This is a genomic window from Pseudomonas zeae, from assembly GCF_014268485.2.
Classification (GTDB): Bacteria; Pseudomonadota; Gammaproteobacteria; order Pseudomonadales; family Pseudomonadaceae; genus Aquipseudomonas; species Aquipseudomonas neuropathica.
Genome location: NZ_CP077090.1, coordinates 4,570,743 through 4,627,312 on the forward strand (window position 1 = coordinate 4,570,743; position 56,570 = coordinate 4,627,312).

The 56,570-nt window shown below is 60.7% G+C and carries 51 protein-coding genes and 1 pseudogene (2 of these 52 cut by a window edge); 22 read left to right on the forward strand and 30 right to left on the reverse strand.

Annotated features, from left to right (window positions below; all coding sequences use genetic code 11):
• Nucleotides 1-3,031, reverse strand: partial view of an autotransporter-associated beta strand repeat-containing protein gene (locus tag HU754_RS20050; protein ID WP_186624116.1) — the beginning only. The gene continues 7,496 nt to the left of window position 1, outside the view; only the first 3,031 of its 10,527 coding nucleotides appear in the window; the start codon lies at nucleotides 3,029-3,031; the stop codon falls past the left edge of the window.
• Between the two features lie 518 nt (nucleotides 3,032-3,549).
• Here HU754_RS20050 and HU754_RS20055 point away from each other — a divergent pair.
• Complete coding sequence (locus HU754_RS20055; RefSeq protein ID WP_186624115.1) at nucleotides 3,550-4,509, forward strand: nucleoside-specific channel-forming protein Tsx; 960 nt, start codon at nucleotides 3,550-3,552, stop codon at nucleotides 4,507-4,509.
• Between the two features lie 15 nt (nucleotides 4,510-4,524).
• Nucleotides 4,525-5,547, forward strand: coding sequence for a purine-nucleoside phosphorylase (locus HU754_RS20060; RefSeq protein ID WP_093433881.1), 1,023 nt, complete (start codon nucleotides 4,525-4,527; stop codon nucleotides 5,545-5,547).
• A 122-nt stretch (nucleotides 5,548-5,669) separates the two neighbouring features.
• Here HU754_RS20060 and HU754_RS20065 read toward each other — a convergent pair whose 3' ends face one another.
• The 3 genes from HU754_RS20065 to HU754_RS20075 form a co-directional block, all read right to left on the reverse strand.
• On the reverse strand, nucleotides 5,670-6,626 hold the full coding sequence (locus HU754_RS20065) for a quinone oxidoreductase family protein (protein WP_186624114.1): 957 nt from the start codon (nucleotides 6,624-6,626) through the stop codon (nucleotides 5,670-5,672).
• 29 nt (nucleotides 6,627-6,655) lie between these two features.
• Nucleotides 6,656-6,829: a DUF1427 family protein gene (locus HU754_RS20070; RefSeq protein ID WP_093433877.1), complete on the reverse strand. Its 174-nt coding sequence runs from the start codon at nucleotides 6,827-6,829 to the stop codon at nucleotides 6,656-6,658.
• Between the two features lie 224 nt (nucleotides 6,830-7,053).
• On the reverse strand, nucleotides 7,054-7,836 hold the full coding sequence (locus tag HU754_RS20075) for an AraC family transcriptional regulator (protein ID WP_186624113.1): 783 nt from the start codon (nucleotides 7,834-7,836) through the stop codon (nucleotides 7,054-7,056).
• A 136-nt stretch (nucleotides 7,837-7,972) separates the two neighbouring features.
• Between HU754_RS20075 and HU754_RS20080 the strand changes: the two genes are divergently transcribed.
• On the forward strand, nucleotides 7,973-8,200 hold the full coding sequence (locus HU754_RS20080; RefSeq protein ID WP_093433873.1) for a DUF6555 family protein: 228 nt from the start codon (nucleotides 7,973-7,975) through the stop codon (nucleotides 8,198-8,200).
• 39 nt (nucleotides 8,201-8,239) lie between these two features.
• Nucleotides 8,240-8,512 carry a hypothetical protein gene (locus HU754_RS20085; RefSeq protein WP_116255995.1) on the forward strand — a complete coding sequence of 91 codons (273 nt, stop codon included), beginning with the start codon at nucleotides 8,240-8,242 and terminating at the stop codon, nucleotides 8,510-8,512.
• Between the two features lie 25 nt (nucleotides 8,513-8,537).
• Here HU754_RS20085 and HU754_RS20090 read toward each other — a convergent pair whose 3' ends face one another.
• The 3 genes from HU754_RS20090 to HU754_RS20100 form a co-directional block, all read right to left on the reverse strand.
• Entirely contained in the window at nucleotides 8,538-8,702 is a 165-nt protein-coding gene (locus tag HU754_RS20090) for a metallothionein (protein ID WP_093433869.1), read from the reverse strand.
• A gap of 945 nt (nucleotides 8,703-9,647) precedes the next feature.
• Nucleotides 9,648-10,103 (reverse strand): DMT family transporter, encoded by a 456-nt coding sequence (locus HU754_RS20095; protein ID WP_186624112.1) that lies wholly within the window; start codon nucleotides 10,101-10,103, stop codon nucleotides 9,648-9,650.
• A 3-nt stretch (nucleotides 10,104-10,106) separates the two neighbouring features.
• A complete protein-coding gene (locus tag HU754_RS20100; RefSeq protein WP_095051024.1) occupies nucleotides 10,107-10,592 on the reverse strand; it encodes a DMT family transporter in 486 nt (161 codons plus the stop codon).
• 113 nt (nucleotides 10,593-10,705) lie between these two features.
• On the opposite strand from HU754_RS20100, the gene HU754_RS20105 reads away from it, so the two are divergent.
• Nucleotides 10,706-11,641 (forward strand): LysR family transcriptional regulator, encoded by a 936-nt coding sequence (locus HU754_RS20105; protein ID WP_093433865.1) that lies wholly within the window; start codon nucleotides 10,706-10,708, stop codon nucleotides 11,639-11,641.
• Nucleotides 11,642-11,863: 222 nt separating this feature from the next.
• Here HU754_RS20105 and ctpM read toward each other — a convergent pair whose 3' ends face one another.
• Together ctpM and HU754_RS20115 are read right to left on the reverse strand one after the other, a co-directional pair.
• Nucleotides 11,864-13,546, reverse strand: coding sequence for a methyl-accepting chemotaxis protein CtpM (gene ctpM / locus HU754_RS29935; RefSeq protein WP_093433863.1), 1,683 nt, complete (start codon nucleotides 13,544-13,546; stop codon nucleotides 11,864-11,866).
• A 193-nt stretch (nucleotides 13,547-13,739) separates the two neighbouring features.
• Nucleotides 13,740-15,056, reverse strand: a complete 1,317-nt coding sequence (locus tag HU754_RS20115; RefSeq protein WP_186624109.1) for a Na+/H+ antiporter family protein — start codon at nucleotides 15,054-15,056, stop codon at nucleotides 13,740-13,742.
• Between the two features lie 1,394 nt (nucleotides 15,057-16,450).
• Here HU754_RS20115 and HU754_RS29825 point away from each other — a divergent pair.
• Together HU754_RS29825 and HU754_RS29830 are read left to right on the forward strand one after the other, a co-directional pair.
• Nucleotides 16,451-16,597, forward strand: a pseudogene (locus HU754_RS29825) (HAMP domain-containing protein); the annotation flags it as partial.
• 102 nt (nucleotides 16,598-16,699) lie between these two features.
• Nucleotides 16,700-17,455 carry a methyl-accepting chemotaxis protein gene (locus HU754_RS29830; protein ID WP_371857720.1) on the forward strand — a complete coding sequence of 252 codons (756 nt, stop codon included), beginning with the start codon at nucleotides 16,700-16,702 and terminating at the stop codon, nucleotides 17,453-17,455.
• 250 nt (nucleotides 17,456-17,705) lie between these two features.
• Here the strand turns inward: HU754_RS29830 and HU754_RS20125 are convergent, their stop codons facing one another.
• The 4 genes from HU754_RS20125 to HU754_RS20140 are packed head-to-tail and all read right to left on the reverse strand — an operon-like array spanning nucleotide 17,706 to nucleotide 20,307.
• Nucleotides 17,706-19,019, reverse strand: coding sequence for a sensor histidine kinase (locus tag HU754_RS20125; protein ID WP_093433857.1), 1,314 nt, complete (start codon nucleotides 19,017-19,019; stop codon nucleotides 17,706-17,708).
• The gene (locus tag HU754_RS20130) at nucleotides 19,016-19,684 is read right to left on the reverse strand and encodes a response regulator transcription factor (RefSeq protein WP_007915592.1); all 669 of its coding nucleotides are present in this window, start codon (nucleotides 19,682-19,684) and stop codon (nucleotides 19,016-19,018) included. The genes HU754_RS20125 and HU754_RS20130 overlap by 4 nt, the downstream gene beginning before the upstream one ends.
• A gap of 3 nt (nucleotides 19,685-19,687) precedes the next feature.
• On the reverse strand, nucleotides 19,688-19,999 hold the full coding sequence (locus tag HU754_RS20135; RefSeq protein WP_186624105.1) for a PepSY domain-containing protein: 312 nt from the start codon (nucleotides 19,997-19,999) through the stop codon (nucleotides 19,688-19,690).
• Entirely contained in the window at nucleotides 19,999-20,307 is a 309-nt protein-coding gene (locus HU754_RS20140) for a PepSY domain-containing protein (protein ID WP_095050576.1), read from the reverse strand. Before HU754_RS20140 ends, HU754_RS20135 begins: the two co-directional genes overlap by 1 nt.
• A 247-nt stretch (nucleotides 20,308-20,554) precedes the next feature.
• On the opposite strand from HU754_RS20140, the gene HU754_RS20145 reads away from it, so the two are divergent.
• The 5 genes from HU754_RS20145 to codA all read left to right on the forward strand — a co-directional run bounded on the left by HU754_RS20145 (nucleotide 20,555) and on the right by codA (nucleotide 25,869).
• Nucleotides 20,555-21,634: a patatin-like phospholipase family protein gene (locus HU754_RS20145; protein ID WP_186624103.1), complete on the forward strand. Its 1,080-nt coding sequence runs from the start codon at nucleotides 20,555-20,557 to the stop codon at nucleotides 21,632-21,634.
• 85 nt (nucleotides 21,635-21,719) lie between these two features.
• Nucleotides 21,720-22,076 carry a 6-carboxytetrahydropterin synthase QueD gene (gene queD, locus HU754_RS20150; protein ID WP_007915588.1) on the forward strand — a complete coding sequence of 119 codons (357 nt, stop codon included), beginning with the start codon at nucleotides 21,720-21,722 and terminating at the stop codon, nucleotides 22,074-22,076.
• Nucleotides 22,077-22,277: 201 nt separating this feature from the next.
• Nucleotides 22,278-23,090: an alpha/beta fold hydrolase gene (locus HU754_RS20155; protein ID WP_186624102.1), complete on the forward strand. Its 813-nt coding sequence runs from the start codon at nucleotides 22,278-22,280 to the stop codon at nucleotides 23,088-23,090.
• Nucleotides 23,091-23,334: 244 nt separating this feature from the next.
• Complete coding sequence (gene codB, locus HU754_RS20160; protein WP_186624100.1) at nucleotides 23,335-24,606, forward strand: cytosine permease; 1,272 nt, start codon at nucleotides 23,335-23,337, stop codon at nucleotides 24,604-24,606.
• 15 nt (nucleotides 24,607-24,621) lie between these two features.
• Nucleotides 24,622-25,869, forward strand: coding sequence for a cytosine deaminase (codA, locus tag HU754_RS20165; protein ID WP_186624098.1), 1,248 nt, complete (start codon nucleotides 24,622-24,624; stop codon nucleotides 25,867-25,869).
• Between the two features lie 191 nt (nucleotides 25,870-26,060).
• Here the strand turns inward: codA and HU754_RS20170 are convergent, their stop codons facing one another.
• Nucleotides 26,061-27,041 carry a diaminopimelate epimerase gene (locus tag HU754_RS20170; protein WP_186624097.1) on the reverse strand — a complete coding sequence of 327 codons (981 nt, stop codon included), beginning with the start codon at nucleotides 27,039-27,041 and terminating at the stop codon, nucleotides 26,061-26,063.
• Between the two features lie 325 nt (nucleotides 27,042-27,366).
• On the opposite strand from HU754_RS20170, the gene HU754_RS20175 reads away from it, so the two are divergent.
• On the forward strand, nucleotides 27,367-28,518 hold the full coding sequence (locus HU754_RS20175) for an MFS transporter (RefSeq protein WP_186624095.1): 1,152 nt from the start codon (nucleotides 27,367-27,369) through the stop codon (nucleotides 28,516-28,518).
• Between the two features lie 113 nt (nucleotides 28,519-28,631).
• Complete coding sequence (locus tag HU754_RS20180) at nucleotides 28,632-30,155, forward strand: trypsin-like serine peptidase (RefSeq protein ID WP_186624093.1); 1,524 nt, start codon at nucleotides 28,632-28,634, stop codon at nucleotides 30,153-30,155.
• Between the two features lie 45 nt (nucleotides 30,156-30,200).
• Here the strand turns inward: HU754_RS20180 and HU754_RS20185 are convergent, their stop codons facing one another.
• The 7 genes from HU754_RS20185 to HU754_RS20215 all read right to left on the reverse strand — a co-directional run bounded on the left by HU754_RS20185 (nucleotide 30,201) and on the right by HU754_RS20215 (nucleotide 42,465).
• On the reverse strand, nucleotides 30,201-32,627 hold the full coding sequence (locus HU754_RS20185; protein ID WP_186624091.1) for a TonB-dependent siderophore receptor: 2,427 nt from the start codon (nucleotides 32,625-32,627) through the stop codon (nucleotides 30,201-30,203).
• 98 nt (nucleotides 32,628-32,725) lie between these two features.
• Nucleotides 32,726-33,709: a FecR family protein gene (locus HU754_RS20190; RefSeq protein WP_186624089.1), complete on the reverse strand. Its 984-nt coding sequence runs from the start codon at nucleotides 33,707-33,709 to the stop codon at nucleotides 32,726-32,728.
• A gap of 40 nt (nucleotides 33,710-33,749) precedes the next feature.
• Nucleotides 33,750-34,241, reverse strand: coding sequence for a sigma-70 family RNA polymerase sigma factor (locus HU754_RS20195; RefSeq protein WP_099756744.1), 492 nt, complete (start codon nucleotides 34,239-34,241; stop codon nucleotides 33,750-33,752).
• A gap of 104 nt (nucleotides 34,242-34,345) precedes the next feature.
• Entirely contained in the window at nucleotides 34,346-34,723 is a 378-nt protein-coding gene (locus HU754_RS20200) for a cytochrome c (protein ID WP_186624087.1), read from the reverse strand.
• Nucleotides 34,724-34,927: 204 nt separating this feature from the next.
• Nucleotides 34,928-39,397, reverse strand: a complete 4,470-nt coding sequence (locus tag HU754_RS20205) for a hemagglutinin repeat-containing protein (protein WP_186624085.1) — start codon at nucleotides 39,395-39,397, stop codon at nucleotides 34,928-34,930.
• Nucleotides 39,398-39,495: 98 nt separating this feature from the next.
• Complete coding sequence (locus HU754_RS20210; protein ID WP_186624083.1) at nucleotides 39,496-41,223, reverse strand: ShlB/FhaC/HecB family hemolysin secretion/activation protein; 1,728 nt, start codon at nucleotides 41,221-41,223, stop codon at nucleotides 39,496-39,498.
• 108 nt (nucleotides 41,224-41,331) lie between these two features.
• A complete protein-coding gene (locus tag HU754_RS20215; protein ID WP_186624081.1) occupies nucleotides 41,332-42,465 on the reverse strand; it encodes an MFS transporter in 1,134 nt (377 codons plus the stop codon).
• Between the two features lie 98 nt (nucleotides 42,466-42,563).
• Between HU754_RS20215 and HU754_RS20220 the strand changes: the two genes are divergently transcribed.
• From HU754_RS20220 to HU754_RS20230, 3 genes are all read left to right on the forward strand, one after another.
• The gene (locus tag HU754_RS20220; protein WP_186624079.1) at nucleotides 42,564-43,328 is read left to right on the forward strand and encodes an AraC family transcriptional regulator; all 765 of its coding nucleotides are present in this window, start codon (nucleotides 42,564-42,566) and stop codon (nucleotides 43,326-43,328) included.
• A gap of 96 nt (nucleotides 43,329-43,424) precedes the next feature.
• Nucleotides 43,425-44,534, forward strand: coding sequence for an HlyD family secretion protein (locus HU754_RS20225; RefSeq protein WP_186624078.1), 1,110 nt, complete (start codon nucleotides 43,425-43,427; stop codon nucleotides 44,532-44,534).
• Entirely contained in the window at nucleotides 44,531-46,123 is a 1,593-nt protein-coding gene (locus tag HU754_RS20230; protein WP_186624077.1) for a DHA2 family efflux MFS transporter permease subunit, read from the forward strand. Before HU754_RS20225 ends, HU754_RS20230 begins: the two co-directional genes overlap by 4 nt.
• Before the next feature lie 138 nt (nucleotides 46,124-46,261).
• On the opposite strand, the gene HU754_RS20235 is transcribed toward HU754_RS20230, so the two are convergent.
• Nucleotides 46,262-46,702: a carboxymuconolactone decarboxylase family protein gene (locus HU754_RS20235; RefSeq protein WP_093433813.1), complete on the reverse strand. Its 441-nt coding sequence runs from the start codon at nucleotides 46,700-46,702 to the stop codon at nucleotides 46,262-46,264.
• Between the two features lie 186 nt (nucleotides 46,703-46,888).
• Here HU754_RS20235 and HU754_RS20240 point away from each other — a divergent pair, with 186 nt between their 5' ends.
• Nucleotides 46,889-47,188 (forward strand): hypothetical protein, encoded by a 300-nt coding sequence (locus HU754_RS20240; RefSeq protein WP_093433811.1) that lies wholly within the window; start codon nucleotides 46,889-46,891, stop codon nucleotides 47,186-47,188.
• A 186-nt stretch (nucleotides 47,189-47,374) separates the two neighbouring features.
• Here HU754_RS20240 and HU754_RS20245 read toward each other — a convergent pair whose 3' ends face one another.
• From HU754_RS20245 to HU754_RS20255, 3 genes are all read right to left on the reverse strand, one after another.
• Entirely contained in the window at nucleotides 47,375-48,946 is a 1,572-nt protein-coding gene (locus tag HU754_RS20245) for a sensor domain-containing diguanylate cyclase (RefSeq protein ID WP_093433809.1), read from the reverse strand.
• A gap of 176 nt (nucleotides 48,947-49,122) precedes the next feature.
• Nucleotides 49,123-49,896, reverse strand: coding sequence for an aldolase (locus HU754_RS20250; RefSeq protein ID WP_186624076.1), 774 nt, complete (start codon nucleotides 49,894-49,896; stop codon nucleotides 49,123-49,125).
• A 12-nt stretch (nucleotides 49,897-49,908) separates the two neighbouring features.
• Complete coding sequence (locus tag HU754_RS20255; RefSeq protein ID WP_186624075.1) at nucleotides 49,909-50,613, reverse strand: haloacid dehalogenase type II; 705 nt, start codon at nucleotides 50,611-50,613, stop codon at nucleotides 49,909-49,911.
• 109 nt (nucleotides 50,614-50,722) lie between these two features.
• On the opposite strand from HU754_RS20255, the gene HU754_RS20260 reads away from it, so the two are divergent.
• On the forward strand, nucleotides 50,723-51,580 hold the full coding sequence (locus HU754_RS20260; RefSeq protein WP_186624068.1) for a LysR substrate-binding domain-containing protein: 858 nt from the start codon (nucleotides 50,723-50,725) through the stop codon (nucleotides 51,578-51,580).
• A gap of 16 nt (nucleotides 51,581-51,596) precedes the next feature.
• On the opposite strand, the gene HU754_RS20265 is transcribed toward HU754_RS20260, so the two are convergent.
• The 4 genes from HU754_RS20265 to HU754_RS20280 form a co-directional block, all read right to left on the reverse strand.
• Nucleotides 51,597-52,118, reverse strand: a complete 522-nt coding sequence (locus HU754_RS20265; RefSeq protein ID WP_186624067.1) for a hypothetical protein — start codon at nucleotides 52,116-52,118, stop codon at nucleotides 51,597-51,599.
• Nucleotides 52,118-52,846: an alpha/beta fold hydrolase gene (locus HU754_RS20270; RefSeq protein ID WP_186624064.1), complete on the reverse strand. Its 729-nt coding sequence runs from the start codon at nucleotides 52,844-52,846 to the stop codon at nucleotides 52,118-52,120. Before HU754_RS20270 ends, HU754_RS20265 begins: the two co-directional genes overlap by 1 nt.
• A gap of 3 nt (nucleotides 52,847-52,849) precedes the next feature.
• The gene (locus tag HU754_RS20275) at nucleotides 52,850-53,347 is read right to left on the reverse strand and encodes a PAAR domain-containing protein (protein ID WP_150811783.1); all 498 of its coding nucleotides are present in this window, start codon (nucleotides 53,345-53,347) and stop codon (nucleotides 52,850-52,852) included.
• A gap of 135 nt (nucleotides 53,348-53,482) precedes the next feature.
• Nucleotides 53,483-54,148, reverse strand: a complete 666-nt coding sequence (locus HU754_RS20280; RefSeq protein ID WP_186624062.1) for a ribonuclease T2 — start codon at nucleotides 54,146-54,148, stop codon at nucleotides 53,483-53,485.
• A gap of 165 nt (nucleotides 54,149-54,313) precedes the next feature.
• Between HU754_RS20280 and HU754_RS20285 the strand changes: the two genes are divergently transcribed.
• The gene (locus tag HU754_RS20285) at nucleotides 54,314-54,784 is read left to right on the forward strand and encodes a hypothetical protein (RefSeq protein ID WP_186624060.1); all 471 of its coding nucleotides are present in this window, start codon (nucleotides 54,314-54,316) and stop codon (nucleotides 54,782-54,784) included.
• Between the two features lie 6 nt (nucleotides 54,785-54,790).
• On the opposite strand, the gene HU754_RS20290 is transcribed toward HU754_RS20285, so the two are convergent.
• Nucleotides 54,791-55,645, reverse strand: coding sequence for a LysR family transcriptional regulator (locus HU754_RS20290; protein WP_186624057.1), 855 nt, complete (start codon nucleotides 55,643-55,645; stop codon nucleotides 54,791-54,793).
• Between the two features lie 99 nt (nucleotides 55,646-55,744).
• Here HU754_RS20290 and HU754_RS20295 point away from each other — a divergent pair, with 99 nt between their 5' ends.
• On the forward strand, nucleotides 55,745-56,386 hold the full coding sequence (locus HU754_RS20295; protein WP_186624055.1) for an FMN-dependent NADH-azoreductase: 642 nt from the start codon (nucleotides 55,745-55,747) through the stop codon (nucleotides 56,384-56,386).
• A 104-nt stretch (nucleotides 56,387-56,490) separates the two neighbouring features.
• Nucleotides 56,491-56,570: the beginning of a transporter substrate-binding domain-containing protein gene (locus HU754_RS20300; RefSeq protein ID WP_186624054.1), read on the forward strand. Its footprint extends 712 nt past the window's final position; the window shows 80 of its 792 coding nt (coding positions 1-80); it begins with the start codon at nucleotides 56,491-56,493; the stop codon falls past the right edge of the window.

Genomic DNA, 56,570 nt, shown 5'->3' on the forward strand with positions numbered 1-56,570 from the left:
TCAGTCCACCGATACCGGCGACCACGCCGCCGAGGGTCAGCGCATTAGTGCCACCCAAGGTAAGAGTGCCGCCGAGGTTAACGTTGTTTGCCAGCGTTGCCGCAGTGCTGGCATCCAGATTGGTGCCGTTCGAGGCGTTCAGTGTGCCAGTGCCGAGGGCGGTATTGGAGCCGACAATCAGCGAACCGGCGTTCAGGGCGGTGGTGCCGGTGTAGGTGTTGTTACCGTTGAGGGTCAGGCTGGATGCGCCGGTCTTGATTAAACCACTGCCGCCACTGATCACCCCGCCAAGGGTCAGCGCATTGGCGCCGCCGGCGGTAAGGTTGGCGTTGAGGGTGATTGCGTTGTTCAGGGTCACCGCCGTGCTGCTGTTGAGGGTACTGGCCCCGGCGACAGTCAGTGCGCCAGTGCCCAGCGCCGCAGCGTTACCGACAGTCAAGCTACCGGCGTTCAACGTGGTCCCGCCAGCGAACGTGTTTACCCCATCGAGGGTCAGGTTGGCGGCGCCGTTCTTGATCAGTTGACCGGCGCCGTTGATGACACCGGAGAGGGTCAGACCGCTGCTGCCGCCGAGGCTCAGGGTACTGCTGTTGAGGTTGATGTTGTTGCTCAGGTTGACAGCGGTGTTGCTGTCCAGCGCTGAGACATCGATGACGTTCAATGCACCGCTGCCCAACGCGGCCGCGTTGCCCACAGTGAGCGTGCCGGCGGCCAGCGTGGTACCGCCGAGATAAGTGTTGGCACCGTTGAGAGTCAGGTTGGCAAAACCGCGCTTGGTCAACCCGCCACTGCCGCTGATCACACCACCGAGGGTCAGGTCAGCGCTGCCACGCACTTCCAGATCACCGCCAAGGGTCACCGCATTGGTCAACGCGGCCGTGGTGCTGGCGTCGAGTTTGGTGCCTGCCGCTGTGGCCAGGGCACCGGTACCCAGCGCCGTATTGGAACCGACAATCAGCGTACCGGCATTGAGCGCAGTGCCGCCGGCGAAGGTGTTGTTGCCACCGAGGGTCAGGTCCGCCGTACCATTCTTGATCAAACTGCCGGCACCGCTGACAACGCCGCTCAGGCCCAATGCCTGAGTGCCGCCGATGGTCACCCCGCCCGCCAGCGCAACGGCGTTGGCCAATGTCACTGCGGCCGTCGCATCCAGCGTGGTACCCGCCGCCGCATTCAGTGCGCCAGTCCCCAGCGCGGTGTTGCTGCCAACGAACAGGCTGCCGGCATTGAGCAGCGTGTTGCCGCTGTTGGTGTTGTTGCCGCTCAAGGTCAGGCCGGCGCTGCCGGATTTGGTAATCCCGCCAGTGCCAGACAACACGCCGCCGAGTGTCAGGGCATTGCTGCCGAGCACGTTGAGCGCACCGGTCATACCGATGTTATTGGCCAGTGTGACGTTGGCGGTGCTGTCCAGACTGGTACCGGCGGCGGTATTCAGCGCGCCACTGCCCAGCGAATCATTGTTGGTCACCAACAGGCTACCGGCGCTGAGGGTGGTGGTGCCGGTGAAACCGGTATTGGCACCGCTGACGGTCAGGCTACCGCTGCCGGTTTTGGTCAGACCACTGCTGCCGCTGATCAAACCGCCAAGGGTCAGTGCTCCGGTGCCGCCAGCCGTCAGGGTGCCGCCGAGGCTGATGGCGTTGACCAGGCTGATCGTGCCCGGTGCGCTCAATGTTGTCGCGCCGGTGACGTTGAGGGTGCCGGTGCTCAGCGCCAGGTTGTTGCCCAACTGGACGGTGCCGCCATTGAGCGTGGTATTGCCCAGGTAGGTGTTGGCAGCGCTGAGGCTCAGTTGCCCGGAGCCGACCTTGGTCAGGCCACCGCTGCCGGAAATGACGCCGCTCAGGGTGGTGGCGTTAGTGCCTTGCACGGTCACGCCACCCGCGCCGAGGGAAATCAGATTGCTGATGTTCAACCCGGCATTGCTGGCCTGCAGAGTCCCGCCGTTGGAGGTGATTACGCCGCTGCCGAAGGTGGCGTTGTTGTTGAAATTCGCGATACCGCCGTTGAGCGTGGTCGCGCCACTGACCAATGGCCCCAGCAAGGTCCAGGTGCCGCTGTTGAGGGTCAGGTTGTTGAAGTTGATGTAGGTGGCGCTCGATGCCGTGCCAGTCCCGGTGATACCGCCGCCGACGCCAGCCGGGTTTTGCAGGATCAGGCTGTTGGTGCCGCCCGCACCGCCATCCACCGTACCGGTCGGGGCGAAGGTCAGGTTGATGCCGATCAAACCGCCGAGGCCGACGCTGATCTGTACACCGTCACCGACGTTGACGCTGGAGCCGGTCACCGCAGTGAAGGTGTTGGTGCTCGCCGCGCCCATCGACACACCGCCGGTAATCGCACCGGCGTTGGTGAAGGTATTGCCCGCCGCCGACGTTTCGAAGGCGATGCGGCCGTTGATCACACCGGTGCTGCTGTTGGTCATGTTGACCTGCGAACCGCCGTAGACGCCGACCACCGGGGTGTCGGCGAGGGTGATGCCGCCGACCGACAAACCGGTCGACGTGATGGTGCCGTTGTTGGTGATGCTGGTGGTGCCGGTTGCCGCGTTGTTAACCGAAAGGGCCAGGCCGTCGATGCTGGTCAGGTTGAGCCCGAGCAACATGCCCGTGCCGCGAATGGTCCCGCTGGCATTGTTGAGCACACTGACCGTACTGGTCGCACCGGTGCCAATGAATGCGCCGCCACTCAACACCGAGACCAGGCCCAGTAGCGCCGGGTCGAGGGTGCCGGAGTTGTTCAGGGAGATGTTCACCCCGGTCAGGTCCATCACATGGCCGCCGAGGGTCGCGTTCATCTGCGCGCCGCTGTTGACGTTGACCGTCAAACCGCTGGTGGCACTGGAAAAGTTATTGAGAAACAGCGGCAGACTCGGCACGCCGGTGCAGGTCACGGTGGAACCTGCCGTGGAGCACGTGGCCAGCGCAGGTGCGCTGACCCCGCCGAACAACAGCCCGGCGACGCTCAGGTGCACAGCAAGGGAAAGAGGGGAAAAACGCGAAACGAGGGCGACACCAAACCTTGCTTCCACGGGCTACTCCTTGTCGTGGCCAATTTCTTCCTTGAGCGGCGTGCACAAGCAGCGGGCTTATTCGACACGCGAATCAAGACTGCGCCGGTCATTACAAAACCGTTCTATTCCTGACACACGCTAGTCGACGCCCTGCGATGGGGCATTGGTTAAATGGCATTAATACTTTGGTGCTAGAGGCCTCTGGAATCAGCGTTTCAACCACGCAGCTATTAGCCTCGACGCGATTCAAAACGGTGGGAGCGAGCTTGCTCGCGAAGGCGTCGTTCAGCTTGCGGATACTTTTCCGCCCCCCCGCCTTCGCGAGCAGGCTCGCTCCCACATGGACCTGCAGGGTGCGCAAAACCGCGTCTGACCGATCAAGCAGGAAATGCAGCAAAACGATCTATTTTTCAGCTTGTTGAAGATTTTGGTACGTCTTGTGCAAACGTTTGCGCAATGGCAATTCCAGCGTTTTCGTAACAAAACCGTACAAGCCCACGGAATCCGGGCCCTGATCCGCAAAAAAAGGACTTTGAATGCCCATCGCATGCCCTTTTCGCGCACCTTTCCCGTGCACGCTCGCTGTTTCCCTGCTACTGACCGGCGTTACCGGACTTCTCAGCCCCAGCGCTCTGGCGCAACCGGTCGCCAAGGAAGAATCCGCCCAGGGCGAAGCCCTCAGCCCCGAAGCTAGCCCGCCGAAACAAGGCGCGTACCTGTCGGACTGGTACAACCAGGACCTGATGTTGATCGGCAGCAAGGACATCAGCTTCGGCCCGCAACCGGCCGACGACATCTATCTGGAATACGAGTACTTCGGCCGCAAAGGCCCGTTCGAGTTATACGGCTACATCGACATTCCGAAGATCTTCAACATCGGCAACAGCCACGACAAAGGCGTGTGGGATCACGGCTCACCAGTGTTTATGGAGCACGAACCGCGCATTTCCATCGACTACCTCGCCGGCCGCAGCCTGGCCATCGGCCCGTTCAAGGAATGGTATGTGGCGTTCGACTGGATCTACGACCACGGCAGCCGTAAAGAGAACCGCGCCAACACCCTCTACAGCGGTTTCGGTACCGACATCGACACCCATTCGCGGGTCAATCTGTCGGCCAACCTGTACGGTCGCTATCAGTGGGAAAACTACGGCGCGAGCAACGAATATTCGTGGGACGGCTATCGCGCGCAACTGAAGTACATCGTGCCGATCGACAAATTCAGCAACGGCGCGTCGCTGACCTACATCGGTTTCACCAACTTCGATTTCGGCTCGGACATCCACAAGGACAACCCTGCGCGCACGGCCAACGCAACAGTGGCGACCAACGTCTTGCTCTACTCGTTCACTCACTTGCGCTTCACCCTGGTCGGCCGTTATTTCCACAACGGCGGCAACTGGGAAGACGGCAGCGAGCTGAATTTTGGCGACGGCAATTTCCGCGCACGTTCCAACGGCTGGGGTTACTACGCCGGCGTCGGTTATCAGTTCTGAATCAAGGAGTTTTCCATGCAAGCAATGATGCGTTTGACCCTGGCCGGTGCGGCCCTGCTCTCCTCCACCGCGTGGGCCGCCGAAGCACCGATGCAGCCGAAAGTCGTGCTGATCACCATGTTCGCCCCCGAGGCGCAGCATTGGATCGATCGCCTGGAGCTGAAGCAGGAAATCCGCGTGCCGGGCCTGTCCGCCGAGTACCCGAGCATCCGCTGCAACACGCAGCAGGTGTGCCTGCTGACCACCGGTATGGGCCAGACCAACGCCGCCGCTTCGACACTGGCCTTGGCCTTGTCGCCGAAATTCGACCTGCGCAAAAGTTACTTCCTGATCGCCGGTATCGCCGGCATAAGCCCGAAACACGGGACCATCGGCACCGCTGCATGGGCGCACTATCTGGTGGAATTTGGCACGCAATGGGAGATCGATTCGCGCGATGCGCCGTCGAGTTGGCCGACCGGCTACCTGGGCATCAACACCAAAGGCCCGAACGAAAAACCACCGCTGGACTACAAGACCGAAGTCTTTGAACTCAACCCGAAACTGCAGGCCAAGGCGTTCGCCCTGAGCCACAAGGTCGAGCTGAGCGAAAGCAGGGAATCCGCCGCGTGGCGCCTGAAGTACCCGTCGGCCCCGGCCAATCAACCACCGGTGGTGACCCGTTGCGACACACTGGCCGGCAACACCTGGTTCTCCGGCACGCGCCTGAGCGAACGGGCCGAGGTCTGGACCAAGTTGTTGACCGATAACAAGGGCGAATACTGCACGACGCAGCAGGAAGACAACTCGACTTATGAGGCCTTGCTACGTGCCAGTCGCGAAGGTCTGGTCGACGTGCAACGTCTGGCCGTGGTGCGTGCCGGGTCCGATTTTGATCGTCCAGAGCCGGGCGGCAGTGAAGTGGACAACCTGCTCAAGTACGCCGATCAGGGCGGCTTCGTGCCGGCGCTGGAGAACCTCTATCGTGCGGGGAATCCGCTGGTGCAGGACATCCTGAAAAACTGGTCGGCGTGGGAAAACGGTGTCCCGCAATCCTGAGCCCGACACCGATCTACTGTAGGAGTGAGCCTGCTCGCGATCGCGGTGTGTCAGTTGATACATGGGTGACTGATACACCGCGATCGCGAGCAGGCTCACTCCTACAGGGGTTTTGCGGTGTTTCAGGGGATGAGGATGACCTTGTCACCGCTGCCCTGATTCACATCGGCGTAGCGCGCCAGGCCTTCGGCCAACGGCGCTTCGACCAACCCTTGCGGCAACGGCAGCAAGCCTTCATCAAAGAACCGCCCGAACTGCTCAAGCATCGCCGCACAGGCTTCAACGCCATACAACAACGAATTGATCCCGACCACCGAACCGCCCTTGCGATACAACGCCAGTGCCGGCAATTGCACATGCCCGTCCACCGGCGCGGCGATGATCGCGATCCGGCCGAAGGTGGCCAATGCCGCCACCGACGCTGGCAACCAGAAACCGGTGGTATCGAAGATCACATCGGCGCCGCCGCGATAAACCGCGTTGACCTGCGCGCCGAGGCCTTCGGGTTTATCCAGCTGGATCGTCTGATAACCCTGCGCCTGTAACTCCGCCACCTGCTCCGGGCGGCGCGCCGCTGCCAGCAACTGCGCACCACGCACTTTCGCCAGGGCCAATGCCGCCGAGGCCACCGCACCGCCGCCGATCACCAGCAAACGGGTTTCAGCCGTTACCAGACTGCGTTCCAGCGCATCCCACGCCGTTGTGTAGGGCACGCCGAGGCTGGCGGCTTGGGTGAAACTCAGATGCGAAGGTTTGTGCGCCACGCCATTGGTCGGCAGTTTGACGAACTGCGCATGGGAGCCGTCGGCAAAAAAGCCCAGCTCACGACCAGTGCCCCAGACTTCCTGACCGATCAAGGCCTGCGGGCCTTCGACAACGACACCGGCAAAGTCCCGACCGGGAATCCGTGGCAGCGTGGTGTAGGGGAAGCGACCCAGGACGTTTTTCACATCACTGGGATTCAGGCCGGCAGCCTTGATCTGCACCAGCACTTCGTCAGCGCTGGGTACCGGAGTCGACACCTCGACGTAGCGCAGGGAAGACAGATCGCCGGTTTTATCGAATTGCAGTGCTTTCATGGGGACATCCACCGAAGGAGAAAAAGAGTTCAGGACAGCCAGCCCGTCACCAGTTGCCGGCCCATCGGCCATAACTGTTCACCGGCAAGCATGCCGAGCAAACCGACCAGGGCGATGGCCGGTGGCGCCGGGGAACGGAAATCCAGCGCGCCATACAGCAGGCCGACGCCCAGACCAATGGCCAGTGAAATCAGGTAGTTCATGGGGAGGAACTCCGCCGTTTGAAGGGAATGGGCAGAGTTTAGGGAACCCGCGGGGATGGCATCGGCCAAGGACTTCTGAATTTCGGACAAGTATCGGATGCACACCACAGAACCCTGTGGGAGCGAGCCTGCTCGCGAATGCGGTGTGTCAGTGAAGGATGAGTCAACTGATCCACCGCATTCGCGAGCAGGCTCGCTCCCACATTGGGTCTGCGCTGGTTTGATTAATCGTGTTCCACTGCAAATTGTGAGGGCGCCACGCCAAGTTCGCGGCGAAACATGTCGCTGAAACTACTGGGTGAATAGCCGAGCTCCCGGGCAATCACACTCACCGCCACGCCCTGAATCAGTTCCGCCACCGCCGTTGCCAACTGCACCTGCCGCCGCCACTCGGCGAAGCCCATGCCGAGGCTGTCCTTGAACAACCGCGCCAACGTGCGCACGCTGGCCCCGGCATTTGCCGCGTGCTGCTCGAACGGAATCTCCAGCGACGGCGCTGCCATGACCGCCTGGCACAGGTTCATCAAACGCCGATCGGAATCATCCGGCATCGGGATCTTCAACTGTGAACGCCTGGCGCGTTTGAGTTCCAGCAAGGCCAGCCCGACCAACGCCTCGTAGTAGGCCGGTTCACCACTGTCGCCCTGCTCCACCAGCCCGACAATCAACTCGCGCAACAAACCACCGACCTCGATCACCTGCACCGTCTGATCCAGCGTCGCCGCCAGCGCCGGACGCAGGTAGATATTGCGCATCTGCAAATCCGACACCACCCGAATCCCGTGCGGCACCCCTGGCGGCAACCACACCGCGCGCTGCGGCGGCACCACCAGCGCTTCGTGCGGGGTCTCGACCCACATCACCCCGCTCATCGCATACAGCAACTGCCCCCAGACATGCTCGTGCGGCTCGATAAACAAGCCGCGCGGATACGTGCGTGCCAGCGGTTGCACGGGCACATCGGTATCGCTGAGATCGGGCGGTGCGGCAAAGGCCATGGCGAGCATTCATTGGGGTTGGCTGGGAAACCATGGTAACCAGTGCGCCACGACGTCGCCAACGATAGAGACCGTCGGACAATCCGAATGAATTTTCCCGGTGCGCCGCGATCCCTCTAATACTACAGGGAGGAATACGGGCTTTATGAACAACGCAAAACTCTATGTCATCGAATACACCCTCCACGGCACGCCCAAGTCCTTCATTATCCGCTCGGACAAGATGGACAATGTCGAGGCGTGGCACTGGGCGAGCTGCGACGCCGGCGTCGGTCGCATCCCGCGCTTTGGCCGTGAGAAGGTGCAGAAGACCAGCAAGCCGATGGCAGAAAAATTCGGCGTGGAAAACGTCGTGTGGCGACCGACCAGCTAAGCTCAGCCTGGCGATCGGCATCATTCGGGGGAATGCACCATGACCAACATCAACAGCCCGGCGCATCTGGACTATGGCCTTGATACGTTGTTCGGGCGTATCACCAAAAGCGTGGATTGCCGCGTTGGGCTTGAGGCGGTCATAGATGATCCGTTTCGCTTCGCGTTGCGAGTGCCGGCACCGCTGCCGGAAGACCTTGATCAGGCGAAAACCGTCGTGGTCAGGGTTGAGGGGCGAAGGCTGCAGGGCACGGTGCGGCATACCGAACGGATGGACGATGAAAGTCTGAAACTGGAAGTGGAGCCTGATTAGGCTCCACTTTTCTATGCGTCGTTCGTCATCCGTGGGCGCATTTACAGCCCTTGGTTGAACATTCCTCACCACTCTTGTGGTGGTGAGCGCAGGCCTCGCAGCAATAGTGTTTGCCGTGGACGGCGTAGGAATGATCGCCTTCCTTGATCGTGCACTTGCAGCTGGGGCAGTCGCATTTTTTATCAGGCATGGGACAGACTCCTTGGGTGGGGGTTGTCTGGGGCTTGAAGGGCAAGCCGTAATACCCAGTGTAGGAGCTGCGGCAGGCTGCGATCTTTTGATTTTGTTTGGGATTGGGATTGGGGGCATATCCGTTGCTGCGGGTGTTGCCGCTGGCGGTTTCGCTCTTACAGCGACTCACTTTTCCAGACGCCGAAAAGTAAGCAAAAGGCTTTGCCCCTGGCGTACGGCACTTCGCTGAGGCTCAGTGTTCCCTCGCTACGGTGTCCATCCGGGGGCATCGCCTACGGTTTGCTTCGCTGCACCTCCTCTCGATGTATGCGGCTACGCCGCACGGCGCTGCGCGCCTAACCCCCGGATGAACACCTACGCTCGGCCTGCCGATGGGGCAAAAGATCAAAAGCCGAAACAAGATCAAGAGCCAGATCAAGAGCCCCTCACCCTAGCCCTCTCCCGGAGGGAGAGGTGACTGATTGAGGTGTTTGGGAAAGCTTCGCCGACGTGCGATACCGCGTTGGACTTAGATTCTGAAAAGCCCACAAATTGGCTCCCTCTCCCTCGGGAGAGGGCTGGGGTGAGGGGCAGCCCCACCACAGAATCAAAGCCGAACACGCTGTTGCTCCTCACCACTCAACAGGATGAGCGTTAGCTCGGCTGCGGCTTTTGATCTGTAAAGCGACGTCGGAAGGCTGAGTGGAGGGATTGATCCGGGCGTGGGAGCGCAGCGACCGTTTGGCGCAGCCAAACACAGCGGGAGTAGGTGCAGCGGAGCAAACCGGAGACGCTGCGCCCGGATCGATCCCGCAGCGAAGGAACCCCGAGCCCCAGCGAGCGGGCCGCACGTAGGAGCAAGCGTTTTTTTGCTTACTTTTTTTAGGCGTTTGTAAAAAAAGTGAGTCGCCGTAAGGGCGAAACCCTAATCAGCCGTTACCGCAGCAATGGATATGTACCCAACTCACCCAACCCGACGCGAACTGCTCCTATACATAAACACCAAAGCCAACCCCAAACACCCCATTGCCAAAATCCGACTGGAAGAAAGCTCAATCGCCGGATTCCCCAGCCAGCCAAAATTATCAATCAACATCCCCATGCCCAACTGCCCGACAATCACCGCCACCGTCGCCACAGCCGTCCCCACCACCGGCACCGCCCCGACCATCACCATCATGTAGACCACACCAAACAGCGCCCCGGTCAACTGCCACTTCGGTACATCCAAAAGACTCACCGCATGCGCCGGCTCAAAAAACAAAATCAACAACCCGGTCGACACCGCACCGACAACGAATGTCAGCAAACTACTGCGCAACACCCCGACGCTCTCACCCAAACGCCCATTGATCGCCGCCTGCACACTCAACACCGCACCGGCCAACACCACCACCGCCAACAAAATAACCAGACTCATCACTCACCCCCGCGCAATCAAAACAAGTGCCGCCACAATCAACCCCAACGCCAGCCACCGCTCGGCATTGACCTTCTTGCGCGTCGCGCCGAACCAGCCGAAATGGTCGATCAACACACTCTTGCCAACCTGCCCGGACAGAATCGCGATCATGGTCATGGCAATGCCGATATGCGGCGTGGCCAACGTCAGCACCACCACATACATCGGCCCCAGAAAACCGCCAATCAACTGCCAGCGCGGCAGATCCGTCAGTGCCGGGCCTTTTTGCGGACCGGCGAACAACAGCAGTAAAAACAGAATCGCCGAGCCGACACCAAAGATGCTCAAGGTCGCCCACAGATGCCCGACCTGCACACCCAACGGCCCGAGCAACCCCGCCTCCACCGACAACCCCATGCCCGCGAGAATCACCAGCGGCAGCAGCAACAAGCGCAACCCTGATTTCGTCGCCGGTGCACTGACACTCACCTCATCCAACGTCTGCATAAACCACATCCCACTCACATAAACGATGGCGCGGATTATCGACTGGCGAAGCTGTGCGATAAATGGGAGCATCCTGACAACACTTTTGCGCAACTCGCACAGCGGGATGATCCATGCACGGTCTCAACGAACTCGGATTCAAGGCACTGCGGTTGTTTGTGGCCGTGCTCGACCATGGCAGTTTCTCCGAGGTGGCTCGCCGTGAAGGCGTGGCGCCCTCCTCGATTTCCCGGCAGATCCAGTTGATGGAGCAGGCGCTCAATCAGCAATTGCTCTACCGCCACACCCGCGCCGTGACGCCGACCGAAGCCGGGCGCATGCTCGGTCACCATGCGCGGCTGGTGCTGGTGCAACTGGAGGAAGCCGAACAGGCGCTGCAGGAACAGCAAAGCGAACCCACCGGCCTGGTGCGCATCAACGCCCCGGTAGTATTCGGTCAGCGCCATCTGACGCCGTGGCTGGGCAAGTTGTGCGCGCGTTATCCAAAGCTGCAACTGGATATCCAGCAGACCGACCATTACGTCGACCCGCTGCAAGAAGGCGCCGACCTGTTGTTTCGCATCGGCCCGCTGCACGATTCGAGTATGCAGGCACGGATTCTGGCGCCGCACCGCTTTCAGGTCGCGGCCAGCCCGGCGTATCTCAAACGCCACGGCACACCGCAAAAACCCGAAGATCTGGCGCAACACCATTGCCTCGCCTACAAAGGCGCGGCCGGCCAGCAGCGCTGGTTTTTCCGTCGTGATGGTGAAGACTGGACGCCGTACTCGGTGAAAGGCCCGATCACCGGCAACCACGCCGACACCCTCACCCAAGCCGCCGAGCAAGGCCTGGGGCTGGTGATGTTTCCGTCATGGCTGATTGGCGAAGCGGTGCGCGACGGCACGCTGGTGCCGGTGCTGCGGGACTATCAGGTGTCGAACAGCCTGGAGCCGCAGCAGATTGCGGTGTTGTGGCCGGGGAGCCGCAGGTTGTCGGTGAAGGTGCGGACGGTGATTGATTTCTTTGTCGAATGTTTTGGTGAAGTGCCTTACTGGGATCGTCCCTGAAAGCTGAAGATCAAGAGCCCCTCACCCTAGCCCTCTCCCGGAGGGAGAGGGGACTGATTGGGGGATATTGCAGGTATGCACCGACCTGAAATCTCTGCTGTGAATCCATAATCGACTCGATTTCTCAGGTCGATGTATGCCGCAAGACAACTCGGTCAGTCCCCTCTCCCTATGGGCGGTCCGACGTTTCGGGAGGGTTAGGGTGAGGGGCTTTTCAAGCGGTCAAATACGGAACTGGCCCACGAGTTTGCCCAAGCGCTGCCCCAGCTCCGCCAAACTACGCGAAGTCTGCGCACCCAACTGCGTTTCATCGGCCACGCTGTCCACTGCCACCGCAATCTGATGCACGCTGCGGTTGATCTCCTCCGCCACCGCCGTCTGCTCTTCCGCCGCACTGGCAATCTGCGCGTTCATCGAGTTGATCGTCGCGATCAACTCGGCCATGGCATCCAGCGAAGCCCCGGCCTGATTGGCCTGCTGTGAAGTGCCGTCGCCCGCTTCACTGGAACGACGCATGGCTTCAACCGCTTGCTGCGTACCCGCCTGCAAACGATCGATCATCCCCTGAATTTCCTGCGTGCTGATCTGCGTACGGCTGGCCAGCGCCCGCACCTCATCCGCCACCACGGCAAAACCACGTCCGGCCTCACCGGCCCGCGCCGCTTCAATTGCGGCGTTGAGCGCCAGCAGGTTGGTCTGCTCGGCGATCGAACGAATCACCCCGAGCACGCCGACAATTGACGTCACGTCTTGCTGCAGGCTGTCCAGCGACACGCCGCTGCTGCGGATGTCATCGACCAGCGCATGGATCTGCTTGATGCTGCCAGCCACCACGCGTTTGGCGCTCTGGCCTTCTTCGTCGGTCTGCTGAGCGGCGACGGCGGCGTTCTGTGCGCTTTTGGCCACTTCCTGCGCGGCGGCAGACATCTCGTTGATCGCAGTGGCAACCTGATCGGTCTCGTGGCGCTGACGCTCCATCGCCTGATCCGAACGCTGGGCCTGATCGGACACTTGCGTCACCAGACCGGTCAGTTGCGTGGTCATCTCGGTGATCTGCCGCACCAGGCCATGAATCTTATCGACGAAACGGTTGAACGAGCCCGCCAGTTCGCCAAGTTCATCCTGGCTGGTGATGTTCAGGCGACGCGTAAGGTCGCCCTCACCCGCTGCAATGTCGTCGAGGTTGGCTTTCATCAGGGTCAACGGACGCAAAATGGTATTGGCCAGCAGCATCCCCGCCGCCGCGATCACCAACAGCACCACCACCGCGACGCCGACGATGCTCAGCACCACGCCTTGCATACGTTCCTGCACCTGCGCTTCGACCAGCGCCACTTGCGCTTCGATGCCGTCGAGGTTGACCGACGTACCGACCGCCATGTCCCACTTCGCCAGGTATTCGGTGTAACCGAGCTTTGGCACCAGAACGTTGGCGTTGCCCGGCAGTGGCGAGCTGTATTGCAGATAGTGGGTGCCGTCCTTCGCCACACTCACCAGACCACGATTGACGTAGACGCCGTTCGGGTCGCGGTTGTCCTTGAAACTTTTGCCCACGCCTTCGGGGTCGTTGGCCTTGAACAGGCGCACGGTCTCGGAGTCGTAGCCGAAGAAGTAGCCGTCCTTGCCGTAGCGAATGCCCGAGAGCAATTTGATCGCCTGCGCCCGCGCCTCAACGTCACCCGGCGCGGCCGCGTCGTACAGCGGCTTGATCGTGGTCATGGCCACGGCGACGTAGCTTTGCAGAGTGGCTTTGGCATCGCCGAGCAGACGCTCGCGGGTCTGGTCGACCTCTTTGTGCGCTTGCTCCTGGAGGATGAACAGCGTGGTCAGGCTGATGACCAGGGCAAAGAGCAACACCGGGAGAACGGCGAGGGAGAGGACTTTAGCCTTGAGGCTCAGGCGCATTGTGGGAGCTCACTCTTTTGGTTTTATTGGCGTGGTTAAAGGCTTTAACGGCACGTCATTACAAAAGTTGAGCAAAGGCCCCATTCCCCTGTGGGAGCGAGCTTGCTCGCGAAGGCGTCGTGTCAGTCAACCATCAAGTCGCTGATACACCGCTTTCGCGAGCAAGCTCGCTCCCACAGAAGATCGGCGGGGTTCAGAGGACCATCGCGGCCACCCAGCCAAACGCCAGCAACGGCAGGTTGTAGTGCAGGAATGTTGGCACGACGGTGTCCCAGATATGGTGATGCTGGCCGTCGATGTTCAGGCCGGAGGTCGGGCCGAGGGTCGAATCCGACGCTGGCGAACCGGCGTCGCCCAACGCACCGGCGGTACCGACGATGCAGACAATGGCGATTGGGCTGAAGCCCAGTTGCACGCACAGCGGCACGAAAATCGCCGCCAGAATCGGCACCGTAGAAAACGACGAACCGATGCCCATGGTTACCAGCAACCCGACCAGTAGCATCAGCAACGCGCCGACGCCCTTGCTGTGATTGATCCACGACGCCGACGACTCGACCAGGGTCTGTACCTCACCGGTGGCCTTCATCACCTCGGCAAACCCGGAGGCGGCGATCATGATGAAGCCAATCATCGCCATCATCTTCATGCCCTCGGTGAAGAGGTCATCGGTCTCGCGCCATTTCACAATGCCCGACACCGAGAAGATCAGGAAACCGACCAGCGCCCCGATAATCATCGAGTCCAGCAGCAGTTGCACGATGAACGCAGCAGCAATCGCCACACCGGCAATCATCAGGCTCAGCGGGTTGTACTGCACCGCCACTTGCTCGACCTGCTCGATCTTCGCCAGGTCGTATACGCGCCGCTTGCGATAGGTGATGAACGCCATCGCCAGGCCGAAGACCATACCCAGCGCCGGAATGCCCATGGCGTGGGTGACATTGATACCGCTGATGTCGACACCGCTACGGGCAACGTTGGCCAGCAGGATTTCATTGAGGAAGATGTTGCCGAAGCCCACCGGCAGGAACATGTACGGCGTGATCAGACCGAATGTCATGACACAGGCGATCAAGCGGCGGTCGAGTTGCAGCTTGGTCAGTACATAAAGAAGCGGCGGCACCAGCAGCGGAATGAACGCAATGTGGATCGGCAGAATGTTCTGCGAGGCAATCGCCACCACCCACAACAGGCCAATCAGCAGCCATTTGACGCTGCCACCGCCGGTCGAGTGCTGGCGATCGACCATTGCCAGCGCCTTGTCGGCCAGCGCATGAGCCAGACCGGACTTGGCAATCGCCACGGCGAAAGCGCCAAGCAAGGCGTAGGACAACGCCACGGTCGCGCCGCCGCCCAAGCCGCTGTTGAACGCCTTGAGCGTGGCGTCGATGCCCAGGCCACCGGTGAGGCCGCCGACCAGCGCGCCCACGATCAAGGCGATCACTACGTGCACGCGGGACAGGCTGAGGATCAGCATGACGCCGACTGCCGCTATGACTGCATTCATTTCACTTCCTCGAAAAACACTGCGGTGGAAAACCGACCGCCAGACAGAATGAGTCCGCCAAAGCTTAACCGGCGGATTTGCAAAGAGGGTCTTATTAGAAGGGCGCGCACTGTGCCGCAGAGTGGCGGCGGTGTCAAAGCGAGCGCTCCCGGGTGCGTCAATCCGCCATATTGTGTTTCAACGATAAAGAAAGCCGAAACGCGGCCGTTACAGTGCAAAGTCTCAGATATTTATCGAATAAGGACGTCTCCATGTCGCTCAGACAACTTTCCATCCAATGGAAAATCACCCTGCTCGCCGGCCTCTGCCTGGCCGGTATCGTGACCCTGTTGGTAGGTCTTTCGCTGTATCGCATGGAACACAGTTCTGAACTGGTGAAAGCTTCGAGCATGGAAATGCTCACCGAGTCGGCGCAGGCGCGCATCGAATCGCAAGGGGAAGTGCAGGCGGCCGGCATTCGCCAGCAGTTCATGGACGCCTATCAGTACGGTCACGGCTTCTCGCGGCAGGTACTGTTTCTGCGCGAGCAGGCCGAGAAGCGTTTCCTCGATGCCTTCGACCTGCGCGAAGACATGACCCGACAGGTCAAATCGGCGCTGCAAGCCAACCCTGACCTGCTCGGCCTGTCGCTGGTATTCGAAGCCAACGCGCTGGACGGCAAGGACGAACTGTTTGCCGGTCAGGCTGAACTCGGCAGCAACGACAAGGGCCGTTTCGCCCTGTACTGGTCGCAACCGACCCCGGGCAAAGTCACCTCGATGGCCCTGCCGGAAAGCGACATGGCCGACACCAGCACCGGCCCCAGCGGTCAAGCGGCCAACGCCTGGTTCACCTGCCCGCGCGCCACACTCAAGCCGTGTGTAATCGAACCGTACTTCTACGTGATCGACGGGCAAAACGTGCTGATGACCAGCATCGTCTTCCCGCTGATGGTCAACGGCAAAGTCATCGCCTCGCTGTCGGTCGACATCAACCTCAACAGCCTGCAAGCGGTCAGTCAGGGCGCAAGCAAAAAGCTCTACGACGGCCAGACCGCCGTGAGCATCATCAGCCCCGCCGGCCTGCTCGCCGGTTACAGCCGGGATGCCGGCAAACTCAGCCAGCGTCTGGATGCCGTGGACAAGATCAGCGGCGCCGAACTGCTGAGCAAACTGGCTTCCAGCACCAGCGTCAGCAGCCTGCACAGCAACGGCCAGCTGAAAGTGCTGTCGCCGTTCCAGCCGATTCCCGGCGGCCCGTCGTGGGGCGTGCTGCTGGATGTACCGGAAAAAGTCCTGGTCAGCCGCGCCGAAGCGCTCAAGCAACAGCTGGACGCGAGCAATAATTCCGGCACGTTGATCGAACTGAGCCTCGGCGTGCTGGCCGCGTTGATCGGCCTGCTGCTGGTGTGGCTGATGGCACGCAGCGTGACCAGACCGATCCTCGGCGTGGCGCACATGCTCGAAGACATCGCCAGCGGCGAAGGTGATCTGACCCGCCGTCTGGCCTATGACAAAAAGGACGAACTCGGTCAATTGGCCGGTTGGTTCAACCGCTTTCTCGACAAGTTGCAGCCGATCATCGCCGAAGTAAAACGCTCGGTGCAGGACGCCCGCAACACCGCCGACCAGTCCTCGGCCATCGCCACCCAGACCAGCGCTGGCATGGAACAGCAATACCGTCAGGTCGATCAGGTCGCCACCGCGTCCCACGAAATGAGCGCCACTGCGCAAGACGTCGCCCGCAGCGCCGCGCAGGCTGCCGAGGCCGCCAAGGATGCTGATCGCGCTACCCGTCAGGGCCTGACCGTGATCGATCGCACCACGGCGAGCATCGACACCCTCGCTGCCGACATGAGTGCGGCGATGGTGCAAGTCGAAGGGCTGGCGGCCAACAGCGAGAAGATCGGCGCGGTGCTGGAAACCATTCGCGCCATCGCTGAACAAACCAACCTGCTCGCGCTCAACGCCGCGATCGAAGCGGCGCGTGCTGGTGAAGCCGGACGTGGATTTGCCGTGGTCGCCGATGAAGTCCGCAACCTCGCCCGCCGCACGCAAGAGTCGGTGGAAGAAACCCGTCAGGTGATTGAGCAACTGCAAACCGGCACGCAGGATGTAGTCGGTTCGATGGGCAACAGCCACCGCCAGGCTCAGGGCAGTGTCGAACAGGTTGGCCAAGCGGTGACCGCGCTGCGTCAGATCGGCGATGCGGTGACGGTGATCAGCGACATGAACCTGCAGATTGCCAGTGCCGCTGAAGAGCAAAGTGCGGTGGCCGAGGAGATCAATAACAACGTGGCGACGATCCGCGATGTGACCGAGTCGTTGTCCGGGCAGGCGAATGAGTCGGCACGGGTGAGCCAGTCGCTCAATAGCCTGGCGAATCAGCAGCAGAGTTTGATGGATCAGTTTCGCGTTTGATTTGAAGGTAGTGGGGTGTCAGGTAGATCCTTACCCCCTCACCCCAGCCCTCTCCCCCAAGGGGGCGAGGGGGAAAGGGAGCCGATCTTCGTGCCATTCAAAACTTGAGTCCGTCTCGGTATTTCAGATCACGGAAAGCTTTCAAAACCTGAGTCCGGCACGATATCTCAGGTCGGTGTACCTCGAACAAACACCTCGGTCAGTCCCCTCTCCCTCTGGGAGAGGGCTAGGGTGAGGGGCTTTTAGAGGCTCACCGCCGAGGCAACTCAATCACCACTTTCAACCCGCCCCACTCACTCTCGCCCAACACCAGCAACCCGCCCCACGTATCGACAATGTCGCGCACAATCCCCAGCCCCAACCCATGCCCGTGGGTCTGCTCATCCAGCCGCGTGCCCCGGCTGAACACCTCAGCGCGCTGCTGTTCGGGAATCCCCGGGCCGTCATCTTCCACGCTCAGTGCAAAACCATCCGAACGTTCAATCACACTCAGACGCACCTCGGCGTCCGCCCACTTGCAGGCGTTATCCAGAAGATTCCCCAACAGTTCGAGCAAATCCTCACGATCCCACGGCAGTTGCAACCCCGCCGGCGCGACATAACTCAGCGCCAAATGCTCGCCATGAATCATGTTCAACGTCGCCAACAACCCCGGCAGTTCCGCATCACAATCAAACAACGCACCCGGTAGCGCATCACCGGACAGCCGTGCACGGTTCAACTCGCGGTTGAGCCGCTGCTGCACTTGCTCCAGCTGCTCCTTGAGCACCTTGCGCAACTCGGGATGCGCATCGAGTTTTTCGCTGGAGGCCAGACTCAACAACACCGCCAACGGCGTTTTCAATGCATGCCCGAGATTGCCCAAGGCATTGCGCGAGCGCTTGAGGCTGTCTTCAGTGTGCGCGAGCAAATGGTTGATCTGCGCCACCAGCGGTTCCAGTTCCACCGGCACCTGATCATCGAGTTGCGAACGCTGGCCCTGCTGCAATTGCGCGATCTGCTCACGAGCCCTTTCCAGCGGTTTCAGCGCGCGGCGCACGGTCAATCGCTGCAAGAACAGAATCAGCAACAATGCCGCCAGACCAAGGCCGAGGCCGATCTGGCGCATGCGCTGAAAGCTCTCGCGCACGGGGGTGTAATCCTGCGCGACGCTGATCGAAATCGACTGGCCCAGGCGCCGATAATCCGAGCGCAGCACCAGCAACTGCTGACCGTCCGGCCCCAGTTGCAGATTGCTGTGCAACCCGGGATGGTCGAGCAGCGGCAGGTCCTGATCCCACAACGAGCGTGAACGCCAGTGGCTGTCGGCAAAATCGATACGGAAATAGTGCCCGGAAAACGGCCGCTGATAGGCCGGGGACAGATGTCTTTCATCCAGTTGCAGCCCTTGCGGGCCACGGACCAGCGCCACCAACAGGCTCTCGCTGTCGTTGCGCAGGCCGGCTTCGAGGTAGCGCTGCAAACCCACTTCGAACAACCACAGACTGGTTTGCGCCACCACCACACCGACGACCACCATCACGCTGATCAGACCCAGGCTCAAGCGGCGCTGGATCGACCTCACGAAGCCTGCCCGCCGAACAGGTAACCCTGGCCGCGACGGGTTTCGATCACGCTTTTGCCGAGCTTGCGCCGCAGGTGGTTGACGTGCACTTCGAGGACGTTGGAATCACGCTCGGTTTCACCGTCGTAGAGGTGTTCGGCGAGGTGGCTTTTGGAGAGGATCTGCTCCGGGTGCAGCATGAAATAACGCAGCAGACGGAACTCGGCGGCGGTCAGTTGAATATCGGCGCCGTCGCGAACCACGCATTGCCGACCCTCGTCCAGATGCAGACCGGCCGCCTGCAAAGTCGGCTGATTGGCCTGGCCTTTGGAGCGGCGCAGCAGCGATTGAATGCGCAGTTGCAGCTCTTCGGGGTGAAACGGTTTGGTCAGGTAATCGTCGGCACCGGCCTTCAGGCCTTCGATGCGCTCGGCCCAGGAATCGCGCGCCGTGAGAATCAGCACCGGAATCGCCAGACCGCCGGCGCGCCATTGCGCCAGCACCTCAAGCCCCGGCACGCCGGGCAGGCCGAGGTCGAGAATGATCAGGTCATACGGCTCACTACTGCCCTGATACAACGCATCACGACCGTCCGCCAGCCAATCGACCGCGTAACCTTGCCGTTGCAGGCCGGCGAGCAATTCGTCGGCCAGCGGTACGTGGTCTTCCACCAATAGCAAACGCATCGATCAATCTTCCTTGTCTTTCACAAGTTCGCCGGTATCGGCCTTCAAGTGCAGCTCACGGGCGACACCTTCAAGGGTGAGCAACTCGACTTCATAAATGTAGACGTCGTGTTTTTCTTCCAGCTCGACTTCCAGCAATTTTGCGCCGGGATAGCGATCCAGCGCCTGCTGCAGCACTTGCTCCAGCGGCAGGATCACGCCCTTCTCACGCAGACTCAGGGCTTCGTCCTGATCGAGGTCACGCGCCATCGCGGCCGAGCAGAAAATCACCAGCGCCAATGCCGTACGGCTGGTGGCGCGAACATTAACCTTCATTACTTATCCTGATGATCCTTGAGAACCTGCCCAGTCACCGCGTCTAATTCCAGATCCCAATCGACGCCCTGCGGATCGCGCATTTCGATCTGGTAGCTGTACTTGCCGTACTCTTCTTCCAGCTCGGTTTCAGTGATCGTCGAACCCGGGTGTTTGGCCAACGCGGTGGCGTTGAGCTTCTCGAAGGAGACGATAGTACCAGCGTCGCGCAGACGCAGGGCTTCGTCAGGGCCGAGATCGCGGGCATGGGCGAGGCTGGCAGTGAAACCGATAATCGAGGCAATGGACAGGGCAGTCAGGGTTTTCATGGTGTCTCCATATTTTTATGTGTTGCATACGGTGGGCACCTTAGCGGGATGAACTTAACTGAAACTGAATTGCCATCATTGCTCCAGCTCAACACATTACCTCCTTGTGGGAGCGAGCCTGCTCGCGATAGCGGTGTATCAGACAGATCATTATTCAATGACACACCGCTATCGCGAGCAGGCTCACTCCTACAAGGTTTTGTAACATGTGCTTATAATTGTTCGCTTGCTAACGATCGAGACCGGTATGACCGCCATCCACATCAAATTCCCCGCCCTCACCCTCAAGGCCGGCCCGCGCGCCATGGCGCGCATTCGTGCGCAAGGCCTGAACGCTGCCGACGTCGGCACCCTGCCCGGCGCCGCCGGTGGACCGAAGGCGTTGGGGATTCAGGGGCTGGATCTGGCGCTGTTCGGTGAATGGCTGCCCAGCGCGCCGCGCGAGCGTTCGCTGATCGGCGCCTCGGTCGGTTCCTGGCGTTTCGCCAGCGCTTGCCTGCCGGACGCCGCCGAAGGCATCCGGCGCCTCGGTCATCTGTACGCCGAGCAGAACTTCAACAAAGGCGTGACCATGGCCGAGATCAGTCAGAGCTCGCAGCGCATGCTCCATGACCTGCTCGACGGCCGCGACGCGAGCATCCTCGACAACGCGCATTACCGTCTGAACATCATGGTGGTGAAAAGTCAGGGACGCCTGGCTGATGACCATCGCGGTCGCCTGGGTCTGGCGCTGGGTTCGGTGATCGCCGACAACTTGCGCGGCCGCGCGCGCCTGTCGCGACACTTCGAACGCTTGATCATCCACGACCCACGCCTGGCCCCGCCGGTGAATGCGCTGAACGACTTCCCGTCGCGCTTCGTCGCCCTGAATACCAGCAATCTGCGTCAGGCCCTGCTCGCCTCGGGTTCGATCCCGATGGTCATGGAAGGTGTACGGGATTTGCCGGGCGCCGGTGCTGGCACTTTCCGCGATGGTGGTCTGCTCGATTATCACCTCGACCTGCCGTACAGCGGTGACGGCATTGTGCTCTATCCGCACTTCACTGATCGGGTGATTCCCGGCTGGTTCGACAAGACCCTGCCATGGCGCAAGGCCTCGGTGCAGCGCTTGCAGGACGTGCTGCTGCTCGCGCCGTCGAAGGAATATCTGGCGCGCCTGCCCTACGGCAAATTGCCTGATCGCAACGACTTCAAACGCTTTATGGGCGATGCAGCGAGCCGGCAGAAATACTGGCACGCAGCGATGGACGAGAGCCGCCGCCTGGGCGATGAATTTCTTGAACTGACTGCCAATGGTCGCCTCGCCGAGCGCTTGCTGACCCTTTAGTCAGCACGGTCAAACACAAGCTGATAAACTCGCCGCCTGCCCGAATCGCTGCGGCGAACGCCATCTGAACAGAGCCGAAAATACCGTGGAAATCTTCAAAGAGTTTACTTTCGAATCCGCCCACCGCCTGCCGCACGTCCCGGACGGCCACAAGTGCGGGCGTCTGCACGGTCACTCGTTCAAAGTGGCGCTTCACCTCAGCGGCGACCTCGATCCGCACACCGGCTGGATCCGCGATTTCTCCGAGATCAAGGCGATTTTCAAACCGCTGTACGAGCGTCTCGACCACAACTACCTGAACGACATTCCCGGCCTGGAAAACCCGACCAGTGAAGTGCTGGCCAAATTCATCTGGAATGAAATGAAACCGTTGCTGCCGGAACTGAGCGCGATCCGTATTCACGAGACGTGCACCAGCGGTTGCATCTATCGCGGTGAGTAACTTCTGACACCCCAACTATCCCTGTGGGAGCGAGCCTGCTCGCGAAAGCGGTGTGTCAGCCGACATTGATATCGACTGATACGCCCTCTTCGCGAGCAGGCTCGCTCCCACAAGGAAACAGTGATTTGCCAGAGAACAGCCTTCACGGCTGTTTTTTTACGCCTATGCTTTTTGGCTCCCACCCGCCAAGAGGACAGGCCCATGACAGACTGGCTGCTGGATCAGGTCTTTGACTTCAACGGCCGACAGGTCCGCTACACCGTGCGCGGCGATGGCCCGCCGCTGGTGTTCGTGCATGGCACGCCGTTTTCGTCGTACGTGTGGCATCGGATTGCGCCGCACTTTTTCACGACTCATCGCGTGTATTACTTCGATCTTCTCGGCTACGGGCGCTCCGAGCAGCCCGACGCCGACGTCTCCCTCGGTGTGCAAAACCAACTGTTGGCGCAGTTACTCGACCACTGGAATCTGCAACGCCCTGACGTCGTCGCCCACGACTTCGGCGGCGCCACCGTGCTGCGCGCACATCTGCTCGACGGCAAGGATTACCGCAGCCTGACCCTGATTGATCCGGTCGCGCTGACGCCTTGGGGTTCGCCGTTCGTGCAGCACGTGCGTCAGCATGAAGCGGCGTTTAGTGGCATCCCCGACTACATTCAGCGCGCCATCGTGCCGACCTATATTCGCGGGGCGATCCACCGCGAGATTGCCGATCACGAACTCGCACCCTACGTGCAGCCGTGGCTTGGCGATCCGGGGCAAGCGGCGTTCTATCGGCAGATTGCGCAGATGGATGAGCGCTATACCCGTGAAGCAGAAAGCCTGTACCCGACAATCCGTTGCCCGGTACAGATTCTCTGGGGCGAGCAGGATCAGTGGATTCCCATCGAGCGTGGCCGCGCGTTACATCAAATGATCCCGGGGTCACGATTCCACCCGATTGCCAACGCCGGACACCTCGTCCAGGAAGACGCCCCGGAAGCCATCGTCGCCGCCCTGCTGCGCTTCCTCTGAGCCAACACCCATCCCTTGTGGGAGCGAGCCTGCTCGCGAAAGCGGAATATCAGCCACTGCAGATGTCGCCTGACACGCCGCCTTCGCGAGCAGGCTCGCTCCCACATTGGGCTTGGGTGTATTCAGGTGCACCGCTTTCGCGCCAATCCGCGCGACTCGTCTATACATAACCCGCGCCACCCGGCATTTGGCACGACCACTGCAACCCTCCCCGCGTCTTCTCAATTCCAGCAAGGACCGCCCCATGACGCAGAACGATCCCGGCAACGATTACCCCCTCAGCGAAGTCCCCATGCATGCACGCAAAGGCCTGGCCTCGACGGCGATGGTGCTGCTCGGTTTCACGTTTTTCACCGCAACCATGTTTGCCGGCGGCAAGCTCGGCGTGGCGTTCAGTTTCGCCGAGATGATGGCGGTGATCGTCGTCGGCAACCTGCTGCTCGGCCTGTATGCGGCGGGCCTGGGTTATATAGCCTTCAAAAGCGGCCTCAACTCAGTGCTGATGGGCCGCTTCTGCTTCGGCGAAGTCGGCAGCAAGCTCAGTGACCTGATCCTCGGTTTCACCCAGATCGGCTGGTACGCCTGGGGCACGGCGACGGCAGCCGTGGTGATCGGTAAATATTTCAATCTCGACGAAAGTACGGTGCTCGGCCTGATGGTGCTGTTCGGTCTGCTGTTCTGCGCCACGGCCTACGTCGGTTATCGCGGGCTGGAAATCCTCTCGTACATCGCCGTGCCGGCGATGATGTTGTTGCTCCTGCTGTCGATGTGGGTGGCGACGGTGAAAGTTGGCGGGTTCGAAGGCTTGCTCAGCGTAGTGCCGACGGGTTCGCTGGACTGGTCGACGGCGATTACTCTGGTGTTCGGCACCTTCGTCAGCGGCGCCACGCAGGCGACCAACTGGACACGCTTCTCGCGCTCGGCGCGGGTGGCGGTGCTGGCCAGCCTGATCGGATTCTTCATCGGCAATGGCCTGATGGTGCTGATCGGTGCGTATGGCGCCATCGTCTACCAACAGCCGGACGTGGTTGAAGTGCTGCTGTTGCAAGGTTTCGCCATGGCCGCAATGGCCATGTTGTTGCTGAACATCTGGAGCACCCAGGACAACACCATCTACAACTTCGCCGTCGCTGGTTGCAATCTGCTGCGCACCGGCCGACGCAAAACCGTGACCCTCGCCGGTGCGGTGATCGGCACCCTGCTCGCTCTGCTGGGCATGTACGACATGCTGGTGCCGTATCTGATTCTGCTCGGCACGGTGATTCCGCCGATTGGCGGGGTGATCATGGCGGACTTCTTCTTTCGTTGGCGCGGGCGTTATCCGCGCCTGGCCGACGCACGGTTGCCGGCGTTCAACTGGCCGGGACTCGGGGCCTATGCGGTCGGCACCGTCGCCGCGTTCAGCTCGCCATGGGTCGCGCCGCTGGTAGGGATCGCTGCTGCCGCGCTAACGTATGTCATCGTCACCGGCGTGCTCGGCGCTCGCAGCGCGACCGCGCCACTACAAGACTTATAAAAAAGGATTCGCCTGATGCACATCATCAACGCCCGTTTGCGCAACCAGGAAGGTTTGCACGAATTGCACCTTGAAGACGGTCTGATCCGCAACATCGCCCGGCAGACCGAAGCGCCGACCCTTGGCCCGGATGACCTCGACGCCGGCGGCAATCTGGTGGTGCCGCCCTTCGTCGAACCGCACATTCACCTCGACGCCACGCTGACCGCTGGCGAGCCGCGCTGGAACATGAGCGGCACATTGTTCGAAGGCATCGAGTGCTGGGGCGAGCGCAAGGTCACCATCACCGAAGAAGACACCAAGATCCGCGCGAAAAAAACCATTCAAGCGCTGGCCGCTCACGGCATCCAGCACGTGCGCACCCACGTCGACGTTACCGACCCGCAACTCACCGCGCTCAAAGCCATGCTCGAAGTCCGCGAGGAGAGCCGTCACCTTATCGACCTGCAAATCGTCGCGTTCCCGCAGGAAGGCATCGAGTCGTTCCGCAACGGTCGCGAATTGATGGAAGAAGCGATCCGCATGGGCGCGGACGTGGTCGGCGGCATTCCGCATTTCGAATACACCCGCGATCAGGGCGTCAGTTCGGTAAAGTTTCTGATGGACCTGGCCGAGCGCACCGGTTGCCTGGTCGACGTGCATTGCGACGAAACCGACGACCCGCATTCGCGCTTCCTTGAAGTGCTCGCCGAAGAGGCGCGCAGTCGCGACATGGGCGCGCTGGTCACCGCTAGCCACACCACGGCGATGGGTTCCTACGACAACGCCTACTGCGCCAAACTGTTCCGCTTGCTGGGCCATTCCGGAATCAGTTTTGTCTCCTGCCCGACCGAAAGCATTCACCTGCAAGGGCGCTTCGACAACTTTCCCAAACGCCGTGGCGTGACCCGCGTGAATGAGCTGCTCGAAGCCGGCATGAACGTGTGTTTCGGTCAGGATTCCATCGTCGACCCGTGGTATCCGCTGGGCAACGGCAACATTCTGCGAGTGCTTGAGGCGGGGCTGCATATTTGCCACATGCTCGGTTACCGCAACCTGCAAAGTGCGCTGGATCTGGTCACCGACAACAGTGCCAAAGCCATGCACCTGGGTGAGCGTTATGGCCTAGAACAGGGGCGGCCGGCGAATCTGCTGATTCTGTCGGCGGACAGCGATTACGAGGTAATCCGCAGTCAGGGCTTGCCGTTGTATTCGATTCGCGGCGGCAAGGTGTTGATGAAGCGGCAGATGCCGGTGGTGGAGTTCGGTACCGGGTTGAGCTGAGAGGTGCACCGTCAATCCTATGTGGGAGCGAGCCTGCTCGCGAAGAGGTTGGCACATTCAACATCAATGTGACTGACCCACCGCTTTCGCGAGCAGGCTCGCTCCCACAGGGGGCAGTGTTTGAACATGATATTTGGGTTCACCACAAAACCCTGTGGGAGTCTGGCTTGCCAGCGATGGCGTCGGCGAATTCAACCCATCAACCGCGCCGTACCGAACAACCTGACCCGCCGCAATTCACCCTCTACTGCTTCGAGCAATATCGGCGCCGTGCCGCCGGGCATGACCACCTGCACTTCACCGGCCGCCACCCAACCCACACGCCATGCCGCGCAGGCCACTGCGCTGGCACTGGTGCCGGAAGACGCCGTCGGCCCCTCGCCGCGTTCGAACACTCGGGCAAGGATTCTCTGCGACGACTCCAGCGCTGCCCATTGCAGATTGACGCCCGCCGCGCATGGATCACCAGCGCCGACAGGCATGGCGTAGGCAACCTGGGTCAGGCCTTCGCTCAGCGGCGATTCACGCATCTGCTCATTGCTTGGCAACGCCGCGGCGTCACCGAGCAGCGTGACGCAATGCGGATTGCCAATGCGCACGAATTGGCTGTGTGCCCAGTCGGGATCAAGTTGTGCCAAGGGCCGGACGTGGCTCACGTCCCGAGCATTGAACTCAATGCCTTGAACAGTCTGCGCAGCGACCGCATCCGGTCCGAATCGCGGTTGACCGAGATCAAGCCAGAAACCTTCAACACCTTCGACTTCGGCCGGTTTCACCGAGGTCTCCACGGCGTCACCCTTGTCGTGATGCACGCGCACCAACGCACCCTCCTCCGGCATCAAGCCTTGCTCGGTCAGCGCCTGCGAGAAAATCGTCAGGCCGTTGCCACTGCGCTCGGCGAGGCTGCCGTCGGTGTTGACGATCAGCACGTCGAATGGCGGCGACGTCTGGAACGGTCCGATCAGCAGGCCGTCGCTGCGGTGGGATTTGCTGTTCGCCGGGCGCTGGCCTTCGGGCCAGTCACAGCAGAGTTTGATTGCTGCTTCGCTCCAGGACTGACGCGACGAGGCGCATTCGGTGGCGCCGGATGGCAAATCGATGCCCGCCTCGCGTAATTCGGTGAGCGAGATCACGCCATAGATATTGCCCCGTGCATCGTAGAATTGCGTCATCTGTGTTTGCCCCTGTCGCCGAAGAAGGCCACTGTAAAACGTAATCCCTTGTGGGAGCGAGCCTGCTCGCGAATGCAGTGTGTCAGCCGATATTTTCTTTATCTGACACACCGCCTTCGCGAGCAGGCTCGCTCCCACAGGAATCGGTGCATGACCGCTGATTAGTGAGCCCGCTCCCACAGGGAGATGTGCATGACCGCTTATTGGTGAGTCTCTGTTCCCACAGGGTAGGATGTTGCCTGTACTTCCCCGAATGGCCGGCGATCGAACCTCGTCGTTGAATCACTGTCCTTCGGGGACGCGAAGTTTTTTGCCAAGGATCGATATGACCAGCCTCAACCCCCAAGACACTTTCGTCCCCGGACGCCTGCAACAGATGTCCACGCGCATCGCCTTTTTCATCGCTGGCCTCGGCATCGCCGCGTGGGCGCCCTTGGTGCCGTACGCCAAGGCGCGCGCCGGGCTGGATGAAGGCACGCTGGGGTTACTTTTGTTGTGCCTCGGGGTCGGTTCGATTCTGGCGATGCCGCTGGCGGGGATTCTGGCCACGCGCTTCGGCTGTCGGCGCGTCGCCACCGGCGGCACCTTGTTGATCTGCGCGGCGCTGCCGTTACTGGCCACGGTGTCGTCGATACCGGCACTGATCGCCACGCTGTTCATGTTCGGCGCCGGCCTGGGCACGGTGGATTCGACGGTGAACCTGCAAGCGGTGATCGTCGAGCGCGCCAGCGGCAAGAACATGATGTCGGGTTTCCACGGCTTGTTCAGTCTCGGCGGGATTGTCGGCGCGGCGGGTGTCAGTGCCTTGCTCGGCCTGGGTTTGACGCCACTGGCCGCCATGCTGGTGGTGGTTGTCGTGCTGATCGCGGCATTGTTCAAATGCGTGCCGCACATGTTGCCCTACGGCAGTGAAAGTTCCGGACCGGCATTCGCCATCCCTCACGGCATCGTGCTGTTTATCGGCGGGATGTGCTTCATCGTGTTCCTGACTGAAGGCGCGGCACTGGACTGGAGTGCGGTGTTTCTGGCGCAGGAACGCGGGATCGACACAGCATACGCGGGGTTGGGTTACGCGGCATTCGCCCTGACCATGACCGCTGGACGCTTGATGGGTGACCGGATTGTGCGGCTGGTCGGTGCCACGCGGATCATTCTGTTTGGTGGTTTATTGGCGGCTGCCGGTCTGTTTCTGGCGACGTTCGCGCCGAGCTGGGAAGCAGCGCTGGTGGGTTATGCGCTGGTCGGCGCTGGCTGCTCGAACATCGTGCCGGTGCTGTACACGGCGGTGGGCAAGCAGACGGTGATGCCGGAGAGCATCGCCGTGCCGGCCATTACCACGCTCGGTTATGCAGGGATTCTGGCAGGGCCGGCGGTGATCGGCTTTGTCGCCCATGCCAGCAGTTTGAGTTTTGCCTTTGGCTTGATGGCGGTGCTGTTGGTGGCAGTGGCCATCGGCGGGAAAGTGCTCAAGGTTTGAGCAACGGCTTTAAGATGAACGGTCGATTCCGGCGCCGTCCACTGTCATAACTGACAGTAGACGACGCTGACAGCGCGTAGCAGCATAGGTTGATCATGACTTATGGATGCGATATGAAAGCGCTCTTCAGAAACGGAATTCTGGCGTTGCCATTGTTGCTCGGCTTGTGCAAGGGCGTGCAATCCTCAACGCTGACTGATCTGGGCGAAGGTGTAGCGAATTTCGCACCGGAGCAACGCTTGAACAATGATCATGGACAACACCGGCACTGGCTGGCGATCGGTCGGTTGAATTTCAAAAACAGTCAATGCTCCGGCAGCTTGATCGATACCCGTGGTGCCGATGTTGAACAGGACGGTCCGGCATACGTTCTGACCGCCGGACACTGTGTCGGCAGCGACGCAGATCGCTTTATCCAGAATGCCCCCGCCTCTGGCCAGGTCATCTTCAATTATTTCGAGGACACCCAGGCTCAGCAGTTGGCCTACTCGATAGCGCGAATTTCCTGGGGCACCCGCCGTGGTGGCGACATCGCCATCGTTGAACTTGACCGCTCGCTGAAACAACTCATGACTGATGGTATCTCGCCGTTGAAACTGGCGCGAAACCCTGCAGCAACGGGGTCGAACGTGCTGATCGTCGGAGCACCGCACTTCACCTTTCTGACACGGGTTGCCTGCCGCCAGGAGGCATCAGTCGATATTTTCGAGGATGGTTATGTCTGGTTTGATCAACTGAGCAATCGTTGCGAAGGTGTGCGTAACGGTATTTCCGGCTCACCCGTTCTGACGCGTTATGACAACGAGATCCTTGGGGTCATCGGCACCACCACCCGCCTTGATGGACCTTTTCGGTGCGCAGGGGACGCGCCGTGTGAAATACGCGACGGCATCCCGCAAAAATCGCTGAACACCAATTACGCAACGCCCACCTCCGATCTGGCTCGCTGCTTCACCGCAGGCTGGTTGACGCCCGATGTCGCCAACTGCCCGCTCGGTCCGGCCAGCGATTTCGAACCCCGTCACGAAGAAAACTACGTCAGAATGGTACGCACTAAAAAGGGCAGTACTGTGCCGCTGACGTGGACACAGATCTTTGCGTTGAATCAACCCTTTTACCGGCTCAAATACACCCGGACACTGGCTGACTGCGCGAATAGCCAGGGCTATGGCCCGGCTCGGCCCAGCAAAGGCCACGAACAAGACATCTCGACTTACGCGCTGGACGCAGGCCCCGGTTTTTATTTCCTGTGTGTCATCGGGCAAGCGCAGAAGGCCGCCGTGGACCGACGATCGGCCCGCAATGCCAAAATCTACTGGCGCTGGGCTCTAGCGGAGCCGGTAAACACCGCGCCGGTCTATACGCTGGTTGAAAGTAAAAAGAACACGTTTATCGTGACCCTTCTCGAGCAGCCGCCGGATCTGGCTATAACCGGTTATCAATACAAAAGCACGGCACCACAATTTTCCGATTGTCTGACGGCCGAAGGGTATCAACGCATAAATCCGGATAAGAACGCTTTCACCGTCTCGGTCGCCGATGGCCCGAAAAGAGTTTGTCTCAAAGGTCACGACATCGTGGGCAATCCCTCCCCCGTCGTGGACTTCCAGCTACTCAATTCAACCGACAGGCCATAAATGGCTGTGCGCCAGGCGGCTGGTCACAGCCGCCTGTGCGTGCGGTCAGAAACCCACACTGGCCTGCACAAAGAACGTACGCGGCGCGCCGACATACATCCCCGAGTTGTTGTCGCTGGAGCGGGTGAAGTACTGCTTGTCGAAGACGTTCTTCACCCCGGCGCCCAGTTTCAAATTCGACACCTGCGGCCCGAAGTCATAACCCCCACGCACGTTCCAGGTCACGTAACCCGGGATGTCGCCATACTGCCCGTCCGCCGTGCCATCGGTGATGTAGTTGCCGTTGAAACTGCCGTCGGCGTTGACACCGGTGCCCGGCGAGCGCTGTTTCGACTGAGCGAAACCGTCGATATTGTAAGTCCAGCGGTTGATGTCGTAACGCAAACCGACGGTCGCCACCTGACGCGAATAGAACGGCAGATCACGGCCCTTGAAGCCCGGAATCTCGCCTTCATAAGTGGCGCGGGTGTAGGTGAAGCCAGCGTTGGCGGTCAGACCGTCGAGGCGCGGATCCAGCGCCGCCATGTCGTAGTGCACCGAGGCTTCGATGCCCTGGTGCTTGGTTGCGCCGAGGTTGGTCCAGCCCACGTCATTGCTGATGTATTGCAGCTCGTCGTCGAAGTCGATGTAGAACAGCGTCACTTCGCCGCCCCACACGTCATCGTTGTAGCGCGTGCCGATCTCGTAGGTCTTGGCCTTTTCCGGCTCCAGACCATTGGCAGTCTGATCACCCGAGCCGCCCTGGCCGAGCTGGAAATACTGCAAGCTGCCGAACGAGGTTTCGTAGTTGGCGAAGAGTTTCCAGGCGTCCGACAGGTGATACATCACGCTAAGCGCCGGCAGCGGTTCGTTGCTCTCGATGCTGCGGTTTTTCGCCTGCACCGGTTTGCCGGCGGTGTCGAGCACGGCGCGGTCATGCCAGTCGGTGCTGATGTGTTCGAAGCGAATGCCGGGAGTGATGGTCCAGTTGCCGACGTCGATCTTGTTGTCGAGGTAGACCGAGTTGGCCTCGGTGCCGCCCGTGCGGTCCTGGAACACATGGCCGTCGGAGGTCGGCGTGAGCACCGGCTGGTTGTTGACCAGCGCCACACGGCTCGACGATTCGTGCATCGCCTCTTTCAGGTAGCGATAACCGACGCTGACTTCCTGGGTGGTCGGGCCGACATCGAAAACCCGCGACACCCGTGGCTCGATGCCCAGCGTGTAATACGAACGCGGGTAAGAGCTGAGGGTTTTCTGGTCGCGGGCGGCGATGGTGCTGCCACGGAAACTGTCGGTGTAATACGTCAGAATTTCCGCCTGGGTGCGCTCGTCGATCTGGCGGAGCCACTTGAACGACACGTCTTTGCGCCGCCCGGTGAACTGGTCGTAGTCACGTACCGAGTCGTACGGTTTGGCGTCGTACTGCTTCTGCGTCAGACCGCCGGGCATGTCCGCCGTGGCGTCGTAGTAGTGGAAGTTGAGGCTGAAATCGTCCTGATCGGTGGGCGCCCAGTGGGTCTTGAGCAACACGTCGTCGATGTCGTTGCCGTTGTTGCGCTCGCGGTAACCGTTGCCGTTGACGCCGGAATACAGCAACGCCACGCCCATGCCATTGTCGGCGGTGCCGCCGAGGAACGCGGTGTCGATGTGTTTCCAGCCACCGTACTGAGTGGTTTCCAGCGTGGTGCCGATTTCGCCAGTGGCTTTTTCCGGAATCGCCCGGGTGACGAAGTTGATCACCCCGCCGACGTTTTGCGGCCCATAACGCACCGAACCGGCGCCGCGTACCACGTCGATGCTGTCAAGATTGCCCGAGGAAATCGGCGCCATCGACAGTTGCGGCTGGCCGTAAGGGGCAAACGCCGCCGGCACGCCATCGATCAGCACGGTGGAGCGCGGCGACAGACGCGAGGTCAGACCGCGTACACCGACGTTGAGGGAAATGTCACTGCCGCCGGTGCCGTTGGAATCCTGCACCTGCACGCCCGGTACGCGCTTGAGCACGTCACTGACGTTCATTGCGCCCTGTTCAACCATCGCTTCGCGGCGGATCACCGTGCGCGCCCCGGGGTGATTCTGCACCACGGCGGCATTGGCATCACCGAGCCAGTCACCCACCACTTTGATGTCGGTCACACCCAACTCCAGCGGACCGTTGCTGGCGGCGGAAGTCGCGGCCGGTGAGAGCGTCACCGAACCTTCGTTGATCTGATAATCCAGACCACTGCCCTGCAGCAATTGGCTTAACGCCTGCTCCGGCGAGATGTCACCATCGACCGCCGGGGCCTGTTTGCCGGCGACCAGATCCGGGCTGAAAAACACTTGCAGCGATGTCTGCTGGCCCAGTTCGCTCAAGGCCTGGCCCAGCGGCTGCGCACGGATATGAATGGCTTCACCGGCGAACGCCTGCGGCATGCCAGCGTTGACCGCCAGCGCAAGAGCCAGCGGCAGCCAAGGGAATTTTTTGTTGTTGGCAGGGGTGTTTTTCACGTCGTACGTAGTCCTGTGGATCGCAAGAGTGTGCGGCTGTTAATGCAAACCAGTTGCAGTTGAACAGGAAGACGATGAACTCGAAAAAAACCTGAATTTTATTTTGCGATTATTTCCTGACTGCCATCCGCGAGGGTGCGCACGGCCACCGGCAGGATGCTCGGCAAGGCTTTGAGCAAGGCATCGGTGTTGTCGGATTTGAACACGCTGGTCAGGCGCAGACTGGCCACGGCCGGGTTGGTCACGGTCAACGGCTTTTCACGATAACGCGACACTTCGGCCGCGACTTCGCTGAGGCTGGCGTTGTTGAACACCAGTTTGCCGCCACGCCATGCCGTCAGTTCTGCCGGGTTGACCGCATAGGCGGCGGCGACCTGGCCTTGGGCATCGACGTGGGTGCCGAGGCCGTCGGTCAGGCTGATAAATTGATTATCCGACGCATCACGGCCCTGCACTTTCACCGTGCCCTGCTCCACCGCCACGCGGGTCTGCGCGACATCGCGGCGCACATCGAAACGCGTGCCGGTGACCGTGACCTTGCCGCTGCCCGCCTCGACTACGAACGGTCGCGCAGTATCGTGCGCAACGCTGAACATCGCCTCACCTTCACTTAACTCGATCAGCCGCCGATCCTGTTCAAAGCGCACCTGCAAGCGACTGCGGCTGTTCAAATCGATCACCGAACCGTCCGGCAGCGCCACATGTTTACGCTCGCCCAACGCCGTGGCGAACTCGGCGCGGTAACCGCCCGGATGATTCAAACCACTGAACAAGCCCAGCCCGAGCGCCACCGCCAGCACACTCGCAGCCACCGCATAACGCAACAACGGACGGCGTTGGCGACGGTTCGGCGGGGTTTCAGCGAGGGCTTCGAGGCGCGGCGCCGAAAGCAAATCGGCGGCTGACCACAAGCCCTGCAGCAACTGAAATTCGTCACGGTGCTGCGGATGTTCATTCAGCCAGGCGTCGAAGCGCTGCTGCTCGTCGGCCTCAATGGCCGGCTCCTGCAAACGCACAAACCAGCGAGCCGCGTCATCGCGCACCGTTGTTTGCCCGCACGCGCAAGCACGCGTCTCCATCATGGAATGTCCTGTTGGGCTGAAGATGAAAGGGGGCAGCGGCTCATGACTGCAACCCGTCGAGGCGATCGCGCAGATGGCGCAGGGTGCGGATCATATACTTTTCGACCATGTTCTTGGACAGCCCCAGGCGTTCGGCGATTTCCGCCTGAGTCAGGCCTTCGATCTTCTGCCAGACAAAAATCTTCCGGCAATTGATCGGCAACTCGCTGAGCGCCCGTTCGATGGAATCGGCCAGCTGGATCGCATGCATGTAATGCTCAGGGTCGCCGATTGACGACTCAGTGTGATCGATGTCCTGCGACTCCAAAGCGCCGCGCCGATCCTCACGCCGATAACCGTCGACCGCGATATTGCGCGCGGTCTGGTGCAAATACGCCCGTGGCTGCTGCACCGCCGCCGAATCGGACTCAAGCACCCGCACAAAGGTGTCGTGCGCCAGATCCTCGGCCTGCGCGCGATTGCGCAGGCGGCGAGTCCAGGTGCCGATCAACTCTTCGTAGTGCTCGAAAAAGCCGGGTCTGCGGGGACGCATGGGGGTTTTGGCGGCGCGCTGAGGAAAGGGGTGTGAATAGTAATGCTTCCTATTAAGGCGAGGCAATGGATTCCTCGACCGACCGTCCGGGTCACCTGTGCAGCTCAGTGTTTTATCGAAATCACACCACTCATGTATTCATGCAGATCGCGCAGATCCTTAACACTCCAGGCATGCGGCGGTATTTTTACCCCGTTTTCCTTTAGCGTTTTCGGTATCAGGTTGCCGTTCGGGCGAAGGATGATCGACGACACAATCACCCCCGGATATTCATGCAGTCGTTGCTTGAACGTGGAGGTTGTCAGGTCAGGTGTGGGCGGATTGCTTTTGTGCGCCAGCGGCCCTGTTCCTTTGATATCGGCGCCGTGGCACACAGCGCAGCGCTGCACATAGAGGTTTTTGCCGTTGCTGTTATCCGCGAAGGACACGGATGGTTGGGCGATCAACAAAGCCCCGAGTACAGCGACGAATGCTGTTTTCATTGTTTGCCTCCCTGGCGTCTTTAAGGTCGCGCATGATGCGCGAGATTTAACGTCTGGCGCAAAACAATGTGGGAGCGAGCTTGCTCGCGAATGCGGTTCACCAGTCACTTACTGCATTGACTGAATGGACGCTTTCGCGAGCAAGCTCGCTCCCACAGGGTTCGGTGGTGGATGGCAGATCTGGCACATCCACTACCGTTTGTTTTAGCCTTTTTCGTCGATCCCGGCTTGCAGGGTCTGGGTGTCCAGATGCCCGCTAAGGGTGACCGGGCCGACTTTCAGGTTGCCGTTTTCCAGGGAAACCTTCGGTGCGTTTTCCTCGGTTTTGTGCGGCAGATCCAGGCCTGCCTTCACGCCATAATCGCGGTTGCTCAGATCAGCACTGCTGACCTTCGAACCACCCAGATCGACCTTCCCTTGCGGCGCCGAAATCTGCGCGCCGGTCAGTTGCGTGGCGCCACCGACCGCGAGATTCACGCTTTGGTTGGCACTGATCCCGGACGCCTGCGCCACGCCGTCCTTATGCGCATACTCGCCCTGCGCTTTCAACGTCGGCTTGTAATCGGTGCCGGCAAGTTTCTCCTTGTCACTCGGCGGGTTTTTCTTCGCGGTCAGGCCCAGATCGACATCGACCTTGGCGTGGTTGCTCGAGTCTTGACGGCTCTCGACGGTCAAATCACCCGCGACCTTGCCGCTGACAGTTTTCGCGTCAATCCGCGCACCCGCCAGCAGTGCATCACCGGCGCTGTTCAACACCACGCTGTCAGCCTTGATCCGGCTGTTCTGCTGGGTGCTGCCTTGCAGGTAATCCACGCCGACTTTGGCCCCGGCGTTGAAGCCGTGATCGCTGCTGGCCTTCTCATCCTCGGCAGTCGGAGTTTTGCTGCTCAGGTTGCCGCCGGCGTTGAGCGCGACATTCCAGTTATTGCGGTGGTCGGTGGACTGCGCCGATTCCTGGACATAGCCACCCTTCTGCGCGTCGATGCTGACGGTCGGTGCGCTGACTTGCGTTCCTTGCAGGTGAATCGAATCACCGCTCAACACGATGCCGTTCTGGCTGTTGATCTGGCCACCGCTGAGGGTTTTCGAATCCTCGTTGACCCGACCGATATTGAAATTACCACTCAGATTGCCGCCCTGATCACGACTCTTCTCGCTGCTGGTTTTGCTGCCGCCGCCCTTCAAGCCGCCGCCGAGATTACTGCCGCTGGCGGTGTGGGTGTCGGTGGCCGCTTGCAGATCGAGCTTGCCGTCAGCGTGCAGATCGATGGCGCCAGCGCTGTCGATTTTCGTGCCTTGCTGCAACTGATTGCCACCGCTGCTCAACTGCACCGGGCCGTTGCCGCTGATGCTCGCAACGTGAGCCTGGGTGTCAGTGCTTTGCTTGCCAGTGTGATCGAGTTGGAAGCCGGCGCCGAGATCGACGTTGGTGCCATCGGTGCCCGGCAAGGTGCCGACCGTCAGGGAGCCATTGCCGCGCAGGCTGCTGTCGTTGCTGCTCTGGCGGTCGTTAGCCTGATTCAGCGCCAGATCACCGCCAGTCTTGATGCTCACACCACCCTGCCCGCCATCGAAACGGCTGCCTTCGAACTGCGCATCGCCGCCGATCTTGATGTTCACACCCTGGCTGCCGGCATAAGCGCCGACGACGGCGGTGGAATTGTCCTTGCTCGACGCACTGCTACCACCCGCGCCGCTGCCAGCGACGTTCACGTCTTCGCCGGTCTTGGTGTAGACGCGCACGTCGACCTTGGCATCCACCGCGTTAGCGCTGCTGTTGTGCGTGTTGCTCGCAGCGTCGGCAAGCAGTTTGTCAGCGCTGATGTTCACTTGGCCGGCGCTGGCGTTGTATTGCGTGCCTTGGTCATGCAGCGTGCCAGTGGTTTTCACATCGACGGTGCCGCCGTCAAAACGGCTGACCACGGCGTTGCTGCTATGCTCGGTTTTGCTGGCGTTGCCGTGACCGACTGCGACGTCGATACCAACGTTCGGCTGACCGAGATTGGCCAGTGCGTCCTTGTCCGGCACCTTGCCGTTGAGCACATCCTTGACCGCGCCGGCGATCGGCCGGGCGATGTCCTTGTACTCGACGTTGGCGCCGATGTCCGCCGACCAGTTGCTCTCGCTATGCGTGCTGCTATCAGTGTTGCTGGCCGCACGGTTGTCGATCTCGTTGGCGGCGACGTTCAGACCGGTGCCGGCCTTGAGTTGTGCACCTTCGGTAGCGAGTTTGTCGGCATTGATGGTCAGGCCACCGCTGCTCTGCACATTGCTGGTTTGCGCGGTGGTTTTGCTGGTGGAATCCTGCGCTGTGCTGTGAGCGAAATCGACGCCACTGCCAGCACGGTCGAGGCCGCCGGTGTAGTAGAAACCACCGCCGGTGCTGGAGGTGTCGGTGGAGGTTTTGTGGCTGTCAGCTTCGGCCAGCAACGACACGTTTTGGCCGCTCAATGTCGTGTCGCCAGCGGTGGATTTCACCTCTGCGCCTTTGAGCGTAACGTCACCGCCCGCCTTCACCTGCACGCTGCCACCACTGAGGCTGGAGCCCTGCTGGGTGACGTCGTTGCGAGTAACCGTTTGCTGTTTGTCCTCGTAATGAATCCCGGCGCGATACTGCTCCGGCGTTTGCTCTTTGGCGTACGCATCGAAGCCACGGGTTTGCGTGGTGTCGCTGCTGTCGTGAGTGTTCCGCGCGGAATGCACATTGACGTCGCCTGCCGCGTCGGCCGTCAGCGCACCGTCAGCCTTGACCGTCGAGCCAGCCAGCTCGATGTCCTTGGCGCTCTTGAGCTTGAGGTTGCTGTCGGACACCAGTTCGCTGCGCACGGTGCTGCTGTCTTTGCTGTTCTGCCGCGACTCGTCCTTGGTAATGCCGAAGAACTTGCTGTCCTTGTCGTGGTTGTTGCTGTGCGAGGTGTCCTGCACACCGTCGATCACCAGCGAACCCTTGTCGCTGATCACGCTGGCGTCGCTGCCGCCACGCACCTGGCTGCCGCTGATGCGCACGTCGTCAGCCTTGACGATCAGTTTGCCGCTGGCGTTGACCTTGCTGCCCTGATGCTGGGTCTTGCCCTTGTCGGCATCGCCGGTCTTGCCGAAGAAACCACCGCCGACCAAATCACCCGAATAGCGATTGTCGCTGCTGCGATTAGTCCGTGTGGCGGTGGCGATTTCCACTTGTTTGCCGCCCAGTTGCAGGTCGCCGGCGCTGCTCAACTCGGCGCCTTCGGAGCGCAACAGCGCGGCGGTTTGCAGGGCGATATTGCCAGCCTTCAACTGGCTGGTGACGCTGCGCTGTTCTTCGCTGCTGCTGTTCCAGTCGGCTTTCCACAGGTGTTTGCGGTGGTTGCCTTGATCGGTCTGCGTATGGCTTTCGGTAGCGGCAGTCAGGCGCAGATCGCCAGCGCTTTGCACGCTCAGATTATTCGCGGCTTCGACTTTCGCGGCTTTCAGTTCGGTGTCTTTGCCGGACGACAACTTGGCGTCGCGGCTGGCAATAATCTGGCTGCCGTGCTGACGCGATTCGCTATCGGTCTGGGTACGGTCGTAGGTTTCCCAGGTGATGCCGATGGTGCTGTTGTTCCAGTTTTCGCGCTTTTCCTGAAGCCTGCGGCTTTCGACCGTGGACAAAGTCAGGTTGCGTTTCGCCTCGACGGTGACGTCGCGAGCGCTGACATCGGCAGCGGCCAACGTCAGATCCTTGCCGCTGTGCAAGCCGACGTCGCCCTGACTACTGCGGATACCGGCGCGGGTCACGTCGAGGCTGTTGGCCACGGCTTCACCGCTGACACTCAAGTCACCGGCCGAGCGAATCTGCACGCCGTCACGCCCGGCGACTTGCACCGCGCCCACCCGCACGCCCGCGCCTTCGGCGGTGCTGACAATATTGATGCGACCGGCCTGCATCGCGCCGAACAGGCTGGCGTCGATGCGTTGATCAGACGTGTTGCCCGCCGGATCCACGGCTTTCACCTGACCGCTGGCGTAATCCACCTGATTGCGTCCCACCGTGAGGTTCAACTGATCACGTGCAGTGATCGCGCCCTGGCTGTCGATACGCGGCGCGATGAGGTTGATCGAGCCCTCACCGTTGCGCAGGCCACCGCCCTGAATCTGCAACTGACCGCTGGCGTCACGTGTGGTCAGACTTTGCAGTTTGCCGTCATTCAGTTCCGGGCGACCGACCACCAGATTAGCGTTCGGCGTGTTGATGAAGCTGCCGCCATTGACCGAGATGCCGTTGGGGTTGGCCAGCACATAATCGGCTGCGCGGCCGAAGATTTCCTGCGCACCGTTGATCGCGGACGGGTTGCGACTGATCACTTCGTTGAGGATCACGCTCGCCGCCTGGCCTTGCAATTGCGGGTTAGCCGCCAGTTGCCCGGCCAGATGCGATTGCCCGGCCTGCAAGGCGTTGTTCAGCACCAGGCCCTGGCGGTCGACGTTGTAGTCGAGGAACTGGTTGTGCGACAGGCCCGAACCGTTGGGCGCGACGATGTTGACGATGGGCACACCGCCCTGGGTCTGCAATTGCGCGGTGCCGCCGGGCCCCGGTGCGACCACGACGCCGCCGGCCATCGCGCTCGGCAGGTGCACGGCGAAGAACAGGCTGGCAATCGCCCAGCGCAATTTGCCCCGAGGGGAAAGATGAAATGCAAAGGTGTGTGCTGGCATAAAAACGTCTCCATGTGAGTACGGCATCACGTCGCGCGTTTAGTCTTTGGCCGTGGCTGACGCGCTCAGATCCGACGGCTGTTTATTCACTGCGTTGTTCAGATTTGCAGGCCCACGCGCATTAGCCAGGTTTCAGGCTCGTGCTGCAGACCGTTCGGGGTGTTGAGGGCGCGCTGGTAATCGACGTCCACTTGCAGGTTCTTCCAGCCCAGATTCAGACCGACACTGGCACCGCTCAGGCGTTGCCCCTGCGCACCGTGATCTGCCTTGATCCAGCCGTGGTCGAGGCCCAGCCGCGGGGTGATCTGCAGCGGCCACTCGCTGCGCAGCGGCAGGCGCAAGGTGTTGCGCCAGATCGCGCCGCTGGCGCCGGAGGCACTGCTGACCCGATAGCCGCGCACCGCCGAGTCGTCGGTGCCGAGCAACTGTTCGATGGCCGGCAACGGGTCCGGGCTGTACTGCAAATTGAGTTGGCTCTGCCATTGCCAGGCCTGCGCGCCGAACTGACCGTTACGCCATTGGCTGAGGCCGGCGCGGTACTTGCGGAACTGCGCCCTGGGCAGGTTGTTGATCTGATGTTGTGAGTCATCGTCGGCGCCAAACCAGCGCAAGCCTTGGGCGTAATTGACGTCAAGGTTCCACACCGCGCGGTCGAGCCAGAACAGATTGAGCCCGGCTTCGGCGACGGTCAGGGTCGGGCTTTGAATGCCGAGGCGAACGTCTTGCAAGTAGCTGTCGACATCCTTGTGCGCCAGTTGCAGGTTGGCGCTGAGCTGACGGCTCTGGTCGCGCCACAACACACGGTCGGCGCGCAGGCTGACCTGATCGGTGATGCCCGTGCTGTGAAAGGTCACGCTCGGCAGTTTGAACGGCGCACGATATTCGGCGTGGCTGGCGAACACGCTGTAGGTCCAGTAGCCGTAAGGGATCGCGTAATACAGGCTGGCGTTGCGGCTGTAGCGGTCACCCTGATTGAGGGTGTCGCTGGCACTGAGACTCAACAAGTCGTTGAGTTGCAGTGGGCTGTCGAGGCTCAGGCTGACGGTGTCGCGATCACGTCCAGTGCTGGCGCTGCCGAGGTTGTCGAACCCCGCGTTCAAGGCCCAGCGCGAGTGCGCAGAGGTGCGCGACCGCAGGATGATCCGCGAGGCACCGGGCTGGCTGCCGGGGGCGATGTCGGCGGTGAGATCGATCGAGCGCAGACGATTCAGTTGATCGAGGCCCTGCTCCAGATCGCGCAGATTCAGCGGCTCGCCGAGCATGTCTGGAAACGCGCCTCCGAGCGACACCGGCAGGCTCTGATCGGCCAGTTCGATGGACTCGATGTAGCCTTCGTCAATGCGGATATCCAGCGACTGCCCCGCTGCCGGTGCGCTGAGCAGATACGGACGACTGGCGATGTACCCCTTGTCGACGTAGCTCGCGGTGATGGTGGCCAGCAGATGATTGATCTGGCCGACGCCCATGCACGGCGCCAACAACGGTTTGATCCGTGCATTGAGCTGGTCGCTGTCGATCAGCGTGACGCCGCCAATGCGCGCACCGCTCAACGGCCAGCAACGTTCATCGGCGGTGACGGTTGGCGGGATGGCCGGGGTGACCGGCGCCGGGCCGAACGCGCCGCGTTCCAGTTGCCGCTTTCTTTGCTCAAGTTGCAGTTGCTGCAGATCGCGCTGCTGCTGTTGCTGCTGGCGCAGCACTTCCTGACCCGGCACGACAGGTTCGGCAGCTTCAATCGAGGAGGCACAGACACTCAACACAAAGGCCGACAACAGCGGGCAGCGCGTGGAACAACGACGAAAAACAGTGCGAAACGGAAACGGCACGCAACTTCCTTGCGATCATAAAATGGCGTAATGCCATGTCATCAATGATCGTGATAGTCGGAGCCATCCCACACAAAAGCAAGACGCTTCCTACAGCGCTTACATTTCTTAAACAATTGCTTTGCCAGACTTTATTGTCAGCAGCAAGGCCACGGCACTGCACGTTATCAGGGTTTCCCCGAGGGCCTGAAACCAGCCGGCGAGCATCAGCCCCGCGCCGATCAGCAGGTAATACATCAAGCCCAGCAACGCCCCGGCGGTGCCCAACCGATCAGCGTAATCGGCGAGGGCCGAACCGAGAATGTTCGGGATCGCCAGGCCGAACGCCAATACCACCAACAGCATCGGCAGGACGAACGCGACACTGTTCTGCAGCGACCACACGCCCACACCACCGAGCAAGGCGATGCCAGCCGCGAGGCGAATCAACTGCAATGCCTTGAACCCGACCGTCAATAAGCGCCGATTCAGCCATGCTCCAAAACCTGAGCCCAGCGCGAGGATCACACCGCTGTAGCCGAACCCGCTGGCTTCCACGCCCAGCCGCTGAAACATGAACGGAGCGAGGCTGTAATAGCTGAACAGCGCCACGTTGAATGAGGCGATCCACAGCGCCGAGCGCCAGATTCCCGGGTCACGCAACATGCGCCCGAGGGTTTCGAACAAACCGACATGGCCGGTTGGCGCTGTCCGGGTTTCCGCCAGGGTGTACCAACTCCACAGCCACAACAGCGTTGCCAACAACAGCAACGCGCCAAGCACACCGCGATAACCGAAGGCCTGAACCAGACTGGCCCCCGTGAACAAGCCAAGCGCCGGACTGGCCGCCAACGCGATGCCCACCAACGAAAACACCTGCGCCAGTTCGGCGCCTTTGAAGCGGTCGCGCAACACGGTCTGCGTGACCACCGAACCCACCGCCGCACCTAAGGCCGCCAACATCTGCGTCAGTAACAAGCCGTTGAAACTACCGACCCGCAGGCCTGAAAGCGTGGCAATCGCATAGATGGCCAGGCCCGCGAGCATCGCCGGGCGCCGACCGATGCGATCGCACAAACGCCCCCACACCACCACCCCGACGGCAAACGCGAGGAAATACACCGACAACGTCTGCGCGGCGGCTTGCGGGCCAACGTTAAACACCCGCCCGATATCACCGAGCGCCGGGCTGTACAGGGTTTGCGCGATCTGCGGAAACATCAGCAGCGCAATCGCCAGCCACAAGAAATGTCTGTTGTGCATCCTTCATCACTCCTCTCATAAACCGCCGAGGAGTTTAAGAATCGCTGACTGGCGTATTATCCAGATCCTGCCAATTTATCGCTGAAACCGGACAACCCATGGCTTGGCTCGACGCCCACGCAACGTTTGATGCAGATCGCTATAACGCACCAGTGATCGGTATCGCCTCGACCTTGGGCGATCACGATTCCGGTCTGCACCGCCATCAACGCGGACAACTGCTGTACACGCGCCAAGGCTGCACGCGAATTACCCTGGCGCAGCAACTTTGCCTGCTGCCGCCGTCGCGGGCGGCGTGGATTCCACCGGGTGTCAGTCATCGCGCGGTGATGCAACAGAGCGTCGACTACCGCTCCATCTACTTGATCCCCGAGCTGTGCGCTGCACTGCCGCAGCAGGTCTGCGTGATTGAAGTCAGCCCGTTGTTGCGTGCGGTGCTGGAACCGATGGCGCTGGCGGATTTCGCCAGCGATTGGCAGCAGGGCAAACTCTCCCACCTGCTCGGCCTGTGTCTGAGCGAAATCGCTGAAGCGGCGCAGCAACCGATGCTGCTGCCGTTACCTCAGGACAAGCGGATGGCACCACTGTTGAAAACGCCTGAACGTCTGCCTCCGGAGTTGCAAGTGCTGGAGCAGCAGGTCGGCGCCAGCAGCCGCACCATCGGGCGAATCTTCCAGCGCGAAACCGGCATGAGTTATCAGCAATGGCGCCAGCAGTGGCGCTTGATGCGCGCAATGGAATTGCTCGCCACCGGGCGCAGCCTGAGTTACTGCGCGTTCGAATCGGGTTTTGCCAGCGACAGCGCTTTCATCGCCTTCTTCAAAACCATGACCGGCAGCACACCGGGCCACTGGCTCAAGTGAACAACTGACGATTGGTGCCAGAAATAATTTGCCACTAAATATTACCTGCGTCATATTACAGGCGTAATAACGATCCGCTTACGCAGGTAACCCGCCATGACCAGCATGCCCACCCTCGAACCTGTTGCGGTAAAGACCAAGCCATCCCTGCTTAAACGCGTTTTGCTTCCGGGCGCAGGATTGCTCGCGCTGATCTTCGCCGGTGTGTACGCCGTGCATTGGTGGGGTGCCGGGCGTTTTCTTGAAGAAACCGACGATGCCTATATTGGGGGCGACGTCACGGTGATCGGGCCGAAAGTCGCCGGTTACATCGACGAAGTGCTGGTCACCGACAACCAGCACGTGAAGGCCGGCGATGTGCTGATCCGCCTCGACGCCCGCGACTATCGCGCCAACCTCGCCAAGGCCGAAGGCGCCGTCGCCGCCGAAGAAGCCCTGCTGGCCAACCTCGACGCCACCGAACAACTGCAACAAGCGGTGATCGGTCAGGCCCGCGCCGGCATCGACGCCGCTGGCGCAGAAACCGCACGCTCGCGGGATGACAACGCGCGCTACAAACGCCTGGTGACGACCAATGCGGTGTCGGTGGAAAGCGCACAACGCGCCGACGCGACCTTCAAAACAGCGCAAGCCCTCAGTGCCCGCGCCCAGGCCGAACTGCTCGCCGCGCAACGCCAACTGGCGGTGATCGACACGCAAAAACAACAGGCCCGCGCCGCCCTTCAACAAGCGCGCGCCGAACGTGATCTGGCGCAACTGAACCTCGGCTACACCGAACTGCGCGCGCCGGTCGATGGGGTGATCGGCAATCGCCGCGCGCGGGTTGGCGCCTACGCTCAGGCCGGTTCACAACAGTTGTCCGTGGTGCCGGCCAGCGGCTTGTGGGTCGATGCCAACTTCAAGGAAGACCAATTGGCGCGGATGAAACCCGGGCAGCGCGTAAGCATCCGTGCCGACGTGCTCTCCGGCCAGGAATTCCACGGTCGTCTCGACAGCCTCGCCCCCGCGACCGGCTCGCAGTTCAGCGTGCTGCCGCCGGAAAACGCCACCGGCAACTTCACCAAAATCGTCCAGCGCGTGCCGGTGCGGATCCTCCTCGACCCGGCTGACGGCGTGCTCGGTCACTTGCGTCCGGGCCTCTCGGTGACGGCAGAAGTCGACACCCGCGCACAACCGGAAACCCGCGCCGTGGCTGTCGCGCCATGAGCACTACCCTCGCCGCCCCGGCACAGCCATTCAACGCGGCGGACATGGCGACCGCGACCAAGGTGTTCGCCTTCGCGACCATGTGCATCGGCATGTTCATTGCGCTGCTGGATATCCAGATCGTCTCGGCGTCGCTGCGCGATATCGGCGGTGGGCTGTCCGCCGGTACCGATGAAACCGCGTGGGTGCAGACCAGTTACCTGATCGCCGAAATCATCGTGATTCCGCTGTCGGGCTGGTTGTCGCGAGTGTTCTCCACGCGCTGGTTGTTCTGCGCTTCGGCGGTCGGTTTCACCCTCGCCAGCCTGCTCTGCGGCGTCGCCTGGAACATCCAGAGCATGATTGCTTTTCGGGCGCTGCAAGGTTTTCTCGGCGGCTCGATGATTCCGCTGGTGTTCACCACGGCGTTCTTTTTCTTCACCGGCAAACAGCGGGTGATCGCTGCCGCGACCATCGGCGCGGTCGCGTCATTGGCGCCGACACTGGGGCCGGTGATCGGCGGCTGGATCACCGACATTTCCTCGTGGCACTGGTTGTTCTACATCAACCTGGTGCCGGGGATTTTCGTCGCTGTAGCGGTACCGATGCTGGTGAAAATCGACCAGCCGGAATTGTCCCTGCTCAAGGGCGCGGACTACCTGAGCATGGTGTTCCTCGCGCTGTTTCTCGGCTGCCTGGAATACACCCTCGAAGAAGGCCCGCGCTGGAACTGGTTCAGCGACCAGACCATTCTGACCACGGCCTGGATCAGCGGCCTCGTGGGATTGGCCTTCATCGGCCGGACCTTGCACGTGGCCAATCCGATCGTTGATCTGCGCGCCTTGAAGGATCGCAATTTCGCCCTCGGCTGCTTCTTTTCGTTTGTCACCGGCATCGGCCTGTTCGCGACGATTTACCTGACGCCGCTGTTCCTCGGCCGGGTACGCGGCTACAGCGCGCTGGACATTGGTCTGGCGGTTTTCTCCACTGGCGTGTTCCAGATCATGGCGATTCCGCTGTATGCCTTTTTGGCCAATCGCATGGACCTGCGCTGGATCATGATGATCGGTCTGGGTTTGTTCGCGGTGTCGATGTGGGAGTTCAGCCCGATCACCCACGACTGGGGTGCGGGGCAATTGATGCTGCCGCAAGCGTTGCGCGGGATTGCCCAGCAACTGGCGGTGCCGCCAGCGGTGACGTTGACTTTGGGTGGGTTGGCGCCCGCACGTTTGAAGCATGCTTCGGGTCTGTTCAACCTGATGCGCAATCTGGGCGGGGCGATTGGTATTGCGGCGTGCGCGACCATTCTCAACGACCGCACCAACCTGCACTTCACGCGGTTGGCCGAACACTTGAACAGCAGCAATGAAGCGATGAATCAGTGGCTGTCACAGGTCGGCGGCAACCTTGCAGCGCTGGGCCAGAGCGGCGACGTCGGTGTCACCGCCAGCCTGCGCCAGTTGTGGCTGCTGACCTACCGCGAGGCGCAGACGCAAACCTACGGCGACACCTTTCTGATGATCGGGGCGTGCTTCGTTATCGCCACGGCGATGGTGCCCTTGATGCGCAAGGTGCAACCACCGGCGGCGCCGAGTGCGGATGGGCATTGATCACTATTTTCTGGCCATGCCCAGTTCCCTTGTGGGAGCGAGCCTGCTCGCGAAGGCGTCGTGTCAGTCACCATGGTTGTTATCTGACACTCCGCTTTCGCGAGCAGGCTCGCTCCCACAGGGGTTATGCGTTGAGGCTTAAGCTTGTGGGGTTTTGCGGAAACCTACGGCCAAACGGTTCCAGCTATTGATGGTGCTGATCGCCACGGTCAAATCGACCATTTCTTTCGGCGTGAATTGCGCCGCAACCACGTCGTAATCTTCGTCCGGTGCGTGGGTCAGGCTCAGTTGGGTCAGCGATTCGGTCCACAGCAACGCGGCGCGTTCGCGGTCGCTGAAGAACGGCGCTTCCCGCCAGGCGGTGACCGCGAACAAACGGCGCGGGGTTTCGCCACCCTTGATCGCATCGGTGGTGTGCATGTCGATGCAGAACGCGCAGCCGTTGATTTGCGAAGCGCGCAGTTTGACCAGTTCGATCAGGGTCTTTTCCAGCGGCAGTTTGGACACCGCCGTTTCCAAAGCCATCATCGCTTTCAAGGCGTCTGGGGAAGCGGTGTAGAAATCGGCACGAGGTTGCATGGTAGCTCCGGGTAGCAAGTGAATGTGTGGTTACGTTAGCCCTCACACCCGGTTCGGCAAATAGCCAATATTGCCGAAGATCAGGAGGCCACTCGGTTTCGCTGCTGACCGCTCGTCAGCCGCCCGGCACCAAGGGTTCTGCGCGTCAGACCAATATCAGGTACAGACCCCTTGTGGAGACGGATCATGATCACGCGCAAACTCACTTCGTTATTACTCGCCGGGCTGCTGGCCACGGCATCGACCGCGAGCTTCGCCGTCAACGACGGCGCTGACGCTACCGGCACCAAATCCGGCGGACCGACCAGCACCACCACGCCGCCAGATAACACGCCGGGGGCGCCTTCCGGTGGCAGCGGGTCTTCGGGGATGGGTTCCGGGACTGGCACCAATGGTGGCGCGAGCGGCTCGGGCTCGGGGGCTGGCGGCGGCACAGGTTCGGCAGGTGGCGGGACTGGCGGTGCGGGCGGTGGCACGGGAGGCTGAACGAACAAGAGCCATCCGTGGTGAAAACCCTTGATTGTTTGGGTATTCACATAACCTTGGCCTGATGAAAATCCCTGTGGGAGCGAGCTTGCTCGCGAAGGCGGTGGATCAGCCAACATTTTCATCGCCTGACACTGCGCTTTCGCGAGCAAGCTCGCTCCCACAGGGTTTGTGTCAGCGTATGGATCAGCGATCGGAGCGCATCAATTCGGCCAGGCCGCTGTCCAGCGACAACACTGCCGCACGATTACGCCCGGCATTTTTCGCCTGATACAGCGCCGCATCGGCGCGCTGGATAAAGACTTCCAGGCTGTCATTGCCGCTCGGGATAAATGAATAGCAGCCCAGACTCACCGTCAGATACCCGGTCGGCGAGCCGCTATGGGTGATGTGCTTGTCGATCACGCTGCGTCGAATCTGCCCGGCAATTGCCAACGCGCCGTTGATGTCGGTGTCCGGCAACAGCACCGCAAACTCCTCGCCACCGTAACGTACTGCCAGATCGGATTTGCGCTGACAGCACGCCCGCAGCACCTGAGCAACCTGGGTCAGACAGTGATCCCCGGCGACGTGGCCATAGGCGTCGTTGTAGCGTTTGAAGAAATCGATATCGAGCATGATCAGGCTGACCGGACTGACCTGCCGCGCGCCCCGGGCAAATTCGATCTCCAGCGAACGCTCGAACAAACGTCGATTGGCCAATCCGGTCAGGCTGTCGTGGGTCGCAATCTGCTCCAGTGCGCGCTGGGCCTTGCGCAGGTTTTTCTCGATCCGTTCGCCGTCGCGCACCTGATGAATGAACACCCAGCCAAACAGGCCGACGCCGAGAATCACCAGCGCGACAATCACACTCGACTGGAACGCACGCTCGTACCAGCCCTTGAGAATCGTGTCGCGCGAGGTCGCAGACGACACCACCAACGGATACGCCGACAAGCGTCGATAACCGTACAAACGCACAACACCATCGACCACCGAATTGATCATCGCCGTGCCGGCCGCCGCCTCGGGCAGCAACGTGCGATAAATCCGTCCTTGCGCCAGCGACGTGCCGATCAGGCTCTCATCAAACGGACGGCGGGCAAGCAAAGTGCCGTCGCTCAAGCCAAGAAACATGATGCCTTGGTCATCGAGGCTGAAGCTTTCGAAGAAGCGGTCGAAGTACGACATCTTGATCCCGGCCAGCAACACACCCTGAAAATTGCCGGCGTGATCATTGACGCGTTTGGAAATCGGGATGATCCACTCGCCGTTCTCGCGGCTGCGAATCGCCGGGCCGATGTGCGCCAGCGTCGAAGCGTTCTGTTGGTGGAATTTGAAATACTCGCGGTCCGCCACGCCATTACCACGGGGCAGATCAGTAAATGAGGTAATCACCCACTGCCCATCACGATCGAACAGGAACATGCCGTGCAACTGATCGAGTTGCTGCACGCGCCGGGCGAAGGTTCTCTGCAGACGCGGCTTCTGCGCGGCGCCGTAACCGTCCTCCTGAATCCAGTCGACCAGGCTGGTCATCACCAGATCGGCAGCCAGAAACGTGTCTTCGGCCTGCTGGGCCATCGCCCGGGTCAGGTTGCTCGACGCGACTTTTGCCACCGCCAGATCCTGGCGTCGCGACTGCTCCAGTTGCAGGTACAGCAAACCGGACAGGCACAACCCCACCGCAACGATAAACAGCACAGCCGCTTTGCGTAGCGGCAGGCGTTTAAGGGTGCCTCCGGGGGCCTGATGTGGGTCGTGAATGGGGATAGGCAAAAGCAAGTCCTGGGCAGGTACGACAAGGGCGCCAGCAGGGAAACCCTTATGTTTGTGAGCGTAGCCCACCGGAATCTACGGGGCAAACGCCCCGCTCCCGCCCAGGTATATCGGCGCGCAGCGAATTTGGATGATCGCTGTTCGCAGATTTATTTTCGATGCCTCTTTAGGGTTAGTCAGTTGAGAAGGGCCAGACGCCGCATCGCACTGTGCAGATGCGCCCGAGCACTTTGCGCATCGCCCTCACGCATCTGCTCATAAGCCCGCTGCGCAATGGCGTGGGGCACCGGTTTCAGCTCCCGTTGCGTGGCCATCGCCAGCAGCTGCACCTGCGCGGCGCGCTCCAGGTAATAGAGGTCGTCCCAGGCTTCGGCGATGGTCGGCGCGGCAACGATCACACCGTGGTTTTTCAGGAACAGAATGTCAGCATCGCCCATGACACTGGCGATGCGGTCGCCTTCTGACGCGTCCAGCGCCAGACCGTTGTAATCCTCGTCTACCGCCGTGCGCCCATAGAACTTCAGCGCGGTCTGCCCCAGCCACAACAGTGGCGGCCCTTGTAGCAAGCACAACGCCGTGGCGTGAGGCATGTGGGTGTGGAACGCGACTTTCACTCGCGGCAGTTGTTTATGCAGACGCGCGTGAATGTAAAACGCCGTGGCTTCCGGCTGGCCTTCGCCCTCCACCACGTTGCCCTCGAAGTCGCAGACCAGCAGATTCTGCGCGGTCACTTCGGCGAAGGCATAGCCGTAGGGATTGACCAGAAACAGATCGTCATGCCCCGGCACCATCGCCGAAAAGTGGTTGCAGATGCCCTCCTCCAACCCATGCAGCGCGGCCAGTTGAAAGCATGCCGCCAGCTCGCTGCGCGCGGTGATGATCGCTTCTGTGTCGAGGTTCAGCGCTGTCGGGCGTGAGGCCCGCGCACTGGCAGTCAGGGTGTGAGCCATGACGATTCTCCGTTACCAACCGAGGGATTTGAACAGCGGCAACACTTGATCGAGGCGGTTGAGGATGGCGTCGGGGCGATAGTCCGGCAGCAATTGGCGACCGGTGCCGCGATCGATCCATACACAACGAAAACCCATGTCCCGCGCCGCCGTGTGGTCGAGCATGGGGCTGGCGCAGATGTGCACCACCTCTGCGCGACTGACGCCCAACTGTTCATGAGCGTAGTCGAACAGCCGTGGCGCCGGTTTGTAGGCACCGGCCTGTTGCGCGGTGATCACCCGGTCGATGTAGCCGCCGAGTTGCGCGACGTTGCCGGCAATGATGTCGTCGTCGGTGTTGGAGACGATGCACAGTTTGAAACCCATGGTTTTCAATTCACGCAGGGTCTCGATCACCTCGGCAAACGGCGGCATTTTCGGGATCGCGGCGGCCAGACGCTGGCTGTCTTCGGGCAGGCTCGGCAGGCCCGATTCTTCCAGGGCCATTTGCAGGCCAAGGGTGCTGAGTTCACGGAACGAACGGTGCGGCGAGGTTTGTTCGAGGCGGTGTTCATGACGGTCATAGACGTCAATCAGATGAGCGACATCGACCTGATGCTCGCCCTTCTCGCTGAGAATTTCGCCGACTACAGCTTTGAGGCCTTCGTCCCATTGGATCAAAGTGCCGTAGCAATCGAAGGTCAGCCACTGCGGGCGCGGTGAGTGGATGAGTGTCATTGGTCGAATCCTCCGTAGTGAGGGCTTCAGCTTATGAGCGCTCGGTGATAGTGTGAAATTAAATAAATAGCCAATCGTCAGTTGAATAACCACTATCGAGAGCGCCGCCATGCTGGACCTGGAATTGCTGAAAACCTTTGTCTGCGTGGTCGACGAAGGCAGCTTCACCCGCGCCGCCGAGCGCGTGCACCGCACCCAATCGACGGTCAGTCAGCAGGTGCGCAAACTCGAAGAGCTGGTCGGCCACGCCCTGCTGCTGCGCGACCGTACCGGGCTGAATGTCGCCGTCACCGAGCACGGCGAACTGCTGATCCACTATGCCCGCCGTTTGCTGGCGCTGTCCGCCGAAGCCACTGAAGCCTTGGCCAGCGACCTCGACCTGGAAATCCTGCGTATCGGCATGCCGGAAGACTTCGACGCCCGGCGCATGGCGCTGATCCTCGCCGGCTTCACCCGCAGCCATCCGCAAGCACGGCTGGAAACCCTCAGCGGCATGAGCCTCGATCTGCGCCAGCGCCTCGATGCCGGCGACATCGACATCGCCCTGATCAAACGCGAACCCGACAGCGGCCCGGCGTGGGCGACCTGGCCGGAGCGGTTGGTGTGGGTCAAAGGTGCGGAGTTTGATTCGTCCGCTGGCGTGCTGCCGTTGGCGTTGTTCCCGCAGGGTTGTCTTTATCGGCAGCGCGCCATTCGGTTGCTCGATGTTGCTCAGCGCCCGTGGCGGGTGGCGTTCGGCAGTCACAGCCTGACCGGGATTCAAGCGGCGGTGGCTTCGGGGTTGGGGGTGTCGGTGCTGCCCGTGTCGGCGGTGTTGCCTGAGCATCAGGTGTGTACGGATTTGCCGGAGCTGGCGCCGACGGAGTTGGCGCTGGTCAGTCGTGATGGGGTTTTGAGTGGGTTGCAGCGCGGTCTGGTGGAGTTTTTGCGTGGGGAGTTGGGGGTGGATGCGGGGGGATTCGCCTGAAACTCCCCCGCTTCTATCATTGGGGTTTGTTGATTTCCCGTAAGAGGTCCGCGACAGGAATGTTCATGGTGTTTGAGTAGTAGGGTTTGTAGCCGTAGGCGGTGACGACGACTTTGCAGGGGATTTGTTGTTTGTTGGAAAGGAGTTGGTTCAGTTCTGACGCTGACAGATCTCTCTCCGTACTTCGGTCGCTGGAGGTTTCAGTGATAAATGTACTGGTCGAAAAGGAGAATTTGGAGTTGCCGTTTTCGCGTATATCAGAATCTACCAGCCCCACCGCAGAATACTGAATAGCTTTACCAACCGAAAAATCGTGGTCATCCGCTAACGCGCACCTCAATGTCCCCGAAACCATCCCTTGCCTTTCGCCTCGGCCAAACAGGTTCAAAACATCCACATCGGATTGATATTTGATGACATATAGAAGGGGACTCGACCTGTCTACAGACACATAACTCAAATTTGCCGGAGGCTGTGAATGGTCCTTTGCACATCCCGAACAGACAGCCAGAACTACACAAAGGAAAAACCTAAACATCACGAAAACTCCTTCATGATTGAATCAAACAGCAAGTCACTTGCAGATTTACCATCAGCGATTGGGGCGTTTAGCAATCCCAGTGCGTTAGCGTGATTCGTGTCGACATTTACGTTAATTGACGGTCCGCAGGAGATAATCCATTTTTCCCCGAAGTCCGCGACCCCGTCTGATGGATCTCTCTTGGAAGGTGTTGCCTTGATATTGATCCAATCAACCGAAACTGGCGTGGGACGTTCGCGATAAATGTCTGAGCCCAGCCAAACCAAAGCCCCTTCACCCACAGGATCCAGGGTGATCAGCATCTGAACCCTGTAACCCCAATCCGACATTATTTTGGACAGGTGCGCGCCATTCCAGCCGCCGAGGCTATGGCCCACGATATAGACGGGACAGCTTTTATACGGAATAAGGCTTAGCACGTGCCGTTGAATGTCCTGCTTTCCTCTGACTTCGTTGTAACCCAACCATTCCGATTTATATTTCCCTTCTCCCTTTAATGTCTCAGTGCGCCTATCAAATGCACGGCGTGCATCCTGGATGTTTTCATAAGGCCCAGAAAAATAATAACGCTCCTTATCTCCCGCACCTCCGATGAAAACCACAATCGCCTTGGTACTCTCCACCGGCACCGGCTTGTCACTGACATCTTTCTTGTCCGTCAGCGCATGTTCCTTGTGCAGCTTGTAATTGTTGCCCTTCGCGCACGTTACCGTTTCAGCCGTCATGCCTTACTCCTCCAAAAACAACTTGATGGTTTCCGGCAGATGCGAGCTGACTTGGTGAGTAAATCCGTTCGCGTCAGACACCCCATGCTCCAGACGCCCGTCAGCGCGCTGAATAACGTAAGGATGATCAGGCATTGGCTCACCGGTCACGTCATTGACCAGTTTCAACCTGTCAGTGAAATGCACCGGCATCGGCAGCAAACCACTGAAGGGAGCCGACGTCACCGTGTCACCGATGATGACCGTGCCTGAACCGCCGATGACGACGTTGCCGTGCCCACCGGTGCTGTCCAGTGTCGCGGCGTTCAAACCGTTGATGAACACCGTCGACGCAACAGCGCCGGTAATCGGGCTACCGCAGGCGGATTTGTCAGTCATCCGCGCAGCCGCCAAGCCGTCGAAATTCACATTCGGGGAGCCACTGACAATGGGATTGGTGCCATGTCCCGGCAATGGGCAGGCGGTTGGATCGGTGACGCGGGCGGCGGGTTTTCCGCTCATGAACAGCTCCTTGCAATGTAACGTGGTCATCCTTTCGGGAGCGCAAGCATGCGGGAGTTCGCCGGGTACTTCAAACCTTCAGACCAAAAAAGGCGCCCGATCGGGCGCCTTTCCTGTTCATGGAAACTGCTCGTATCAGCGCGACGGCGGCACCCGAATATCCCCCGCCCGACACTGGGTTTTCACGCCCTTGCCACAGGCGCCGAACTGCAAATCCTTGCCCATGCACACGCGCACTTCCGACAGTTCCGGGCCGCTACAAATGACGGCGATGCCATCTGCCGGGATCCCCGGGTTGGCCTTGCGGAACAGGTCAGCAATTTCCTGAGCTTCGAAGTAATAGGAGCTGCTGAACGGTTGCAGTTCCTGCGGGATTTTCACCGCCGCCACCGCTTTGTCCGCTTCATCCAGATAGCCCATCGCGCCGAGGCCGCTGCAGGTGCCGTGTTTGGCCCATTCGTGGTCGAGCAGTTTTTTGGTCGGGAACAGCGTCAGGCCCTGGCTGGTTTGCGCCGCGTTCAGCGTGGTCAGCGGTGGGCAGGACTCCGGCCAGCCACCCTTGGCGTATTGCGGCCACAAGCCGTGCAGCACGAAGCCGTAGCCCTTGCCAGTGCACTGCGAGTCATCTTTGTGCGTCAAACAAAAGGTCGGCGACCAGGACAACGCCAACAGGTAGTAATCGAATACCCCTGCCACCGATTCCGTCTGGGCTTTGCTTGACTGTGATTGCCGCGCCGAACTCAAACCGATGCTACCGGCCGTCAGCGCAATCACTGCCAAAATTGTAAACAGCTTTTTCATCTACCCGCTCCTTGGGACGCCTGCGTCCGTGGTTTTCGATCCTGACCAGACTTGGCCAGCGCTGATTTCGCCATGCTTGTGTTGCAAGCGCATGACGCAAGGCAACGCCGCACGCCGTTGTAAGGTCTACGATTAACAGGCAGACATCAAACCAAGGGATCCGAAATGAGTAAAGCAGACGAACTCGCCGCCAAACTCAAGCAAACCCGGCACACCCATGCCGATGCCGCGCTGGAGATCGATTGCTGGCCGAAGCAGGTAGACAGCCTGTTCCACCGTATCGAAGAGTGGCTGAAACCGGTGATCGAAGTCGGCCTGAAGATTCGCCGCAATCCGACCCACGTTTGCGAAACTTCACCCGATGGTGAATCCCACGATTACGCCATCGACCAATTGGTGATCGAAGCCAATGATCGAAGCCTGACATTTGATCCCATCGCACGGTTTACCGAGGATGGCGCCGGCCGGGTGCAGATCATCCCCTCAGCCAAGGACACCTATTTGCTGCGTACCGTGGATGAGCACGGTGAAAGCCATTGGTGGGTGCAGTCGATTGAAACAGGCCAGCAGCTGGATGCCATCGCACTGACCGAAAACAATCTTTTGCTGGCGGTGCAGGAAGGCCTCGGCCTCTAGCCCCGATTACTGCCGCCGCGCCGAGCAAAATTCGACGATCACCTGCGATACCGCATCGATCATCTGCGGATCAGCGTGAAGTGCGACAAACAAGCGGAACTGCGCATCCGGTAACACCGGCAAGCCCTGTTCCGCGCCGAGCGCCGTCAACCCCTGCCCCAACTGACTCACCGGCATCGGCGCCACGGCAAAGCCGGACAATGCCGCCGCGCGCAACCCGGCGGTGCTCGAACACAGCATCGCGGTACGCTGGGCAATGCCCGCCTGAGCCAAACGCGTCAGCGCCGCCTCACGATACGGACACGGCTCAGGAAACAGCGCCAGCGGCAAAGGCGTCGGTAGTTGCGTCACCGGTTGTGCAGCCCACGCCCACACCAGCGGTTCCTGCCAGAGCAATCGCCCCGACTCGCCGGTTTCGCACAGCGAGCCGATGACCATCTCCAGATCGCCCTGCTGCATCTGGCCCAGCAGTGTCCCCGGAATATTCACCTGCACATCGAGCTCCATGCCGGGATGCTGCGCCGCGCAATCCTGCAAGGCGCGCAACAACCGCGCCTCGACAAAATCTTCGGACACGCCAATCCGCATCCGCCCCTGAAAAGGCGTGCGCGTGAGCTGCGCCCAGGCATCGCGATTCAACGCCAGAATCGTCCGCGCATAGGCAATCAAACGCTCGCCGTCGGCGGTGAGTTGCTGAGAACGAGTGGTGCGCTTGAGCAGCGGCTTGCCGACTTGTTCTTCGAGACGGCGCAGATGACCGCTGACCGCCGACTGCGTCAGATGCAGTTTTTCCGCAGCACGACTGAAGCCGTCCTCATCGACAACGGTGACAAAGGTCTTGAGCAACAGGGCGTCAAACATAGTGAGATACGTGATCAATGGCCGATTTATTCACGATTTATAGTTTGAAGCGTGCTATGTTGCAATGCCTCGCATTCCCCCCGACTGCCGAGGCTTATTGTGACCACCCTTCTGCACATTGAATGCTCACCGCGCAAACAACGCTCCGCGTCACTGCAAGTGGCCCGCAGCTTTATCGATCGCTATCTGCAGCATCATCCGCAGACCCACGTCGAAATCCTCGATCTATGGGGCACGCCGCTGCCAGAGTTCGGCGAAGAGGCAATGAACGCCAAATACGCCGGCCTCAGCGGTACGCCGCTGACCCCCGCCCAGCAATCGGCGTGGGATGAACTCAAGCACCTCGCCGCGTATCTGCATCGTGCCGATCTTATTGTGCTGTCGGTGCCGCTGTGGAATTTCAGCATTCCCTACAAACTCAAGCACTTCATCGACCTGGTGTCGCAGAAAGACATCCTCTTCAGCTTCGACCCAGAGCACGGTCTGCAAGGCTTGCTGAAAAACAAAACCGCCGTGGGTGCCTATGCCTGCGGAATGGATTTCTCAGCTCAGTCGACCACACCTGCCGAGCGCTTCGATTTTCAGAAACCGTATGTGGCTGCATGGCTCGAATTTATCGGCATCAGCGATGTGCATGAGTTGAGAGTCGAGAAGACCATTCTCGGCGAAGACGTCGACCGTGAGTCGCGGCTGGCTGCCTCACAACGGGCGCGGGATCTGGTCGATCAGCTCGCCTGCTGAAGCGGCCAAGACAGTCATCCGCCGATCAGCGACCCGTTCTGATGACACTCACTAAAAGCTTTTACTACACTGGGCCACCGTCCTTCTCAGAAGCCCCGATCACAATGACAACCCTAAAAAGCACGATGATCCTCTGCGGCCTGCTGACCCTGGCCGCCGGCGCCCACGCCGAACCAAGCGCTTC

Excerpts from the sequence above, each read along its gene's own strand:
- HU754_RS20055 (WP_186624115.1), top strand. The coding sequence starts at position 3,550 with ATGCCCATCGCATGCCCTTTTCGCGCACCTTTCCCGTGCACGCTCGCT.
- HU754_RS20060 (WP_093433881.1), top strand. The coding sequence starts at position 4,525 with ATGCAAGCAATGATGCGTTTGACCCTGGCCGGTGCGGCCCTGCTCTCC.
- HU754_RS20065 (WP_186624114.1), bottom strand. The coding sequence starts at position 6,626 with ATGAAAGCACTGCAATTCGATAAAACCGGCGATCTGTCTTCCCTGCGC.
- HU754_RS20070 (WP_093433877.1), bottom strand. The coding sequence starts at position 6,829 with ATGAACTACCTGATTTCACTGGCCATTGGTCTGGGCGTCGGCCTGCTG.
- HU754_RS20075 (WP_186624113.1), bottom strand. The coding sequence starts at position 7,836 with ATGCTCGCCATGGCCTTTGCCGCACCGCCCGATCTCAGCGATACCGAT.
- HU754_RS20080 (WP_093433873.1), top strand. The coding sequence starts at position 7,973 with ATGAACAACGCAAAACTCTATGTCATCGAATACACCCTCCACGGCACG.
- HU754_RS20085 (WP_116255995.1), top strand. The coding sequence starts at position 8,240 with ATGACCAACATCAACAGCCCGGCGCATCTGGACTATGGCCTTGATACG.
- HU754_RS20090 (WP_093433869.1), bottom strand. The coding sequence starts at position 8,702 with ATGCCTGATAAAAAATGCGACTGCCCCAGCTGCAAGTGCACGATCAAG.
- HU754_RS20095 (WP_186624112.1), bottom strand. The coding sequence starts at position 10,103 with ATGAGTCTGGTTATTTTGTTGGCGGTGGTGGTGTTGGCCGGTGCGGTG.
- HU754_RS20100 (WP_095051024.1), bottom strand. The coding sequence starts at position 10,592 with ATGCAGACGTTGGATGAGGTGAGTGTCAGTGCACCGGCGACGAAATCA.
- HU754_RS20105 (WP_093433865.1), top strand. The coding sequence starts at position 10,706 with ATGCACGGTCTCAACGAACTCGGATTCAAGGCACTGCGGTTGTTTGTG.
- ctpM (WP_093433863.1), bottom strand. The coding sequence starts at position 13,546 with ATGCGCCTGAGCCTCAAGGCTAAAGTCCTCTCCCTCGCCGTTCTCCCG.
- HU754_RS20115 (WP_186624109.1), bottom strand. The coding sequence starts at position 15,056 with ATGAATGCAGTCATAGCGGCAGTCGGCGTCATGCTGATCCTCAGCCTG.
- HU754_RS29830 (WP_371857720.1), top strand. The coding sequence starts at position 16,700 with ATGGAACAGCAATACCGTCAGGTCGATCAGGTCGCCACCGCGTCCCAC.
- HU754_RS20130 (WP_007915592.1), bottom strand. The coding sequence starts at position 19,684 with ATGCGTTTGCTATTGGTGGAAGACCACGTACCGCTGGCCGACGAATTG.
- HU754_RS20135 (WP_186624105.1), bottom strand. The coding sequence starts at position 19,999 with ATGAAGGTTAATGTTCGCGCCACCAGCCGTACGGCATTGGCGCTGGTG.
- HU754_RS20140 (WP_095050576.1), bottom strand. The coding sequence starts at position 20,307 with ATGAAAACCCTGACTGCCCTGTCCATTGCCTCGATTATCGGTTTCACT.
- HU754_RS20145 (WP_186624103.1), top strand. The coding sequence starts at position 20,555 with ATGACCGCCATCCACATCAAATTCCCCGCCCTCACCCTCAAGGCCGGC.
- HU754_RS20155 (WP_186624102.1), top strand. The coding sequence starts at position 22,278 with ATGACAGACTGGCTGCTGGATCAGGTCTTTGACTTCAACGGCCGACAG.
- codB (WP_186624100.1), top strand. The coding sequence starts at position 23,335 with ATGACGCAGAACGATCCCGGCAACGATTACCCCCTCAGCGAAGTCCCC.
- codA (WP_186624098.1), top strand. The coding sequence starts at position 24,622 with ATGCACATCATCAACGCCCGTTTGCGCAACCAGGAAGGTTTGCACGAA.
- HU754_RS20170 (WP_186624097.1), bottom strand. The coding sequence starts at position 27,041 with ATGACGCAATTCTACGATGCACGGGGCAATATCTATGGCGTGATCTCG.
- HU754_RS20175 (WP_186624095.1), top strand. The coding sequence starts at position 27,367 with ATGACCAGCCTCAACCCCCAAGACACTTTCGTCCCCGGACGCCTGCAA.
- HU754_RS20180 (WP_186624093.1), top strand. The coding sequence starts at position 28,632 with ATGAAAGCGCTCTTCAGAAACGGAATTCTGGCGTTGCCATTGTTGCTC.
- HU754_RS20190 (WP_186624089.1), bottom strand. The coding sequence starts at position 33,709 with ATGATGGAGACGCGTGCTTGCGCGTGCGGGCAAACAACGGTGCGCGAT.
- HU754_RS20195 (WP_099756744.1), bottom strand. The coding sequence starts at position 34,241 with ATGCGTCCCCGCAGACCCGGCTTTTTCGAGCACTACGAAGAGTTGATC.
- HU754_RS20200 (WP_186624087.1), bottom strand. The coding sequence starts at position 34,723 with ATGAAAACAGCATTCGTCGCTGTACTCGGGGCTTTGTTGATCGCCCAA.
- HU754_RS20205 (WP_186624085.1), bottom strand. The coding sequence starts at position 39,397 with ATGCCAGCACACACCTTTGCATTTCATCTTTCCCCTCGGGGCAAATTG.
- HU754_RS20215 (WP_186624081.1), bottom strand. The coding sequence starts at position 42,465 with ATGCACAACAGACATTTCTTGTGGCTGGCGATTGCGCTGCTGATGTTT.
- HU754_RS20220 (WP_186624079.1), top strand. The coding sequence starts at position 42,564 with ATGGCTTGGCTCGACGCCCACGCAACGTTTGATGCAGATCGCTATAAC.
- HU754_RS20225 (WP_186624078.1), top strand. The coding sequence starts at position 43,425 with ATGACCAGCATGCCCACCCTCGAACCTGTTGCGGTAAAGACCAAGCCA.
- HU754_RS20230 (WP_186624077.1), top strand. The coding sequence starts at position 44,531 with ATGAGCACTACCCTCGCCGCCCCGGCACAGCCATTCAACGCGGCGGAC.
- HU754_RS20235 (WP_093433813.1), bottom strand. The coding sequence starts at position 46,702 with ATGCAACCTCGTGCCGATTTCTACACCGCTTCCCCAGACGCCTTGAAA.
- HU754_RS20240 (WP_093433811.1), top strand. The coding sequence starts at position 46,889 with ATGATCACGCGCAAACTCACTTCGTTATTACTCGCCGGGCTGCTGGCC.
- HU754_RS20250 (WP_186624076.1), bottom strand. The coding sequence starts at position 49,896 with ATGGCTCACACCCTGACTGCCAGTGCGCGGGCCTCACGCCCGACAGCG.
- HU754_RS20255 (WP_186624075.1), bottom strand. The coding sequence starts at position 50,613 with ATGACACTCATCCACTCACCGCGCCCGCAGTGGCTGACCTTCGATTGC.
- HU754_RS20260 (WP_186624068.1), top strand. The coding sequence starts at position 50,723 with ATGCTGGACCTGGAATTGCTGAAAACCTTTGTCTGCGTGGTCGACGAA.
- HU754_RS20265 (WP_186624067.1), bottom strand. The coding sequence starts at position 52,118 with ATGTTTAGGTTTTTCCTTTGTGTAGTTCTGGCTGTCTGTTCGGGATGT.
- HU754_RS20270 (WP_186624064.1), bottom strand. The coding sequence starts at position 52,846 with ATGACGGCTGAAACGGTAACGTGCGCGAAGGGCAACAATTACAAGCTG.
- HU754_RS20275 (WP_150811783.1), bottom strand. The coding sequence starts at position 53,347 with ATGAGCGGAAAACCCGCCGCCCGCGTCACCGATCCAACCGCCTGCCCA.
- HU754_RS20280 (WP_186624062.1), bottom strand. The coding sequence starts at position 54,148 with ATGAAAAAGCTGTTTACAATTTTGGCAGTGATTGCGCTGACGGCCGGT.
- HU754_RS20285 (WP_186624060.1), top strand. The coding sequence starts at position 54,314 with ATGAGTAAAGCAGACGAACTCGCCGCCAAACTCAAGCAAACCCGGCAC.
- HU754_RS20290 (WP_186624057.1), bottom strand. The coding sequence starts at position 55,645 with ATGTTTGACGCCCTGTTGCTCAAGACCTTTGTCACCGTTGTCGATGAG.